Annotated in this window: 59 protein-coding genes (1 of these 59 running past the window's edge); 32 read left to right on the top strand and 27 right to left on the bottom strand. The window is 44.2% G+C overall.

Annotated elements, in window-relative coordinates:
- Both AC3WJC_RS15255 and AC3WJC_RS15250 read left to right on the top strand, forming a co-directional pair.
- Positions 1-347 carry the 3' end of a UbiA prenyltransferase family protein gene (locus tag AC3WJC_RS15255; RefSeq protein ID WP_492399984.1) on the top strand. It extends 544 nt beyond the left edge of the window, so only the last 347 of its 891 coding nucleotides appear in the window; its start codon lies off the left edge, out of view; the stop codon is at positions 345-347.
- Positions 337-966 (top strand): class I SAM-dependent methyltransferase, encoded by a 630-nt coding sequence (locus AC3WJC_RS15250; protein WP_492399983.1) that lies wholly within the window; start codon positions 337-339, stop codon positions 964-966. The genes AC3WJC_RS15255 and AC3WJC_RS15250 overlap by 11 nt, the downstream gene beginning before the upstream one ends.
- Positions 967-1,748: 782 nt before the next feature.
- Here AC3WJC_RS15250 and AC3WJC_RS15245 read toward each other — a convergent pair.
- From AC3WJC_RS15245 to porW, 4 genes are all read right to left on the bottom strand, one after another.
- Positions 1,749-2,276 (bottom strand): hypothetical protein, encoded by a 528-nt coding sequence (locus tag AC3WJC_RS15245; RefSeq protein WP_492399982.1) that lies wholly within the window; start codon positions 2,274-2,276, stop codon positions 1,749-1,751.
- Positions 2,277-2,334: 58 nt separating this feature from the next.
- A complete protein-coding gene (gene uvrC / locus AC3WJC_RS15240) occupies positions 2,335-4,167 on the bottom strand; it encodes an excinuclease ABC subunit UvrC (protein WP_492399981.1) in 1,833 nt (610 codons plus the stop codon).
- A 90-nt stretch (positions 4,168-4,257) separates the two neighbouring features.
- The gene (locus tag AC3WJC_RS15235; protein WP_492399980.1) at positions 4,258-6,492 is read right to left on the bottom strand and encodes a penicillin-binding protein 1A; all 2,235 of its coding nucleotides are present in this window, start codon (positions 6,490-6,492) and stop codon (positions 4,258-4,260) included.
- A gap of 8 nt (positions 6,493-6,500) precedes the next feature.
- Positions 6,501-9,332, bottom strand: coding sequence for a type IX secretion system periplasmic lipoprotein PorW/SprE (gene porW, locus AC3WJC_RS15230; RefSeq protein ID WP_492399979.1), 2,832 nt, complete (start codon positions 9,330-9,332; stop codon positions 6,501-6,503).
- Positions 9,333-9,403: 71 nt separating this feature from the next.
- Here porW and AC3WJC_RS15225 point away from each other — a divergent pair, with 71 nt between their 5' ends.
- The 14 genes from AC3WJC_RS15225 (at position 9,404) to AC3WJC_RS15160 (ending at position 22,128) form a co-directional block, all read left to right on the top strand.
- A complete protein-coding gene (locus AC3WJC_RS15225) occupies positions 9,404-9,634 on the top strand; it encodes an AtpZ/AtpI family protein (protein ID WP_492399978.1) in 231 nt (76 codons plus the stop codon).
- A gap of 1 nt (position 9,635) precedes the next feature.
- Positions 9,636-10,010, top strand: coding sequence for a hypothetical protein (locus AC3WJC_RS15220; RefSeq protein WP_492399977.1), 375 nt, complete (start codon positions 9,636-9,638; stop codon positions 10,008-10,010).
- Between the two features lie 20 nt (positions 10,011-10,030).
- On the top strand, positions 10,031-11,107 hold the full coding sequence (gene atpB, locus AC3WJC_RS15215; protein ID WP_492399976.1) for a F0F1 ATP synthase subunit A: 1,077 nt from the start codon (positions 10,031-10,033) through the stop codon (positions 11,105-11,107).
- A gap of 54 nt (positions 11,108-11,161) precedes the next feature.
- Positions 11,162-11,368 (top strand): ATP synthase F0 subunit C, encoded by a 207-nt coding sequence (atpE, locus tag AC3WJC_RS15210; protein ID WP_194101808.1) that lies wholly within the window; start codon positions 11,162-11,164, stop codon positions 11,366-11,368.
- A 94-nt stretch (positions 11,369-11,462) separates the two neighbouring features.
- The gene (gene atpF, locus AC3WJC_RS15205; RefSeq protein ID WP_492399975.1) at positions 11,463-11,972 is read left to right on the top strand and encodes a F0F1 ATP synthase subunit B; all 510 of its coding nucleotides are present in this window, start codon (positions 11,463-11,465) and stop codon (positions 11,970-11,972) included.
- A 126-nt stretch (positions 11,973-12,098) separates the two neighbouring features.
- Complete coding sequence (gene atpH, locus AC3WJC_RS15200; protein WP_492399974.1) at positions 12,099-12,644, top strand: ATP synthase F1 subunit delta; 546 nt, start codon at positions 12,099-12,101, stop codon at positions 12,642-12,644.
- A gap of 33 nt (positions 12,645-12,677) precedes the next feature.
- A complete protein-coding gene (gene atpA, locus AC3WJC_RS15195) occupies positions 12,678-14,252 on the top strand; it encodes a F0F1 ATP synthase subunit alpha (RefSeq protein WP_492399973.1) in 1,575 nt (524 codons plus the stop codon).
- 138 nt (positions 14,253-14,390) lie between these two features.
- Positions 14,391-15,275, top strand: a complete 885-nt coding sequence (gene atpG / locus AC3WJC_RS15190; protein ID WP_492399972.1) for an ATP synthase F1 subunit gamma — start codon at positions 14,391-14,393, stop codon at positions 15,273-15,275.
- Between the two features lie 173 nt (positions 15,276-15,448).
- A complete protein-coding gene (locus AC3WJC_RS15185) occupies positions 15,449-16,336 on the top strand; it encodes a DUF4349 domain-containing protein (RefSeq protein WP_492399971.1) in 888 nt (295 codons plus the stop codon).
- A gap of 108 nt (positions 16,337-16,444) precedes the next feature.
- Entirely contained in the window at positions 16,445-18,076 is a 1,632-nt protein-coding gene (locus AC3WJC_RS15180) for a hypothetical protein (RefSeq protein ID WP_492399970.1), read from the top strand.
- A 69-nt stretch (positions 18,077-18,145) separates the two neighbouring features.
- The gene (locus AC3WJC_RS15175; protein ID WP_492399969.1) at positions 18,146-18,334 is read left to right on the top strand and encodes a hypothetical protein; all 189 of its coding nucleotides are present in this window, start codon (positions 18,146-18,148) and stop codon (positions 18,332-18,334) included.
- Positions 18,335-18,447: 113 nt separating this feature from the next.
- Entirely contained in the window at positions 18,448-19,905 is a 1,458-nt protein-coding gene (locus AC3WJC_RS15170; protein ID WP_492399968.1) for an SDR family oxidoreductase, read from the top strand.
- Between the two features lie 11 nt (positions 19,906-19,916).
- The gene (locus AC3WJC_RS15165; RefSeq protein WP_492399967.1) at positions 19,917-20,825 is read left to right on the top strand and encodes a TIGR01777 family oxidoreductase; all 909 of its coding nucleotides are present in this window, start codon (positions 19,917-19,919) and stop codon (positions 20,823-20,825) included.
- Positions 20,815-22,128: a cryptochrome/photolyase family protein gene (locus tag AC3WJC_RS15160; protein ID WP_492399966.1), complete on the top strand. Its 1,314-nt coding sequence runs from the start codon at positions 20,815-20,817 to the stop codon at positions 22,126-22,128. The genes AC3WJC_RS15165 and AC3WJC_RS15160 overlap by 11 nt, the downstream gene beginning before the upstream one ends.
- Before the next feature lie 14 nt (positions 22,129-22,142).
- On the opposite strand, the gene AC3WJC_RS15155 is transcribed toward AC3WJC_RS15160, so the two are convergent.
- Complete coding sequence (locus AC3WJC_RS15155) at positions 22,143-22,796, bottom strand: tetratricopeptide repeat protein (protein WP_492399965.1); 654 nt, start codon at positions 22,794-22,796, stop codon at positions 22,143-22,145.
- Positions 22,797-22,861: 65 nt separating this feature from the next.
- Here AC3WJC_RS15155 and murB point away from each other — a divergent pair, with 65 nt between their 5' ends.
- The 5 genes from murB to AC3WJC_RS15130 all read left to right on the top strand — a co-directional run bounded on the left by murB (position 22,862) and on the right by AC3WJC_RS15130 (position 27,755).
- Complete coding sequence (gene murB, locus AC3WJC_RS15150; RefSeq protein ID WP_492399964.1) at positions 22,862-23,890, top strand: UDP-N-acetylmuramate dehydrogenase; 1,029 nt, start codon at positions 22,862-22,864, stop codon at positions 23,888-23,890.
- 276 nt (positions 23,891-24,166) lie between these two features.
- On the top strand, positions 24,167-24,706 hold the full coding sequence (locus AC3WJC_RS15145) for an RNA polymerase sigma factor (RefSeq protein WP_492399963.1): 540 nt from the start codon (positions 24,167-24,169) through the stop codon (positions 24,704-24,706).
- Between the two features lie 303 nt (positions 24,707-25,009).
- The gene (locus AC3WJC_RS15140; RefSeq protein ID WP_492399962.1) at positions 25,010-25,684 is read left to right on the top strand and encodes a von Willebrand factor type A domain-containing protein; all 675 of its coding nucleotides are present in this window, start codon (positions 25,010-25,012) and stop codon (positions 25,682-25,684) included.
- A 15-nt stretch (positions 25,685-25,699) separates the two neighbouring features.
- Complete coding sequence (locus tag AC3WJC_RS15135; RefSeq protein WP_492400842.1) at positions 25,700-26,881, top strand: vWA domain-containing protein; 1,182 nt, start codon at positions 25,700-25,702, stop codon at positions 26,879-26,881.
- Between the two features lie 163 nt (positions 26,882-27,044).
- The gene (locus AC3WJC_RS15130) at positions 27,045-27,755 is read left to right on the top strand and encodes a carboxypeptidase-like regulatory domain-containing protein (RefSeq protein WP_492399961.1); all 711 of its coding nucleotides are present in this window, start codon (positions 27,045-27,047) and stop codon (positions 27,753-27,755) included.
- A gap of 45 nt (positions 27,756-27,800) precedes the next feature.
- On the opposite strand, the gene AC3WJC_RS15125 is transcribed toward AC3WJC_RS15130, so the two are convergent.
- The 6 genes from AC3WJC_RS15125 to AC3WJC_RS15100 form a co-directional block, all read right to left on the bottom strand.
- Positions 27,801-28,652 (bottom strand): 4-hydroxy-3-methylbut-2-enyl diphosphate reductase, encoded by an 852-nt coding sequence (locus AC3WJC_RS15125; protein ID WP_492399960.1) that lies wholly within the window; start codon positions 28,650-28,652, stop codon positions 27,801-27,803.
- Positions 28,653-28,716: 64 nt separating this feature from the next.
- Positions 28,717-29,379 carry a carotenoid biosynthesis protein gene (locus AC3WJC_RS15120; protein ID WP_492399959.1) on the bottom strand — a complete coding sequence of 221 codons (663 nt, stop codon included), beginning with the start codon at positions 29,377-29,379 and terminating at the stop codon, positions 28,717-28,719.
- Entirely contained in the window at positions 29,358-30,446 is a 1,089-nt protein-coding gene (locus AC3WJC_RS15115) for a glycosyltransferase family 2 protein (RefSeq protein WP_492399958.1), read from the bottom strand. Before AC3WJC_RS15115 ends, AC3WJC_RS15120 begins: the two co-directional genes overlap by 22 nt.
- 1 nt (position 30,447) lies before the next feature.
- Complete coding sequence (locus AC3WJC_RS15110; protein WP_492399957.1) at positions 30,448-31,071, bottom strand: lysophospholipid acyltransferase family protein; 624 nt, start codon at positions 31,069-31,071, stop codon at positions 30,448-30,450.
- A gap of 10 nt (positions 31,072-31,081) precedes the next feature.
- A complete protein-coding gene (locus tag AC3WJC_RS15105; protein WP_492399956.1) occupies positions 31,082-31,708 on the bottom strand; it encodes a lysophospholipid acyltransferase family protein in 627 nt (208 codons plus the stop codon).
- Positions 31,705-32,523, bottom strand: coding sequence for an alpha/beta fold hydrolase (locus tag AC3WJC_RS15100; RefSeq protein WP_492399955.1), 819 nt, complete (start codon positions 32,521-32,523; stop codon positions 31,705-31,707). Before AC3WJC_RS15100 ends, AC3WJC_RS15105 begins: the two co-directional genes overlap by 4 nt.
- A gap of 152 nt (positions 32,524-32,675) precedes the next feature.
- Between AC3WJC_RS15100 and hemH the strand changes: the two genes are divergently transcribed.
- Complete coding sequence (gene hemH, locus AC3WJC_RS15095; protein WP_492399954.1) at positions 32,676-33,695, top strand: ferrochelatase; 1,020 nt, start codon at positions 32,676-32,678, stop codon at positions 33,693-33,695.
- 12 nt (positions 33,696-33,707) lie between these two features.
- Here hemH and AC3WJC_RS15090 read toward each other — a convergent pair whose 3' ends face one another.
- Positions 33,708-34,925 carry a 3-deoxy-D-manno-octulosonic acid transferase gene (locus tag AC3WJC_RS15090; protein ID WP_492399953.1) on the bottom strand — a complete coding sequence of 406 codons (1,218 nt, stop codon included), beginning with the start codon at positions 34,923-34,925 and terminating at the stop codon, positions 33,708-33,710.
- A gap of 77 nt (positions 34,926-35,002) precedes the next feature.
- Between AC3WJC_RS15090 and AC3WJC_RS15085 the strand changes: the two genes are divergently transcribed.
- Positions 35,003-35,983 carry a UDP-glucuronic acid decarboxylase family protein gene (locus AC3WJC_RS15085; RefSeq protein ID WP_492399952.1) on the top strand — a complete coding sequence of 327 codons (981 nt, stop codon included), beginning with the start codon at positions 35,003-35,005 and terminating at the stop codon, positions 35,981-35,983.
- A gap of 11 nt (positions 35,984-35,994) precedes the next feature.
- On the top strand, positions 35,995-37,020 hold the full coding sequence (galE, locus tag AC3WJC_RS15080; RefSeq protein ID WP_492399951.1) for a UDP-glucose 4-epimerase GalE: 1,026 nt from the start codon (positions 35,995-35,997) through the stop codon (positions 37,018-37,020).
- A 79-nt stretch (positions 37,021-37,099) separates the two neighbouring features.
- On the opposite strand, the gene AC3WJC_RS15075 is transcribed toward galE, so the two are convergent.
- On the bottom strand, positions 37,100-38,341 hold the full coding sequence (locus tag AC3WJC_RS15075; RefSeq protein ID WP_492399950.1) for an ABC transporter permease: 1,242 nt from the start codon (positions 38,339-38,341) through the stop codon (positions 37,100-37,102).
- 123 nt (positions 38,342-38,464) lie between these two features.
- Entirely contained in the window at positions 38,465-38,812 is a 348-nt protein-coding gene (locus tag AC3WJC_RS15070) for a HesB/IscA family protein (RefSeq protein ID WP_492399949.1), read from the bottom strand.
- Between the two features lie 95 nt (positions 38,813-38,907).
- Between AC3WJC_RS15070 and AC3WJC_RS15065 the strand changes: the two genes are divergently transcribed.
- From AC3WJC_RS15065 to AC3WJC_RS15050, 4 genes are all read left to right on the top strand, one after another.
- Positions 38,908-39,441, top strand: coding sequence for a DUF7935 family protein (locus tag AC3WJC_RS15065; RefSeq protein ID WP_492399948.1), 534 nt, complete (start codon positions 38,908-38,910; stop codon positions 39,439-39,441).
- A gap of 443 nt (positions 39,442-39,884) precedes the next feature.
- Positions 39,885-41,312 (top strand): chromosomal replication initiator protein DnaA, encoded by a 1,428-nt coding sequence (gene dnaA, locus AC3WJC_RS15060; protein WP_492399947.1) that lies wholly within the window; start codon positions 39,885-39,887, stop codon positions 41,310-41,312.
- Between the two features lie 104 nt (positions 41,313-41,416).
- A complete protein-coding gene (locus AC3WJC_RS15055; protein ID WP_492399946.1) occupies positions 41,417-43,759 on the top strand; it encodes a DUF6263 family protein in 2,343 nt (780 codons plus the stop codon).
- Between the two features lie 2 nt (positions 43,760-43,761).
- Positions 43,762-44,220 carry a nuclear transport factor 2 family protein gene (locus AC3WJC_RS15050; RefSeq protein ID WP_492399945.1) on the top strand — a complete coding sequence of 153 codons (459 nt, stop codon included), beginning with the start codon at positions 43,762-43,764 and terminating at the stop codon, positions 44,218-44,220.
- On the opposite strand, the gene AC3WJC_RS15045 is transcribed toward AC3WJC_RS15050, so the two are convergent.
- The 5 genes from AC3WJC_RS15045 to AC3WJC_RS15025 form a co-directional block, all read right to left on the bottom strand.
- On the bottom strand, positions 44,221-44,769 hold the full coding sequence (locus AC3WJC_RS15045; protein ID WP_492399944.1) for an NUDIX hydrolase: 549 nt from the start codon (positions 44,767-44,769) through the stop codon (positions 44,221-44,223). It lies immediately after the preceding gene.
- A complete protein-coding gene (locus AC3WJC_RS15040; RefSeq protein WP_492399943.1) occupies positions 44,759-45,169 on the bottom strand; it encodes a hypothetical protein in 411 nt (136 codons plus the stop codon). The genes AC3WJC_RS15045 and AC3WJC_RS15040 overlap by 11 nt, the downstream gene beginning before the upstream one ends.
- A gap of 10 nt (positions 45,170-45,179) precedes the next feature.
- Positions 45,180-45,980 carry a TPM domain-containing protein gene (locus AC3WJC_RS15035; RefSeq protein ID WP_492399942.1) on the bottom strand — a complete coding sequence of 267 codons (801 nt, stop codon included), beginning with the start codon at positions 45,978-45,980 and terminating at the stop codon, positions 45,180-45,182.
- A gap of 9 nt (positions 45,981-45,989) precedes the next feature.
- A complete protein-coding gene (locus tag AC3WJC_RS15030; RefSeq protein WP_492399941.1) occupies positions 45,990-46,424 on the bottom strand; it encodes a TPM domain-containing protein in 435 nt (144 codons plus the stop codon).
- A gap of 112 nt (positions 46,425-46,536) precedes the next feature.
- Positions 46,537-47,115 carry a LemA family protein gene (locus AC3WJC_RS15025; protein ID WP_492399940.1) on the bottom strand — a complete coding sequence of 193 codons (579 nt, stop codon included), beginning with the start codon at positions 47,113-47,115 and terminating at the stop codon, positions 46,537-46,539.
- Positions 47,116-47,286: 171 nt separating this feature from the next.
- On the opposite strand from AC3WJC_RS15025, the gene AC3WJC_RS15020 reads away from it, so the two are divergent.
- Positions 47,287-49,575 (top strand): GH92 family glycosyl hydrolase, encoded by a 2,289-nt coding sequence (locus AC3WJC_RS15020; RefSeq protein WP_492399939.1) that lies wholly within the window; start codon positions 47,287-47,289, stop codon positions 49,573-49,575.
- Between the two features lie 70 nt (positions 49,576-49,645).
- Here AC3WJC_RS15020 and AC3WJC_RS15015 read toward each other — a convergent pair whose 3' ends face one another.
- Positions 49,646-50,215 (bottom strand): RNA polymerase sigma factor, encoded by a 570-nt coding sequence (locus AC3WJC_RS15015; protein WP_492399938.1) that lies wholly within the window; start codon positions 50,213-50,215, stop codon positions 49,646-49,648.
- Positions 50,216-50,401: 186 nt separating this feature from the next.
- On the opposite strand from AC3WJC_RS15015, the gene AC3WJC_RS15010 reads away from it, so the two are divergent.
- Positions 50,402-51,949, top strand: a complete 1,548-nt coding sequence (locus AC3WJC_RS15010; protein ID WP_492399937.1) for an NAD(P)/FAD-dependent oxidoreductase — start codon at positions 50,402-50,404, stop codon at positions 51,947-51,949.
- Between the two features lie 38 nt (positions 51,950-51,987).
- Positions 51,988-52,482, top strand: coding sequence for a DinB family protein (locus tag AC3WJC_RS15005; RefSeq protein ID WP_492399936.1), 495 nt, complete (start codon positions 51,988-51,990; stop codon positions 52,480-52,482).
- On the opposite strand, the gene AC3WJC_RS15000 is transcribed toward AC3WJC_RS15005, so the two are convergent.
- The 3 genes from AC3WJC_RS15000 to AC3WJC_RS14990 are packed head-to-tail and all read right to left on the bottom strand — an operon-like array spanning position 52,479 to position 53,700.
- Positions 52,479-52,697, bottom strand: a complete 219-nt coding sequence (locus tag AC3WJC_RS15000; protein WP_492399935.1) for a hypothetical protein — start codon at positions 52,695-52,697, stop codon at positions 52,479-52,481. The two genes, AC3WJC_RS15005 and AC3WJC_RS15000, sit on opposite strands and share 4 nt — an antisense overlap.
- 22 nt (positions 52,698-52,719) lie before the next feature.
- Complete coding sequence (locus AC3WJC_RS14995) at positions 52,720-53,127, bottom strand: hypothetical protein (protein ID WP_492399934.1); 408 nt, start codon at positions 53,125-53,127, stop codon at positions 52,720-52,722.
- A 12-nt stretch (positions 53,128-53,139) separates the two neighbouring features.
- Positions 53,140-53,700: an RNA polymerase sigma factor gene (locus tag AC3WJC_RS14990; RefSeq protein ID WP_492399933.1), complete on the bottom strand. Its 561-nt coding sequence runs from the start codon at positions 53,698-53,700 to the stop codon at positions 53,140-53,142.
- A 159-nt stretch (positions 53,701-53,859) separates the two neighbouring features.
- On the opposite strand from AC3WJC_RS14990, the gene AC3WJC_RS14985 reads away from it, so the two are divergent.
- Positions 53,860-54,225 carry a CoA-binding protein gene (locus tag AC3WJC_RS14985; protein ID WP_492399932.1) on the top strand — a complete coding sequence of 122 codons (366 nt, stop codon included), beginning with the start codon at positions 53,860-53,862 and terminating at the stop codon, positions 54,223-54,225.
- A 49-nt stretch (positions 54,226-54,274) separates the two neighbouring features.
- On the opposite strand, the gene AC3WJC_RS14980 is transcribed toward AC3WJC_RS14985, so the two are convergent.
- The 4 genes from AC3WJC_RS14980 to AC3WJC_RS14965 form a co-directional block, all read right to left on the bottom strand.
- Positions 54,275-54,634, bottom strand: coding sequence for a hypothetical protein (locus AC3WJC_RS14980; RefSeq protein ID WP_492399931.1), 360 nt, complete (start codon positions 54,632-54,634; stop codon positions 54,275-54,277).
- Between the two features lie 82 nt (positions 54,635-54,716).
- Positions 54,717-55,199, bottom strand: a complete 483-nt coding sequence (locus AC3WJC_RS14975; protein WP_492399930.1) for a CinA family protein — start codon at positions 55,197-55,199, stop codon at positions 54,717-54,719.
- 16 nt (positions 55,200-55,215) lie between these two features.
- Positions 55,216-55,875: a DUF6766 family protein gene (locus tag AC3WJC_RS14970; protein WP_492399929.1), complete on the bottom strand. Its 660-nt coding sequence runs from the start codon at positions 55,873-55,875 to the stop codon at positions 55,216-55,218.
- 88 nt (positions 55,876-55,963) lie between these two features.
- Positions 55,964-57,334, bottom strand: a complete 1,371-nt coding sequence (locus tag AC3WJC_RS14965; RefSeq protein WP_492399928.1) for a methyltransferase RsmF C-terminal domain-like protein — start codon at positions 57,332-57,334, stop codon at positions 55,964-55,966.
- Positions 57,335-57,671: the final 337 nt, after the last annotated feature.

Below are 57,671 nucleotides of genomic sequence, written 5' to 3'. Positions count from 1 at the left end.
TCCTGTTCATCGGTGCCTTAACCGTACCATTTGATATCCGCGATTTGTTTCAGGACAGGCAAACCGGCCTTAAAACCATCCCCGTTGTTTGGGGCGAACGGAAGGCTTACCTATTTTGCCAGGTACTTCTGGCGGGTTATATATTGTTATTATTCATGTTCCGCCATAATGGCTTTAATGTTGATTTTTTCGCGCTCACGCTAACCGCCCTGCTCACCGGCTGGCTGATTTTTAAATCAACCTGGGAGAAGAACGAGTATTACTATTTTTTCTACCTCGATGGCGTGCTGATACTGCAATATGTAATTGTGCTGGCTTTTAGTATGCTGAAAACCTATGGCGGCTAACTACAACAAAACAGCCTGGTTTTATGATAGCCTTGCCCGGCTGGTGTTTGGCAGCGCGCTAAAAAAGTCGCAAAAGCATTTGCTGCCGTTGGTACCTAAACACGGCCGGATATTAATTATCGGCGGCGGCACCGGCCAAACGCTCGAAGACCTGGCTGCGCTGCAATATGAAGGCTTGCACATCACCTTTATTGAAATATCAGCCAACATGACAGCCATCGCCAGGAAAAGAAATGCGGGTAACAACCAGGTGACTTTTATTACAGATGCCATTGAGCAAGTGCGATTAATGCCTGAATATGATGTGATAATTACCGGCTTTTTTTATGATAATTATACCGATGCTGATCTGCCTGTAACATTTAATCATATCAGTTCCGCTTTAAAACCCGGCGGTCTGTGGCTCAACACGGATTTTCAACTCACCGGCAAATGGTGGCAGCTATTGCTGCTGAAAAGCATGTATACATTTTTCAAGATGTTCAGTCCGATCCCGGTAAATAAGTTACCGGAGATAGATAAGGTTTTTGCATCGTATGGATATAAATCTATAGTAAGTGCAACTTTTTATGGTGATTTTATATTGACAAGAGCTTATAAAAAATCCCTAAAGAATTAATTAACCTGTCATTTCGAGCGATAGCGAGAAATCTGTTCGCTTTGCTACGAACACAGGCAGATTTCTCCTCGTACCTCGATCGAAATGACAAGTTTTTAATTTAAGTCCTCCTTCTTGGGGAGGATTTAGGAGGGGTTAAAAGAGCGTATGCCTGCCGGAAAACCGGGCTAGGGAGTATGGCCTGTGCAGCTGAAGGTTTTTTCCGGCTTGATGTTTGGTTACTTTGCATCTAAGGTAAAGTAACTGGCCTCTGCGGCCAAGAGCAGGCTGACGATTCAATAAAGTACTATCGCTAATTAAAGCACAAAAGCATCTCATTACCTGTCCTAAATTTCTTTTGAGCGATCAAAAGAAACAAAAATCGCCGGCTTTTTAATTTTTTTTTAAAGTTAGTGCATCAACCTGCTACCCGAAAATTAAGAGGCCGGAATTATAGTTTATGATTGGGTTATGCTTGTAATGTATAAAGATTTTCAGCCCCCTCTCCTTTAGGAGAGGGCCGGGGTGAGGTTTAGGTGACAGATTTCTCCTTGTCGTTCGAAATGACAAGCTTTTTATTTTAAGTCCTCCCTCTCGGGGATGATTTAGGATGGGTTAAAAGAGCGTTGGCCTGCCGGAAAACCGGGCCTGGGAGTATAGCCTGTGCGGCTGAAGGTTTTTTTCCGGCCTGACTTTGGTTGCTTTGTGCCTAAGACAAAGTAACTGGCCTCTCCGGCCAAGAGTAGGCTAACGATAATTCAAGTAAAATCCGTTGATCAAAGCACCTCAATATAGTGAATCAACTATTTAATTAAGCCTGTTGCGTACTCGTATATTTCCAACCATATCGATTCTGATTTTTCACCTCTCAATATTGCCTTAGCTTCTACCATACAGCCTCCCATTAGCTCGATATGCCTAATTATTGGAAATTCAAATAGTGCAGGTAGGTTGTAAGAAATATCCCTTTTAGGTTGCTTAACAATTTTCCATTTTAGTTGCGGATGCGTGTCGATTATTAATTTTGAAATAAGCAGCGATAAATCAGCAACTATCGCCAATCCCTTATTTGTAATGATTGCATCTCCCTCTTTTAACTCTGAAAATACGGGCTTCTTAAGGATATAAGTTATTTTTTTAGATACTCTTTCAATATCATTTTTATGATTGCCTGTTAAACTTTCATTGATACAAGTAAGTAAATAATCTACCCTATCATCTTTTACAGACATAAGCCAATCAAAATAAGTCTTAGCTTGTTTTGTGGTCCATAGACGGGCATTAATGGCTGAAACTTCCTCTGGTGGTATAAACAGAATATAATCTTTCATATTATCAATGGTGAATCAAAGCCCGCTCAAAAACCATATTGTTTTTAATGTAGTATGTCTATTTCATATTCGCATTTTCCACATGCTCCGGTAACCTTGGCGCAAAATAAGTAAGTATGGCTTTGGCTTGTTTCAGGTTCACTACTTCCATCAGTTCCTGCTCGTTGGCCTCACGTATTTTTTTAACAGACTTAAAATATTTCAGCAATTTTTCGGCGGTGGTTTTGCCTATGCCTTCTATCAGCTCCAACTCAGTAGCCAGGGTGCCCTTATCCCGTTTTTTGCGGTGGAAGGTGATGCCGAAGCGGTGAGCCTCGTCGCGCAGTTGCTGAATTACTTTCAGCGTTTCTGATTTTTTATCGAGGTATAAAGGGTACTGATCGCCGGGGTAATACAGTTCCTCCAGTCGTTTGGCAATGCCGATAACCGTTACCTGTTTTTCGATGCCCAGCAGTTTCAGGCTTTTCATGGCCGAGGATAGCTGCCCTTTACCGCCGTCAATAATAATAAGCTGCGGCAGCTCAGTGCCCTCTTCCAGCATACGGCGGTAGCGGCGATGCACGGCTTCCTCCATGGTGGCAAAGTCATTCGGGCCTTCAACCGTTTTTACGTTGAAGTGGCGGTAATCCTTTTTAGATGGCCTGCCGTCCCTGAACACCACAATGGCCGATACCGGGTACTTGCCCTGAAAGTTGGAGTTATCAAAACACTCGATGTGGCGCGGCAACTGGTTCAGGCGTAAGTCTTTCATCATCTGCGTAAGCAGGCGCTCGGTACGTACCTCGGGGTTCAGCTTTTCGTACTGGTCTATTTTTTCACGTTTAAAAAACTGCACGTTCTTTTGCGATAGGTCGAGCAGCTTTTTCTTTTCGCCCAGTTTGGGTACGGTAAACTTAATGCTGGCATCTTCCAGTTGAATATCAAACGGAACAATGATCTCTTTGGAGTGACTATTATAGCGGCTCCTGAATTCAAATATCGCCAGGGTCAGCAATTCCTCGTCGCTTTCATCCAGCCGTTTTTTTAGTTCGATAGTTTGCGTTTGGATGATGGTGCCATTCATCACCTTTAAAAAGTTAACAAAGGCATATTTCTCTTCGGACGCGATGCTGAACACATCCACATCCGTAATAGACGAGTTTACAACCGTCGATTTACTTTGGTATTTCTCCAGCAGATCGTACTTGCGTTTGAGCTTATGTGCCAGCTCAAAATTCATATCGGTAACAGCGGCATCCATCTCGGCTTTCATCTCGCGCACCACGTTGCTTATTTTGCCGTTCAGTATATCCTTTATCTCGTTGATGCTGTTATCGTAATCATCCTCGGTCTGGTAATTCTGGCAGGGGCCTTTGCAATTGCCTAACTGGTATTCAAGGCACACCTTGAACTTTCCTTTATCAATATTCTCGCGGGTGAGTGCCAGGTTGCAGGTACGCAGCGGGTACATCTCGCGGATCAGATCAAGTATGGTATGCATCATACTTACCGAAGCGTAAGGGCCAAGGTATTTTGAGCCGTCGCGCACGATGCGGCGCGTCCAAAAGATGCGTGGAAAATTCTCGTTCTTGATGATGATCCAGGGGTAGGTCTTATCATCCTTCAGCATCACGTTGTAACGGGGCTGATGCTTTTTGATCATGCTGTTTTCCAGCAGCCAGGCATCTACCTCGGTATCAACAATGGTAAAGGTAATGTTGCGGATTTTTGATACCAGCACACGGGTTTTGGCATTCACATTCAAATCCTTATTAAAGTAGGATGTAACGCGGTTGCGCAAGTCCTTGGCCTTACCAATGTAGATCAGCTCATTCTCGCTGTCCCAAAACTGGTATACGCCCGGCCGGTGTGGTATGTTTTTTAGTGCCGCCCTGTAATCAAATCGCTCCATTAGCCCCCTAACCCCCTAAAGGAGGAATCAGATAAATATATTGTTAACACAAAAAAGCCGTGTTTGATGCAAAAGTATAAAATTCGGTACTTAAAATTCCAGTTTGTCTTCTACCTCGCTGCTGTCTGTTTGCTGCTGATGGTATGATTTGCAATCCATCGTTATGGTAACACCCGATTTAGGCGGATCAAAATCCACGTTCTTTTTTATACCTAATGCCTGGTTAGCATACACCTTTTGCATGTACAGCGCGAAAATAGGCAGCGCTGTATTAGCGCCCTCACCCAGGTTGGTTGAGCGGAAGTGTATATCCCGGTCTTCGCAGCCTGTCCATACACCTGTAACCAGTTGCGGCGTAATGCCGATGAACCAGCCATCAGAGTTAGATTGTGTAGTACCGGTTTTACCGCCGATAGGGTTAGTCAGTTTATATTTTGAGCGTAAGCGCCAGCCGGTGCCTTCATCAACCACACCTTTCAGCATATAAGTCATTACGTAAGCGGTTTGCTCGTTAAGTGCCTGCCTTACGTTGGCATGGTGGTCATATAAAACGTTACCGTTTTTATCCTCAATGCGCAGCAAAAAGGTAGGCTCCGTCCAAACACCATGGTTAGCGAATGCCGAGTAAGCGCCGGTCATGTCAAATACCGAGGCGTTGAAAGTCCCCAGGCAAATAGATGGATATGGCCCGATATCCGGACTGTTAACCCCCATTTTTTTGATCAAATCCATTACCGGCTGCGGTTTAACCTCGTTCATTACATAAGCGGTAATGTAGTTTTGTGAGTTAGCCAATGCTTTGCGTAAGGTTAATACACCGGGTATGGTACCTGTTGAACGTGGTGTCCACGGTTCGCCGTAACCGGTAATGGTTACCGGTACGTTGGCTACCTCCATACAAGGCGAAAAACCTGCGTCGACTGCCACGGCATAAGTAAATGGCTTGGCGGTTGAGCCCACCTGGCGGGTACCCATGCGCACCTGGTCATACTTAAAATGCTCAAAGTTGGTGCCGCCTACCCAGGCCTTGATGTAACCTGTTGTAGGGTCCATGCTCATCATGGCATTGCGCAGCATCATTTTATGATAAACAATGGAGTCAATAGGCTTCATGGTCGTATCAATATCACCCTTCCAGGTAAACAAGCTCATTTTAGCGGGCTTATTGAAATCTGCCTTGATTTCTTCGTCAGATTTCCCGGCCAGCTTCAGCGCCTTATAACGGTCGCTGCGCTGCATGCCCTGCCTTAACAATAGCTGAAAGTTGTTTATGCCTTTCCACAAGCTGCGGCCTTTCCAATGATTATTGAACTGGGCCTGCAGGTTACGCATATACTCTTTTTGTGCTTCCTCGGCATAGCGCTGCATGGTGGCATCAATGGTAGTATAAATCTTTAATCCGTCGCGATCCAGATCATAAGGTACATCGCCCTCTTTAAATATTGATTTATCAACCAGTATCTTTTGGATCTCTTTTTTCAGTATCGCCCTGAAATAGGGTGCTGAGCCTTCGTTATGATTAATAGGATGGAAGCTCAGGCCAAGCGGCTTTTGCTTAAATTCATCTACCTGCCCGTCGCTCAGGTAACCCACCTGGGCCATGCGGCGCAGTACCAGGTTACGGCGGTTAATGGCGTTATCCGGATGATTGATAGGCGAGTAGATGCCCGGCCCGTTTACCATACCTACCAGCAGTGCCGCCTGATCGGGCGTAAGCTTATCAGGTGTGGTATTAAAATAGGTTAAAGCGGCCGATTTTATGCCGAATACATTGTAAGCGCCAAAATCAACCGTATTCAGGTACATGGTGATGATCTCTTCCTTGGTGTAGTGGCGTTCTATCTTAACGGCGGTTATCCATTCCTGTAATTTTTGGATGATGCGTTTAAACGGATTATGCGCACGCTCCGAAAACAGGTTAAGCGCCAACTGTTGCGTAATGGTACTGCCACCCTGTTTTTTACCTATCAGGTTATAAAAAATGATGGAGAACGTACGGTTAAAGTCAATACCCGAGTGATCGTAAAAGCGGGCATCCTCAGTAGCTACCAGCGCATTTATCACGTAGGGAGATATCTCTTTGTAGGTAACATTGGTACGGTTTTGTACAAAATAAGTACCCAGTATTTGTTTATCTGACGATATAACCTGCGATGCCAGGTTGCTCTTTGGATTTTCCAGGTCGCGGAAGGAGGGCAACTGCCCGAATATGCCGAATGCTGTTAGCAGCAGCATAATTACTACGAACGAGAAACAGGCAATTACGAAGCGCCATATATACCAGTTATACCTGCGGGTATCCTGTGGTGAAAGTTTTACGATCATTTTCTTATCTAAAAATTATCCTGGTAATACCCCTTATAAGTATCCAGCAGTTTATCGTCGGCTAATTTATCCAGATTTTGCTGCGTTATGATAAAGAAAGTGTATTTATCTTTCGGCACCTTCATAATCTCAGGCATCAAAGGTATAATGTTGCGGGCATATTCCTTCGCCTCGCCGAGCGTATAAAAGCGGCCAACATATATTAGTTGGCTATTGCCGGCCTGTTTAAGCTGGTGCCGTATACGCACACCCGGGTACCTGGTACGGTTAAACTGCCCTACTCCAAAACGTGATGAAGCTAAATTAGTTGTACGGATGCCTACACTTATCACAAAATAATAATTGGTATTATCACTCTCATCAAACGGATAAACCTTTCCCGGTTTTGCCGGGGTATTAATACTATCTGTTTTAGGTTGTGTTGGTTCAGGCTGATTGGCTATTACCGGTTCCGGTTTTTTCACTGCCGGGCTGTCGGCCGTTTTGGTTACAGCGGGTTTTTCAACCTTAGGTTTTTCCGTACGTTTGTCGGCAACTTTGGCAAATTCGGTTACCAACGGTGTCACATCCTCCGGCGCGAAGGGTATATAATCCGGGTCGCTATCTAAAATGGCGAATTTACGGGCGGCCATTTCATTGCTGTTCGCATCAATAAAGGCTAGGTGCTGCCCAACCAGCGGGGTTACCAACCTGTCGGCAGGGTAGGAGTTTATAATGTTAAGCAAGTCGGCTTTAAAGGGAGTTACCTTTACCTGCCTGCCTCGGGCCAGCGCACGCAAATAAAGCAGTTGTGCCGATAGTTTGTTGTTGGGGTACTGCTGCATCAGCGCGTCAACCTGCTGCATCACTTCCGGGTATTTGCGTTGCGCATACAGTTCATACACCTCATTATATAAGGCGTTAAAGCCGGCATCGGCATCATTAACGCGTTTGGCAAAATCAGGGTCTAAAATTACTTTGGCATACGGCGAGTCGGCAAAGTCTTTTAGTAAACGGTTCTTGTACTCATCGGCGCGGGCCAATTGGTTAGTACCGGTATACAGGCGAAACAGGCTGTAATAAATAGCCGCCCGGTTAGGGTTATCCGGAAAGCGTTTCAGTATCAGTTCATATGCGGCAATGGCTTCTTTCGGGTCTTCAATAACGTCTCGGTAAAAATTGGCTATCTCAAACAAGGCGTTATAAATCCTGATGTTCGATTGCGTGATCATTACCGGCGTTACCGGTATGGTTTGCAGCAATTGCTGCTTATAATTGGCCGATGCCGTAATATTTTGCGTTTGCTGTAACTGGTTTTGTACGGCGTTCAGGTTAGCAGTTTGCGAATTGTTTACCGTCAGGTTTGCCGTACTGCGCTGACTGCGCCGCCAGTTGTCCTCCAGCTTACGGTTGCCCCACCGCTGTTTAAAGGTGGCGAAGCCCGCGCCCACCGCCGCGTTATTATAAAAATAAAAATTACCGCCCGTCGGTGTGCTCGCCCTCGGGTTTTGCGCGTTGCTGATCTCCAGCGGAACGGCCGTGGGTGCCGTAGCCGATTTCGGATCGGCTGATGTAATTTGTGTACTTAATTGCTGTAACAGCAGGTAGCGGTTAACCATACTGTCAACCATATTGGTACGGGCGGGCTCGGGCAGGCGTGCCAGCATTTGCAAAGTATCTTCATGGGCTACAATATTCAGGTTAGCCGTAAGCTGCTGCAGGTTATCCGTTTTTTTACGAATAGCCAGGTACCCCGGATAAGTTGGTGAAAGATTAGCCAGCGTACTGTCGTAATAATTCTTGGCATCCGAATAGTTGGCCTTATCCTTAAAACAAATATCAGCCAGGCGCAGGTAGGCCAGGCCTTTTTGTTGCTGATTTTGTCCGCCCGAGACGATGGCCAGCCGGTAATTTTCAACCGCCTTATCAATATTATGTTCGTTATAGTAAATCTGGGCAATGTGATAATAGATCTGATCGGTAAATTCCTTGTTGTTACTGTTGCGCAGCAGGCTCCGCAAGCGGTCAACGCGACTGATCTTCACCCCATCGCGCGTATCTTCAATACGGATGCGGTTTAAATCGGCATTAAAAGCCATTTCGAAAGGGGCGTTGCTGCGTACTATTCGGGTATAAGTATTTACGGCATCGGCAGGATTGCTGTTCAATTCCTGCAACTGCGCCAAAATAAAACGCCAGCGTGCCCTGTATTGCGAGGTATTGGCAAACTCAACAGCCTTTACGGCCATGGCCTCAGCATTGGTATAATCGCGGGTATCTATATAATATTGTAGCGCCGTAGCGTAAACATCACCTGTTACATCCTTTTTGGGGTTGATGCTGCGCAGGGCGGTGTCAATTTCCGGCTTGGCGTTATCTGTCTGGTCAAGCATCAGCAGGCTACGGGCTTTCCATACGCGGGCTTCCTGCAACAGTTCCGGCTTTTCACGATGCGATCGCAGAACATAATCACAATATTCCTGCGCGTTAAAATATTGCTTATTCAAATAGTTTGCCTTGCCCAGCAGCAGGTAAGCATCGCCTATATAATTGCTCTGCTCCTTAAAGTTGATAATATAGTTGGCCTTTTCAACTACGGCGGTCAGCTCCTTATCTTCAGTAACATCAGCGGTGTCGTGGTAAACGCGCAGCAGTTCGGTATAATCATCAATAAAGGCAGCGGCGTAGGCTTCCTGTTTTTGGTTGAGCAGTTCGCGGGCGTTAAACAGAATGTTGTAATGTGCCGTAAGATTTTGTAAACGCCGGTTAAATGGGGTTTTCTTTTCGAGCGAGCAGGCGGCGGCCAGCATCACTAAAAAAAGCAGCGAGTATATGATTTTTATGGAGGGCGTTTTATACACAGGAATATAAATGCGAATGCTTTGCTAAAATAAAATAAATACTATACACCAATATTAAATAAATTTGTACCATGCCCGATAACCAAACCAACCGCCCCGAGCAAATAAGCAAAGGCGTAAGCAACTACGCCAAATATACCGGCATTGCGGTACAAATGATTGTTATTATTGGCGGTATGGCTTATGCCGGTTATAAAATTGATGAAGTTAATAAGCACCAGGTGCAATGGGTTACCGCTGTAATGGCTTTGGCCGGTGTGTTTATTTCGCTTTACCTTGTAATAAGGGCTGTTAAAAACTGATATGCTGCGTACCTTAACCTCCTTTATCATATTTTCTGTTTGCCTGGCGGTGCCTCCCGCTGTGTTGGTGTATACGGGTAACCACAAATGGGTGTTGCCGCAATTTTGGGGCATTTTTATATTGATCACCGCTTTAACGTTTATGCTGATGGTGGCGGTATCATTAATACAAAAGCGCCATCCTGATATGTACGCGCAAACCTTCCTGATCATGACGGTTGCCAAAATGGTTTTAAGCATGGCCCTGGCCCTGGTTTTTACCCTGAAATTCAAGGTTGACAGCGTGGTTTTTGTGCTCAATTTCTTTTATGTATATTTCTTGAATACCATCTTTGAAGTTTTGGTTTTGTTACGTAACTTGCGCAACCAAATTTAAAAGTGAAAAACACTCATTTAATGAATTTTAGCCACATTTTGAACTCAAAAAAAACCGCTCTGAGCTTGATTTTAGGCGTTTTTTTGACTTTTTGCGCCTGTAAAACTTTTGCGATACAGCACGAGGAGCACGTAAAAGAGGAGAAGAATGCAGAAACGGAAGCTTTTAATCCGACTACTGCCATATTGGAGCACATAGGTGATTCGCACTACTGGCATGTGCTGGGCGAAACATCAATTCCGCTGCCTGTTATCCTGTTTACTGATAAGGGTGTGGAGTACTTTTCAGCGTCTGTTTTTCATCATGGTACAGAGGCTCACCAGGGCCAATATTATACCTACAAGCTTTTTGAGGATAAAATTAAAGCGGTTAACGCGGATGGCGACATAGATAAAGAAGCATCATCTCACGTTTACGATTTTTCGATAACCAAAAACGTACTGGCTATGTGGATTGCCGGAACACTGATCCTGATCATCTTTATGAGTGTTGCTTCCGCTTACAAAAAGCGCGAAGGCAAAGCCCCTAAAGGTTTGCAATCATTGGTTGAGCCGGTTATCATGTTCGTGCGAGACGAGATCGCCAGGCCAAATATCGGCCGTGGTTACCAGCGCTACATGCCTATATTGTTAACCATATTCTTTTTTATATGGATGAACAACCTTTTAGGCCTGGTGCCTTTGTTTCCGGGTGGCGCTAACGTTACCGGTAATATCATGTTCACCTTTGTAATGTCGGCCATTGTAATGCTGGTGGTTAACTTCAGCGCTAACAAATATTACTGGAAGCACATCTTTTTACCTGATGTACCGGTTTGGTTGTACCCGATCATGATCCCGGTTGAACTGATCGGCGTTATATCAAGGCCTTTCGCTTTAATGATACGTTTATACGCTAACATCTCCGCAGGCCACATCATTGTATTGAGTTTGATATCATTGATATTCATTTTCAAATCAATCGCTGTTGCGCCTATATCCATCCTGTTCGTGTTATTTATGGACGTTTTGGAGCTGCTGGTTGCATTTCTGCAAGCGTTTATATTCACCATGCTTACCGCGCTGTTTATCGGTACCGCGGTTGAGGATCATCATTAATTAATCTCTGCAAACAATTATATAATTATATTTAACTTTTAAAATTTAAAAAACATGACTGGAAGTATTGCTGCATTAGGTGCAGGTTTAGCGGTTATCGGTGCCGGTTTAGGTATCGGTCAGGTTGGTGGTAAAGCGATGGAAGGTATCGCCCGTCAGCCAGAAGCTGCTTCAAAAATCCAAACTGCCATGATCATTGCTGCCGCTCTTATTGAGGGTGTTGCGCTGTTCGGTGTGGTTGTTGCCCTGTTAGGTAAATAATTTTACCTCAAAAAACAATAAAGCCCGGAGCGATTGGCAACGGGCTTTATTTAAAAGTCAAAACGTACTTGTTTAAAATATTTTTAAATATATAATGGAACAATTATTCGAAGGTTTATTAAATGACCATTTAGGATTTGTGGTTTGGGCAGCGGTTGCCTTTATACTGTTGCTGGTTTTATTAGGCAAGTTTGCCTGGAAACCAATAATGCAGGCTATTACTGACCGTGAACGCTCAATTGAAGATGCTTTGCTTAGAGCTGAAGCCGCAAAAGAGGAGATGGCCCGTTTAACAGACGAGAACGAAGCCCTGCTTAAAAAAGCACGTGCCGAGCGGGACCTGATGCTGCACGAAGCCCGTAAGGTAAAAGAGCAGATGATACATGATGCCCGTGATCTGGCTCAAAAAGAAGGCGCGCGTATGCTGGAGATCGCTAAAATTGAGATCAACAATCAAAAAGCTATCGCCCTGGCTGATGTTAAAAACCAGGTAGCCGCCTTATCGCTTGAAATTGCCGAGAAGGTGTTACGCAAGCAGTTTGAAGATCAGGCAAAACAGGATGCACTGGTTGCCGATTTATTGAAAGAAGTTAAGTTGAAGTAATTGCGAATTTCGGATTTTTGATTTCGAAAGTAATTGAAATCGAGTTCGAAATTTAAATGCCGAGATAAGATATAAAAGATACCAGGATAATTCGAAGTTGAAAATCCGAAATCCGAAATAAAAAATATGTCAGAACTAACAGTAGCATCCAGGTACGCCAAATCAATCATTGACCTTGCGGAAGAGCAAAACGCGGTTGATGTGGTAAAAGCGGATATGGATTTTTTCCTGAAAACATTAAAGCAAAATCCCGAACTGAGTGCCGTGATAGCTAACCCTATTGTATCGCACAGTAAAAAAACCGGTATTTTGAGCGCTCTTTTCGCTAACAAGGTTAACGCGCTTACCATTGCCTTTTTTAATATTATGGTTAATAAAGGCCGTGGCGAAGTGTTGAGGGCTACTGCTAATGAATACATTAATCAGTACAACGTTAAGAGCAACATTATAAAAGCTAAAGTTACAACGGCTACACCGTTATCACCGGCCAACAGGCAAACGCTAACCCAGGAAGTTGAGCAGGCTACCGGCAGCAAGGTGATCTTGGTTGAAAAGGTTGACCCGGAGCTGATTGGCGGTTTTGTACTTGCCGTTGGCGACAGGCAGGTTGACACCAGCATTTCTGCTGACCTGAGACGCCTGAAAAAAGATTTTGCTCAAAAAACAGTTTAATAATCACTCAAAAACACCAATAAAAGAAATAAAATGGTAGAGGTAAGACCAGACGAAGTATCAGCCATCCTGCGTCAGCAACTGGCAGGCTTCAAGTCAGAATCCGAACTGGAAGAAGTAGGTACCGTATTGCAAATAGGCGACGGTATTGCCCGTGTTTACGGATTAACAAAAGTACAATCAGGTGAGCTGGTTGAGTTTGACAATGGCCTGCAAGGCATTGTACTTAACCTTGAAGAAGATAACGTGGGTGTAGTATTGTTAGGCTCATACGAAGGTATTAAAGAAGGTGACACGGTTAAACGTACCAGCAAAATCGCATCGTTAAAAGCAGGCGAAGGTATGCTTGGCCGTGTAGTTGATACCCTGGGTAACCCTATTGATGGTAAAGGCCCTATCACCGGTACAACTTATGATATGCCTTTGGAGCGTAAAGCGCCGGGTGTTATCTACCGCCAGCCGGTAACTGAGCCTTTGCAAACCGGTATCAAAGCTATTGACGCGATGATCCCGATCGGCCGTGGCCAGCGTGAGCTGGTTATTGGTGACCGCCAAACCGGTAAAACAGCGGTATGTATCGATACCATCATCAACCAAAAGGAATTTTATGATGCCGGCCAACCGGTTATCTGTATATATGTTGCCTGTGGCCAAAAGGCTTCAACCGTAGCAAACATCGTACGTACATTGGAAGAGAACGGCGCTATGGCTTACTCAATTGTAGTAGCAGCTAACGCTTCGGATTCTGCACCAATGCAGTTCTTCGCGCCATTCGCGGGTGCCGCTATCGGCGAGTACTTCCGTGATACCGGCCGCCCGGCACTGATTATCTATGATGATCTGTCGAAACAAGCGGTTGCTTACCGTGAAGTATCATTGCTGCTTCGTCGTCCACCGGGCCGTGAGGCTTATCCGGGTGACGTATTTTACTTGCACAGCCGTTTATTGGAGCGTGCCGCTAAGATCAACGCGAATGATTCTATCGCCAAAGTAATGAATGACCTGCCAGACTCATTGAAAGATGTGGTTAAAGGTGGTGGTTCATTAACCGCGTTGCCGATCATTGAAACACAAGCGGGTGACGTATCAGCCTACATCCCAACCAACGTGATCTCGATCACTGACGGGCAGATCTTCCTGGAATCAAACCTGTTTAATGCGGGTGTACGTCCGGCTATCAACGTAGGTATCTCGGTATCTCGTGTAGGTGGTAACGCCCAGATCAAATCAATGAAAAAGGTTGCCGGTACTTTAAAACTTGACCAGGCACAATACCGCGAACTAGAGGCTTTCTCTAAATTCGGATCGGATCTTGATGCTTCAACCAAAAGCGTATTGGACAAAGGCTCACGTAACGTTGAGGTTTTGAAACAAGGCCAATACTCACCGGTATCTGTTGAAAAACAGGTAGCTATAATCTACATCGGTACTAAAAACCTGATGCGCAGCGTGCCTGTAAACAAAATCAAAGAGTTTGAAAACGAGTACCTGAACCAACTTGAAGTACGTCATCCTGAAGTGCTTGCTGCACTTAAAGCAGGTAAGTTTGATGATAAACTGACCGGTGTGCTTGAAACTGTTGCCAAGGAACTGACAGGTAAATATTAATTTTTGATATGAGATAATAGATTTGAGATGTGAGACAAACTTACATCTCAAATCTTAAAAAGATAAAAGAATTGAGTACGGGAATTGGGTAGTGGGTTATCTCACATCTCATATTTCACATCTCACATCTCACAAAGAATGGCTAATTTAAAAGAAGTAAGAAACAGGATAACATCGGTAAGCTCAACACAGCAGATCACCAAGGCCATGAAAATGGTTTCGGCTGCCAAGTTAAAGCGTGCTACCAATGCTATTGTACAGTTACGTCCGTATGCTACCAAGCTGAAGGATCTTTTGGCTAACTTATCGGCCAGCCTTGAAGATGGCGCATCGCCATACCTGCAGGAGCGTGAGCCGGTACGTGTATTGGTGGTTGTGGTATCGTCAAACCGTGGTTTGGCCGGTGCATTCAACGCTAATGCCATTAAAACAGCTAACAACCTGATTGCCGAGAAATACAGCGAGCAGTTGCGCAACGGTAATGTTTCTATACTGGCTATCGGTAAAAAAGGCCATGACTTTTTTAGCCGCCGTAAATACAACGTAATCGGCAACAATAATGAGCTTTATCAAAACCTTAACTTTGCCAATACTTCGGTAATTACCGAATCAATTATGCAAGGCTTTGTTAACGGCGATTATGACCATGTTGAAGTGGTGTATAACCATTTCAGAAACGCGGCTGTACAGTATTTGATCACCGAGCAATTATTGCCGGTACCAAAACTGGAAACCAGCGAAAACAATAGCGCATCGCAAACGGACTACATTCTTGAGCCATCAAAGGAAGAGATTGTTGCGGAGCTGATACCTAAGAATATCAAGTTACAGCTTTACCGTGCCGTGCTCGATTCGCATGCGTCAGAACATGGTGCCCGTATGACGGCGATGGACAAGGCTACCGACAATGCCGGGGATTTGCTGCGTAACCTGAAACTATCATACAACCAGGCACGCCAGGCAGCCATCACTACCGAGCTTACGGAGATCGTGAGCGGCGCGGCGGCATTATCAAACGGATAATTTTTATAAAAATATTAATGCGGAAGGGCTACCCGGTAGGGTGGCCTTTTTTGCTTTACAGGATTTTTTGCTTAATTATTAGTGCCTGATATTCTGTAACATTATAATTATTTTTTGGATAAGCAGGTTACCTTTCTTAACTCCCGGGTATCAATATAAAAGCCTATAACATTATGAAAATCAAAAGCTTAATTGCACTGCTCGCCGGAGCGGTGGTGCTACATTCATGCCAAAATAGTGGTGATTACAGCGCACTTGAAAAGGAAAGTACAGACACGGCGCTGGTAGCGGCAGACAGTGTGAATTTTGACCAGCAAAAACTGATAAAAACAGCCGCACTAACATTTAAAGTAAAAAACGTACGCCAGGTAGGTGAGCAGGTAACCGCGTTAACCAATCAGTATAAAGGCATGGTGATGAACCACCATCTGCGCTCAGATGTTTCGCAGTTAAAGGAGGTAAGGCTGGCTGATGATTCCATATTGCGGGTGTCAGCATTTAACACCTATGCGGATATGACGGTTAAAGTACCTGCACAGTATCTTTCGAAGTTTGTGGTCGCCGTTAACCGCCTGGGCATCTACACCACGGTTAGTGATCTGGATATTGAGGATAACACGCTGCCGTACCTCGAATCGCAACTGCGGATGGATAGCCGTAAGGAGTTGGTTAAGGAGCAAAAGCAGGGCCGTATAAAACTAAAACAGCCGCAGGATGTGCTGGTGTTTAAGGATGCCCTGGTTGATGAACAGGTAAACACCAAACGTATTGATGCCGCTGTAAAATACAGCACGGTAAGCCTTAATTTTTTTCAGAATAACAGCATCATCAAAGAGCATTTAGCCAATACCGATCCGGCGGTGTATAATATCGGTTTTGTACCGCGTTTATGGCAGGCACTGGTAAATGGCGTGCACATCGTGGCGGATATTTTTATCGCATTAGCCAACCTGTGGGTATTCATCCTGATGGGCGCGGCAATATTTATGATGTATAAATACTATCGTAAAAAGCACCCGCATTGGTTTGTTGATAAAGGGCCTGTTAAGCCTACGGTTTAATATTAGTTAATACTTATGCTGGTTGTAAGAAAAAGCGCTTGTTTACAAGCGCTTTTTTGATGATATAACTTTAAATGCCCTATTTTTAAGCTCCCTATTATTTAAGTTATGCCCCACCTTAATTCAAGCAAAAATTATTTGATCAGTAAAAATTGGTTATGGATAATTGTTGCCTTGGGTATCGTCCTGCGGTTTTATCATTTATTGGATAACCGTTCGCTGTGGGAGGATGAGGTATACCTTTCAACCGGGTTTGCTCAGTATAACCTTGCTGATGTTTTGACCAAAGCGCTGCCTTTCCAACAAAAAGCACCCTTGGGTTACCTGCTGGTGGTTAAAAGCCTCACCATCCTCTTTGGTACGCATGAAATTACTTTAAGGCTGTTCCCGTTTATATGCGGTGTGTTATCGCTTTTTGTGTTTGTTCCGGTGGTGCAAAAGCTGCTTAAACCGTCAGGGGGGATAGTAGCCATGGCGCTTTTGGCTTTCGGGCCAATAACTGTTTACCATTCCGTTGAGGCTAAGCAATACGCGGTCGAACTGTTTTCGGTGATCTTACTGCTTTATTTATATCTTAAATATTATGGTCAGTCGACATTAAAAAAACGATTGATATGGGGCTTATGGGGTGCCGTAATTGTTTGGTTTTCCTTTGCCTCTGTTTTTGTAATGGCTGCTATGGCGGCGGCCATCGGGCTAAGCTACCTGCTTAAAAAGCAATACAGTTTGTTTATAGGGATGTTGCCGGTGTTCGCTTTATGGTTTGGCAGCTTTATTATTAACTACGTGCTGTTTACCAGTAAAGATAGTGATACCGGCTGGCTGGTTTTCTTTTTTGTGTACCACGATTCCTTTATGCCGGTATCCGCCCAGGCATTGCCCTGGCTGGTAAAGCGGATGGTATCCTTTTTGAATTACCCGATGGGATTAAGCTGGGCTAATGTATATAATACCGGTGTGCTGCAACAAGCGTTATTGCGAATGATATTTGTACCGTTGCTGCTTGCCGCCTTAGGGGTATACCAGCTTTATCGAAATAAAAAGCAACTGCTGCTCATTATCGGCTTCTCGTTTCTGATCGTGTTCGCGGCATCGGCACTAAAGCTCTACCCCTTCCATGAGCGGCTGACACTATTTTTAGCACCATTGTTTATTTTATTGCTCGCTGCAGGTATCGATCTGTTTAGCCAAAGGCCGTTTCAGTCGCGCATAGTAATGATCGTATTAGGAGCGATGCTCATATTTGGACCGATAAAAAGCACGCTTGTGCAGGCAAAGAACCCTTACCTGTTTGGTGATTATAAAAAATCATTTCAGCGTGAGGCATTGATTTACCTGAACGATCATTATCAACCCGGTGATGAAGTTTATGTATACTGGAATGATCTGCCGGGCTACAATTTATATAAGCAGCTTTATCCGCTTAAATTCACAGCCATAGCCGGAAAGGATCACCGGCATAAGGTGGCTGACTTTAACAGCTATTTTAAACTGGTTGATAACGATCTTAGCCGTTTTAAAGGTAAAAAGCGGGTGTGGGTAATTCAGCATAACCACATGGATATTCCTATCGGCGATTACATTGGCGACCCGGTCTGGTATTATAAGAAGAACAACGGGCCGCAATTATTTCATCAGCATGTACAGCAACTGGCCAAGCCGGTAATGAGCTATCATCCGTACGATCCGAAGGCTTCAAGTGATGTGGATGTTACTTTGTACGATTTTACGGCGCGTTAAAAATATTAAATGTGATACGGCTATTGTAGCATATTTTTTTATTTTTGTGCCAATTAAAAAAATACGGTCATGAAGTCAATGGAAAACGCAAATGCCGAAGGGCACTACAAAATACTGGTTATAGCTATAGCTATCGGTTTATTCGGTTGTTTCTTCCGTTTTGTAGGTGATGCTGCGATATACTCATGGGTATCAAACATTGCCATCATTATCGGTACGCTTATCGCCCTTAAAGGTGTATTCGCTATCCTGAAGTAATTAAACAGCACCAAGATATTCAAAAGCGCCTTGCATTGCATGGCGCTTTTTTTATTCCCGTGAGCTATAAGCAGTATTAAACACTTTTTCGCTTTTGTGTTGTTCAATAAAGCATGAAAGTGTTACTTGCCGGTGCTAATGGATATATAGGAACGAGGCTCATCCCCGTTTTATTAGAGAAGGGGCATAACGTGGTATGCCTGGTGCGCGATAAACGCCGCTTTCATGAACAAAGCGATTTTAGCGACCGCGTTTCGCTCATCAAGGGCGATCTACTGCGCGAAAAGGAGATAGAAGATTTTCCGCAGGATATTGATGCCGCTTATTACCTGGTGCACTCCATGTCGCAAGCGCCGGACTTTGCCGAGCTTGAGGCATTATCGGCTCATAACTTCATCCAAAAGCTCAATAAAACCAATTGCCGCCAGGTTATATATTTAAGTGGAATTGTTAATGATGACAACCTATCTAAACACCTGCTATCGCGCAGGCATGTTGAAGATGTACTGCGCGAAGGCAAAGCCCCTGTCACCGTTTTGCGGGCATCCATCATTATCGGCTCGGGCAGTTCATCGTTCGAGATTATTCGCGACCTTACCGAAAAACTCCCTTTGATGACCGTCCCCAAATGGGTAAATACCCGCTGCCAGCCTATTGGTATACGGGATGTATTGGGCTACCTTGAAGGTGTATTACTTAACGAAAAAGCGCTGGATAAAACCTTTGATATAGGCGGGCCGGATATATTAAGTTTTAAGGAGATGATGCTCGGGTATGCAAAAGTGCGTGGTTTACAACGCCGCATGATAACACTGCCTTTCCTGTCGCCCAAGTTATCGTCATACTGGCTATACTTCGTTACTTCGATCAATTATTCACTGGCCAATAGTTTGGTGCAGAGCATGAAGAATGAAACCATTATGCGCAACCATGCTATTGATGCGGTAGTGCCGCGCCAATGCCTCACCTATGAACAAAGTTTAGAACTGGCATTTGAAAAGATAGAGCAAAACTCCATTGTATCCAGTTGGAAGGATGCGTTAAACGGGGGTTACCTCAAATCAGAATTTATGGACCAGATAAAGGTGCCTCAAAACGGTACGCTGGAATATAAGGTAAAGCTGCCCTTTGAAGTAGATAGCGATAAGGTGGAGAAAAACATATGGGCTATTGGCGGCGACCGCGGCTGGTACTATTGGGACTGGATATGGAACATACGCGGATTTTTAGACAAAATGTTTGGCGGGGTAGGTTCACGCAGGGGGCGTACCAGCGGGAATAGCATAGAGCCCGGCGATGTTATAGATTTTTGGCGTGTACTGCTTGCCGATAAACTGAACAAGCGCCTGCTATTATATGCCGAGATGAAGTTACCCGGCGAGGCCTGGCTCGAGTTTAAGATAATTGAAAGAAAAGGCAAGAAATTTTTAAGCCAGATAGCTACCTTCAGGCCAAATGGCTTATGGGGGCGTGCCTATTGGTATATGATGTGGCCCTTTCATCTGTTTATATTTAATGGCATGGCCAAACAGATAGTACAATTTGAAGATCAACGTGCCATTAAAGCCTGACCTATTAACAAATGAACAATAAAAAAATATTACTAACCGGCGGCTCCGGCGGCTTGGGTAGTCAGCTTACCGACCTGCTTTTGAGCAAAGGCCATACGGTTAGCCATTTAAGCCGCGGCGAAGGTAAAGACAAACGTGTGCAAACCTTTAAATGGGATGTTAACCAAGGCATTATCGACGAAGCCTGCATTGATGGGGTTGATACCATTATCCACCTGGCAGGTGCAGGTATTGCCGACGAACGCTGGACGGATGAGCGAAAGAAGGTGATTATTGAAAGCCGTACCAAATCGATCGCTTTAGTGTATGATCTGCTTAAACGTAAATCAAACAAAGTACGGATGGTGATCTCGGCATCGGGTATTGGTTATTACAGCGATCGCGGCGATGAACTGCTCACCGAAGAAAACCCGCCCGCAAATGATTTTTTGGGCAGGTGCTGCGTACTGTGGGAGCAAGAGGTTGACGAGGGCGAAAAGTTGGGGCTCCGGATAGCTAAGTTTCGTACCGGGGTGGTGTTGGATAAACATGCCGGGGCATTGCCCAAACTATCGGCACCCGTAAAATTTGGTTTTGGTGCCCCGCTGGGCAGCGGTAAGCAATGGACACCCTGGATACACTGGCAGGATGTGGCCGGTATGTATTTGTTTGCCATTGAGCAGGAGTTAGGCGGCGTGTATAATATGGTAGCCCCCAACCCGGTTACTAACGCGCAGCTTACCAAGGTTGTAGCCAGACAGTTAAAAAGACCTTTATGGTTGCCTAATGTGCCGGCATTCGCGCTTAAACTGGCTTTAGGCGAAATGAGTACGCTGGTGTTAGGCAGCACCAAAGTAGCCGCCGATAAAATTGAGCAGGCAGGCTACATTTTTAAGTTTGATAGTATTGATAAAGCATTGACCGATATTTATGGCCGATAAGCAACCTGTATCCGTATTCTGGTTTCGGCGCGATCTGCGCCTTGATGATAACGCCGGCTTGTACCGCGCCCTTAAAAGCGGCAACCCGGTACTGACCATATTTATATTTGACCGGGAGATACTCGATGATCTGAAAGATAAGAAGGACGCCCGCGTAACCTTCATCTACCAGGTGATTGAAGAATTGAAAGCGGAGCTGAAAAAGCATCTTTCAGATCTGTTAGTGTTTTATGATACGCCTGAAAAGGTATTTAAGCATCTTATTAAAGAGTATAACGTAGCCGCAGTTTATACCAACCACGATTATGAGCCTTATGCTGCCAAACGCGATGGAGATATTGCTAAGTTGCTCCAAAAGCATGATATCGAACTAAATAGCTATAAAGACCAGGTAATTTTTGAGCGCGATGAAGTAACCAAGGATGACGGCAAGCCTTATACCGTATTCACCCCGTATAAAAAACGCTGGCTGCAAACGCTCAAACCATTTTATATAAAACCCTATCCCAACAAAAAATACTTCAAAAACCTGCATGCCTTCAAAGCCCCGGCTATGCCGACCTTAAAGGAGATGGGCTTTGAGAAAAGTGACCAAAAATTTCCGGATAAAAAGTACAAGGACGTAATGGACGATTATGCCAAAACCCGCGACTATCCGGCTATTCCGGGTACCTCGCGCATGGGCATTCATTTGCGCTTTGGTACGGTGAGCATACGGCAACTGGTGGCCGATGCTAATGAGTGCCATGAAAAAACCTGGCTGAATGAGTTGATATGGCGCGAGTTTTATATGATGGTGCTGCACCATTTTCCGCATACTATGGATCATGCTTTCAGGCCCGAGTACGACCGTATTCAATGGGTAAATAACGAAGAGCACTTCAAAGCCTGGTGCGAGGGGCGTACAGGTTACCCGCTGGTTGATGCCGGTATGCGCGAGATGAATGAAACGGGTTACATGCACAACCGCATCCGTATGGTTACGGCCAGCTTTTTAAGTAAGGATTTACTGATAGATTGGCGGCGGGGTGAACACTACTTTGCCGAAAAGCTGCTGGATTACGAAATGGCCAGCAATGTTGGCGGTTGGCAATGGGCCGCCGGATCAGGTACAGATGCCGCGCCTTATTTCAGGATATTTAACCCCGAATCGCAGCAAAAAAGATTTGACCCCAAGCTGGAATACGTAAAAAAATGGGTGCCCGAGTATGCCGACTTTACCAAATACCCCAAACCGATAGTCGACCATAAAGAAGCCCGCGAAAGGGTATTGAAGGCGTTTAAGGATGCATTGAGGAAGTGATGTATAATAAGTGGTTATTTAGATACTTCATCTAAACTCTCTAATATATCCTTCCTATTAGGACTAACTTCTAAAGCCAATCTTAATACATCAATTGAAAAATTTTTATATGTCAAAGCAGTGTCTTTTTGATTATTAGTTAGATATGTCTTGCTATAATCAAAAGCAAGTTTTCCTATGTCATAAAGATTATCCGTAGTGTTTTCTTTAAATTCACCAGAGCGATCTAATTTGATCGATGTATTAATATCCTTTATGCCTCCAATTATATCTCCTTTGTTTATCTTGCATAAGCCCAGTTCCTGATAATTTATAGCCTGCGGATAGATTCGGTTTGCTTGCTCAAACCAAGGGATTGCCTCGTCATATTTTTTATTTAAGTATAGAGAATGTGCCAAAGCTGCTCTTGCAATCTTATGGTTAGAATCAATAGATATGGTTTCCTTAAACTTTTTTATTGCCTCCTCATTAAGTTCAGTGGCTTTTTGGAAATCGCCAGCGGTAGCTACCTCAGTTGCATCAAGTGATAACTTTACGCCATCTTTAAATACTTTAAATGCTAATTGTTCAGGTTTTTGTTTACATGATTGAAATGCAATTAATGCTATCAGTATAAATAAAGAGAATCTACACTGTTTCATGATTTGGCTTTCGATTTTGTATGTCATATAGGAATAGTATTGCAAATTAAGATAAATATCATTCTTCCCAAAAAATCCCGACATTCGTGCCCATGCTGCAAATACAGGAAAATACCTCGCTAAAACATCTTAATACGTTCGGAATTGAGGCTTACGCCAGATACTTTGTCGAGATAAGCCATGAAGAGCAATTAGCTGAATTGTTTGCAGATGCTAAATGGCACAATATCCCCCGCCTGGTATTAGGTGGCGGTAGTAACATGCTCATGGTATCCAACTTTGACGGGCTGGTTATCCGTATTAACATTCGTGGTATTGAGCACCTCATTAACCAGGACGAAGTTATTGTTGAGGCCGGCGGCGGCGAAGTATGGAATGACCTGGTGAACTTTTGTGTCGACCGCGATTTTGCCGGTATGGAAAACCTGAGCCTCATCCCCGGCTCGGTAGGGGCATCGCCCATACAAAATATAGGTGCTTACGGTGTAGAAATAAAGGATGTGTTTGAAAGTTGCCGCGCTTTTGAAATAGCAACCAGGCAAATAAAAACCTTTACCCACGCTGACTGTAAGTTTGGCTACCGCGAAAGTGTTTTTAAAAGTGAGCTGAAAGGGCAGTATATTATTACCTCTGTAAAATATAAATTATCGCTAACACCTCAACTTAATTTAAAATATGGCGCTATTGAGCAGGAACTCACCGCCCGGGGTATAATTAGCCCTACTATAAAAGAAGTATCGGAGGTGGTAGCGCATATACGTGTTTCTAAACTGCCCGACCCTTCAACCATAGGCAACGCAGGCAGCTTTTTCAAAAACCCGGTTATTGATGTGGATAAGTTCAATTTGTTAATAAAAAATCACCCGGATGTGGTAAACTATCCGGCAGGCGAAGGGTTTATCAAATTAGCGGCGGGATGGTTAATTGAACAGTGTGGCTGGCGTGGCAAAGTGGTTGGAAATACCGGCACCTGGAAAAACCAGGCTTTGGTTTTGGTTAACCATGGCGGGGCTACCGGGCAGGAAGTGTACAACCTGTCGTCGCAGATAATAGACAGTGTGTATGCTAAATTCGGCGTTAAGTTGGAGCGGGAAGTAAATATTATCGGTGATCCTGCTTAAGCAAAAATGAATTTGCCTGTATCGGATGGTAGATCTTGCCTTTTAACGGCGCTTACTGCCATATTTCAGGTGTTTATTCTGCTATAAACTACACTGTGCTCCTCATATCTGTACATTTAATTGTACCCGAAATAACTAAATGTTAGAAAATTATTAATGATTAAGCGTGTTTAACCGTTTTAGTTACGATTTGTGCGTTTATAAATCCCATTTATTATAAGATTAGCAAAGTGGTATCATAATTGTTTTTATTCAATCACATAAACAACTACTATTATGACAAAGATTGAGTTTAACACCCTGGTACTACGTCAAGCAAGTTCACTGCGTTCATATGCTCTACACTTTACGCATGATGCTGATGATGCCAACGACCTGGTGCAAGACACCATGTTAAAAGCGATAACTTATTACAATAAGTTTAAAGAAGGTACTAATTTAAAAGGGTGGTTATACACAATCATGAAAAACACCTTTATCAATAACTACCGTCGCTTTGTTAAAATGAGCACTTTTGTTACTAAAAGCGACGAAATATCATCTCCGAACCTGGTTTTCAGTTCAACAAAAAATGATGGTGAATCAAAATTTGTAATGGATGATATTAAACGCGCCCTTGATAAATTACCTGAAGAATACTATGTACCATTTACCATGTATTTTGAAGGCCACAAATACCATGAGATTGCCGATCATCTGGAAATTCCGATCGGTACTGTAAAAACCCGTATACACGTAGCCCGCAAGCTGCTTAAAAAGAACTTAAAGGCTTATGATAACGGTGTTGCAAAACCTGTTTATGCTGAAGCTGAATAAGTAGATTAATTTACAAAAACTCAATATATATAGTGAAAGCCCGCCTTACAGCGGGTTTTTTTGTGCGTATATATTAGCTATTTTATTACAAACCCCATCTTTGTCAATCTGTTTTCGCCGTCATCTCATACTGATCTCTCGTAATTAAATGGCTGCATAATTAATCACATTAATTATCGCGCCTGTTATTTGCTAATTATAGCCCTGCTGATCACTCTCGTTTAAATGGCATAAAATATTTATTTTATGCTTTATGGAAATGCTTACGCCTTTGCATCCTATGGTTATAAAACTAAACGGATTATGAAAAAGAGCGTATTTGTAACATTGATTCTTATTAGCCTTGCCTGCTACGGTTGGGTAGTAAGCAAGGGGCGTACCATAAGCGGTACAGTAACTGATGAAAAAGGGTTTGCTATACCAGGTGTAAGTGTAGGAGCGGCTGGTAGCCAAGCACAAACACTTACCAATGCACAGGGACGTTATGCAATTGTAGTTGCGGACACAGTTAAAAGTCTGTCATTTAGTTATATAGGTTATCAAAGTCAAACGGTTAAAATAGGAAAGAAGGCGATTATTAATGTTAGCATGAAGGCAGGCTACGGCGTTTTAAATGAGGTGGTAGTTACCGCCCATGCAGCACCGCGCAGTAAGCAATTAGTAGGCAGTGCTTCAGTAAATGCCGCTTATACTTATTCACCTGGTAGGATGATAATACAGGATGAAAATACGGAAAGCTACCGGGGCATAACCGAAAATGGGTTTCATATTGCTTCAAACGATCCATTATCAACCTTTTCTGTTGATGTAGACGCGGCTTCATATAGCAATGTAAGGCGCTTTATTAATGGCGGACAAATGCCTCCGGCCGATGCAGTACGGATAGAGGAAATGATCAATTACTTCAACTACAATTTGCCCGGGCCAACCAATAATGATCCGGTAGCTATACATACCGAACTTACCTCGGCACCATAGAGTCCCGGGCATCGCCTGTTACGAATAGGCTTAAAAGCACGCACCATAGCAACAAATAACCTGCCCGCTTCAAATCTGGTTTTCCTGATCGATGTATCCGGTTCCATGAACGCGGATAACAAGTTGCCGCTCTTAAAATCATCCATGAAAATGTTGGTAAATCAGCTTCGCGCTAAAGACAAGGTAGCTATAGTAGTATACGCCGGTGCGGCAGGTATTGTGCTGCAGCCAACCCCGGGCGATAAAAAAAGCACCATTAACAATGCTATTGACAACCTGGAAGCAGGCGGCTCAACCGCAGGTGGCGAGGGTATAAAACTGGCTTATAAGGTAGCGCACCAAAATTTGATAAAAGAGGGTAACAACCGTGTGATCTTAGCCACCGATGGTGATTTTAACGTAGGCGCATCAAGTGATGAGGATATGGAAAAATTGATAACCCGCCAGCGTGACAGCGGTATATTCCTTTCTGTTTTGGGCTATGGTATGGGTAATTATAAGGATAGTAAAATGGAAACCCTGGCCGATAAAGGCAATGGCAACTATGCCTACATCGATAACATTACCGAGGCCCGTAAAACACTGGTAAGTGAGTTTGGCGGTACCCTGTTTACTGTGGCTAAAGATGTAAAGCTGCAATTGGAATTTAACCCGGCAAAAGTGCAGGCCTACAGGTTAATAGGCTATGAAAACCGTATGCTGAACAAAGAAGATTTTAATAACGATAAGATAGATGCCGGTGATATGGGCAGCGGCCATACCGTTACTGCTTTGTATGAGATAGTGCTGGTAGGGGTTAAGGATGATTATTCCGGTTCGGTAGATCCGTTGAAGTATCAAAAACAGGCTGCGCCAAAAGCAATGGTAAACATAGGCATCGGCGAAATGCTGACCATCAAGTTCAGGTATAAGCAACCCAATTCGGGCAAAAGTGCCCTGAGCCAGGCTGTGGTGAATGATGTACCTGTTGATTACGCTAAAATAAGTTCAGATATGAAGTTTGCCAGCGCCGTGGCCGAATTTGGTATGCTGCTGCGCGATTCGCCGTATAAACAACAGGCCAGCTATGCGCATGCTATAAAAACCGCCCGTGCCGGTAAAGGGAACGATGATGAGGGATACCGTGCTGAGTTTATAAAACTGGCCGAAAGCGCACGCCTGTTAGCCAAAGAAGAACAAGTGGCCGACGCTAAATAGTACCTTACCTAAACCTGATATCTCCTTAGCGTATTAATGCTTCCGAGGAGTTCTTAGCTCCGGCGATGCCCAAGGTGTCGCCGGGTGTATAGAGCGTTAATGTCTTATCAAAAGAAACATTATATTCACTTAAACTATCATTGATATTCAACATCTTAGTGGTATGCGTTTATCATTGATCATCCTGCTCCTTACACTGCCTTTATGGGTTTGTGCCCAAACCGGCACTGTTACCGGCACAATTACCCAGGCAGAAACCAATGCACCCTTACCTAAAGCCAGCGTATTTTTAACGGAAACATCTTACGGTACCAGCGCTAAAAATGACGGCGATTTTACCCTTAAAGATGTAAAACCGGGTAAATATCTCCTGGTAGTGACCATGATTGGTTTTGAAGCGTTTAGTCAGAATATTACGGTGGGTACAAATGTGACTAAAATAAATATAAGTCTTAAACCACACATTAATACTCTGAGCGAGGTTAGCGTACGGATACCTGAGGATTGGGCGAGAAATTATAAAATGTTTTTTAAGCGATTTGTTGGTACCTCATCTTATGCCCGCAAATGCAAAATTCGGAATAGTGAAGTACTGAATTTTACTTACGATAAAAAAGAAAAAGCTGTATCTGCTTGGTCTGATGATTTTATTGAGCTGGAGAATCGCGCTTTGGGTTACATGGTCAGGATTTTGCTGATCAAAAGTACATTTGCCGAAACGCACGGCTCATGGCATGCACAGTTCTTTTTTGAAGAATTATCCGGTACGCCCGACGAAATAAAGAAGTGGAAATCTAACCGTATCAAACTATCGCAGGATATAAAAATCCCTTTTGTCGCTTCTGAAAAATTGCCAAGCGACTTTGGACAATGATAGCCTATGCGTCCGTAAAAAAATGGTAGTCCTTCGAAGCCTATATTAAAAAGCCTCAAGGGCATTCTTAACATCCTGCATCAACCACATAGGGGTTGATGTAGCCCCGGCGATGCCCACGGTGTCACCGGGAGCGAAAAGCGCCTTATCCAGTTCGTCAACCGAGGAAATAAAGTAAGTGTCGGGGTTATGCCTTCTGCAAACCTCAAATAACACCTTTCCGTTTGATGATTTTTTGCCGGATACAAAAACGATCTTGTTAAACTTAACCGCGAAATCAGGCAGATCTTTATCCCGGTTTGATACCTGGCGGCAAATGGTATCATTAGCCTTTACCTCGTAACCGCGGTTAAGCAATTCCTCCTTAATAGCGTAAAATTTATCGGTGCTTTTAGTGGTTTGGCTGTACAGCGTAAATTTGTCGGGCAGTTGGGCATTGTCCAGCTCGGCAATGTCCTGAAAAACCAGGGCCTCGTTATTGGTTTGTCCTTGCAGGCCAATCACTTCCGCATGGCCGTGTTTTCCGAATATCACTATCGGCTCTTGATTATCAAATGATGTTTTAATGCGGTTTTGCAGTTTAAGCACTACCGGGCACGAGGCATCGATCAGCGTAATATTATTTTCGAGGGCGGTGCGGTAAGTTTCAGGAGCCTCACCATGCGCGCGGATCAGTACCTTCTCGTTATGCAGGTCTTTTAGATCGGCATGGTCAATTATCCTTAATCCTTTGGCTTTAAGGCGGGTAACCTCTTCGTCATTGTGTACAATATCGCCAAGGCAATACAGGTAACCATCCTGCTCCAGTATTTCTTCGGCCATATCAATAGCGAATACCACCCCGAAGCAAAAGCCCGAATCCTGGTCAATGGTCACCTTTAAATTATACTCACCCATGATGATACAAATTTACGCTAAATTATATTATAAATAACGATGCCCGGCCGACCGCGGTTTTCATTTATAGCGGATAAATATTAAGGGCGGCAAAAAATATCATCTGCGTTATCAGTAAGGCAGGGCTAACCCAACTTTGATTTTTAAAGCTGTATTTTTCAAATACGAACAGCATACCCAGGCTCACAAAAAACCAGCACACATAATTATAAGCCGGAACGGCATCAAAGCGCCAATGCCAGTAATCAAAACGGATGGCTACAGGCTCTATCAATGCGTCAAGCACTACCAATACTATCGCGCCATATAGTAAACGTGCAATCAGGCTCTTTAATCTTGATTTTTGCATTAATACCCCGGTAGAATAGATCAACAGAAACCAGTTAACACCTATCATCAGCGGTATATTCAGCACCTTTAAGCCTAATGTGCTGCCATAAGCGTAATAACCAAACAACGCGGCGGTATGTACGCCTATCCACTCGGCAAAGTAACCGGCAAAATAGATGATAAGGTAAAAACTCCAGAAACGGTTATTCACTTCCCGGTGGCTGTAAATAATTATGCCCAGCATCAGCAATAGGTGAAAGGACACTATATCCTGAAACAGATCGCGCGTTGCAGGGAGTGCGAAACCTACATAGCCCACCACGTGAAACAGTATAATAATGCCGATCAAAACCGATGGCTTTTTCAGCAGGTTCATCATACTTGCCTGCCCTTCCATACGGTGGTTTTGGTTAGATGCTGCTGTATGGCAAAAAAAGCTATAAACACTATGCTGATCATTTGCAGCGGATGCAAAATAACGTTAAGCACGGCGTTTTGCCCGGCCGAGAGCGAGATCATGATGCGGGTAAGCGCGATCAGGCCAACCATCAATAATATCAGCGGCAGGTTAAGGGTGGATATTACGATCAATGGGCCCCCGATCAGCAAGGTAATATATACCAAAAATCCCGGTACGCTATAGTTAAATATAGCCAGAAAGTTTTTGCTGAAACCATGTATAGCCTCGCTAAAGCCGGTATACATACGGCAATAAATCAGTCCGTTGGCCAAGAGGCCCTCGCCGCGGTAATTCGCTGCCTTTACCAGCTTCATGATCTCTACATCCTCAACCACCTTGTCGCGCACCTGCTGGTGCCATTGGTTGGCATGGTAAGTTTCGGCATCAAACAACATAAATTGCCCGCTTGCGGCGGCAACAGCAGAATGCCTGGTAAGATAAATAAGCCTAATGGGTAACAGGTTCAACAATAAAAAATGCATCAGAGGTACCACCAGCTTTTCGCCCAGGGTTACCATGCGTTGGTTAGTAAACAGGCTGAGCAGCGCCACCTGCCGCAGGTGCATACGGTGTACAGCGCTATTGATCAGGCCGCGTTCAATTTGCTCGTCGGCATCAACAAACATCAGGAATTTACCTTTTGCCTGCCGGGCGAGTTGGTAACAGGCGTAATTTTTACCAAGCCAGCCATCGGGCAGGGCATTGCCCTTTATCACTTTAAAGTTTGGATGCGCGGCGGCATATTGTTCGCAAATGGCGTAGGTGTCGTCGGTTGAGTTATCATCAAGCACAATTACCTCGTAATGGCGGTAATCCTGATTGGTTATGGATTGAAGCAGCTTTTCAATGTTTTGCTGTTCGTTACGTGCCGGTATCAGTATAGATACCATATCATGATAAGGTTTGGCGATACGTTGCAACTTAGGGTTCGACATAAAGTTGAACAGTGTAACCACAAAGCGCAGTACAATAAAAAACAAGGTTACCGATATGGCAATAATCACTTTATATAATTATTTGTGTTTGCTGATGCCTGGCCGCCTCATAATGCTGCCGGTAAGCATCCGTAAATTGGTGTATATTGTTAAAGCTATTAACAGCACTTTTGTTTAAATAAACGTTTATGCCCGGTTTTTTGTGCTCAAAATATTCAATAAAAGTAGCGCTAAAAATAAGTTGCGTTTTTTGTTGTGCTTTATCTATCACTCGCAGTATACCCTTGTCAAACTCAACCTGCTCTACAAAGTTGGAATATAGCTTACCCTGCGGAAATATAACCACGAGATTTTGAGGATCGTTCAGTAAATCAGCGGCATAGTTAAGCGAGCGAACCATGCTGCGTGAGTTTTTGCTGACGGAGAACGCGCCCATGTATTTGAGAAAAAAAACCTTGCTTGCCGTTTCTTCCAGTATCATAATATGAAAGCGCTTTTTAAACAGCTTATGGTTAAGGTAATACAGGATAAAGCCATCCCACCAGCTAAAATGGTTGGGTATCAGCAGTACAGACCTATCTGCTTCAATATCAATAGCATTAAGATTGAACGACCGGAAGTTTTTATCGATCAGCCGCAAAATGTACCGGTGAAAAAACCAGTGGATGAGCTTATTATTTTTCGCGGTGATCATTGCTTTGCTATTAATGTTCAACGTGCACCTGGTTTTCAAGCGCTTGTTTGTGGTAGGTGTTGATGTTTTTAACCAGTTCGTCAAACGGTACCTGCCCGGCAACGCCGCAATCAAACTGGTGCAGGTAGGCCCGGGGTTTAAGGCTCTCAAAATAATCAATCAGCACGCAGCAGTATACCACTTGGCAGGGGCCTTTTATTTGTTTAATAACGCGGTCAATTCCCTTTTCAACATGTATGTGCGTAATGTGGTTTGATTGCAGTTCGCCCTGCGGAAATATGACCACCATGTTTTGCGGGTCGCTAAGTAATTCAGCAGTATAGCGTAAGGTTTCTACCATATCCCTTGAGCTTTTTTTTAGCGGATAGGCACCGATGTAGTTAAAGTAAAAATGCTTTTTAAAATGATCGTGCTGCATTAAAATATGAAACTTGCGCCCAAGGTGAAACTCGGCCAGGTAGTTGCCAAAAAAACCGTCCCACCAACTGAAGTGATTGATCAGGAAAAATACGGAGTGCCCTTCCACCGGTTTAAAGGGCATCACCTCGATTGACTCAAACCGGCGGTGCATCCACCAGCGTACATAGCGGTGAAACAGGTAACTGGCAAAATCTTTCCTTCGGGATGTTTTCTTCATGCCTTTAGTTTTGCTAAATATTTATCCAGGTCGGTAGTTACCAGCCAATGCCCCAGGTCAACCTCATGCACCTCGGCGTTGTTTAGGATATTAATGAATGGCTGAGCCTCCCGTTTAGGGAACAGGTTATCGTGCTTGCCAAAAATTAAACGGCATTTAATATTACGCTGATTGATCAGTTGCGCTATTTTATGCGTGTCGGGTTTTAGTAAGCGTATCAAGTTGAGTGTATAATACACATCCAGGCGTTTTTGTTCGGTATCCATTTCGCTCCAGGCAATTTTATACAGGCTGTCATCAATAAAGCCGATGCGTTTAAGCGTTTTCAAAAAAGATGGCGCTATCCATTTGCTTTTGGTAACCCGCCTGAAAAACAATCGGCCGGCCTTATTATGCATCAAAAAATGAAAGCCTTTATAAACAAACAATCCGTCCGGTGCCATCAATATCACCTCGTCAATCAGGTCGGCATATTCTTCAACCAGTATCAGCGCCAGGTTAGCACCTATGGAGTAACCCAATACCGAAAAGCGTTGCCTGCCGTGCAATTTAAACCACTCTTCTACATAACTGCGCACCAAGGCTTTAGGCATGCCCTGTGTAATTTGTTGTTCGCTCCAATCCTTCAGCGCGCTGCCGCCATGAAAAAAGTGATCGAACCCATAAACATGGTACTCGGGTAAAACAGACTGTTCAAGTACATGGAATTGCCTGCCCGTCATGCCGTAGCCATGAAAAGCCAGCACCGGTTTGCTGCCCGTGCCGTATTCGTGATAATGTACCTGCCCTAATTGCGGGATGTGTAAATAGCCCATTACCGCAATATTAATAAATACCCGCTAATTTATATATGCTTTGCAAAAGCGTATTACCGGCTAATTATGATGCTAATCATTATTTTGTAATATATAAGCCTGATTTAAGGGGGTTAGTAGTATTTATGTTACTTTTGAAGCCTCAAATTATTATGGCAAAAAAGGGAATATTATTAGTGAATTTAGGTACGCCTGATAGTCCGTCAACAGCAGATGTGCGCCGCTATCTGGATGAGTTTTTGATGGACCCGCGGGTTATCGACGTGAACGCTGCTTTACGTACCTTTTTGGTTAAGGGTGTAATTGTACCGTTCAGGGCACCTAAGTCGGCTAAATTATATAAGGAGATTTGGGATGATAAAACCGGATCGCCATTAAAATATTACAGCATTTTGCAGCGCGATGCCTTGCAGCAGCGCCTGGGTGATGAGTATATGGTTGAGCTGGCTATGCGCTACCAAAACCCATCTATTGAGCTGGCGCTTGATAATTTGAAGAACGCGCTTGTTGATAGTATCCAGGTCATCCCAATGTTCCCGCAGTATGCCTCGGCAAGCACCGGGTCGGTATATGAAAAGGTTATGCGCCTGTTAAAGGACTGGCCTACGCCGCCGCCGGTATCATTCGTCAACTCGTTTTACGATGATGACCTGCTGATAAAAACCTTTGCCGGCAATGGCCGCAAATACAACCCGGCATCGTACGATCATGTTCTGTTCAGCTTTCACGGCTTGCCGCAGCGCCAGTTAATTAAAGCCGATCATACCCAAAGCCATTGCTTAAAGGTGAACGATTGCTGCCAGACCATTACCGATAAAAATAAATTCTGCTACTCGGCCCAATCCTACCACACGGCTAAATTGATAGCCGCCGAGCTGAACATCGCTAAGGAAGACTATACCGTTTGCTTTCAATCGCGCCTGGGTAATGATCCATGGGTGCAGCCTTACACCAGCGAGATTATTCATAAACTGGCCAAAGAGGGTAAAAAACGCCTGCTGGTATTTTGCCCGGCTTTTGTGGCCGATTGTTTGGAAACCGTTTACGAGGTTACCGAAGAATACGGTGCCGAGTTTAAAGCCCTTGGTGGTGAAGAAGTACAATTAGTGGAAAGCCTTAACGATTCACCCATGTTTATCGACGCGTTGGAGCGTATGGTGCGCAACAATTAAGCGTTAAACTGTTCAGGCATTTTTTATAAAGGTTACTATCTTTTCGGTAGCGCCTTTTTGCGTATCAACATATTGCCCGGCTTTTTTGCCGCTTGCGGTACAGTAGGCGTTATCGGTAGTCAGTTTTTCAATAATGGCTTTAAGCTCCGCCTGGTTACTGATGCTGAAACCCGCCTCAAGCGCTATCAGCGCTTTTGCTTCATTGAATTTAAAATAGTTCGGGCCGAATACCACCGGGATGCCAAAAGCCGCCGCCTCTAAAGTATTATGTATGCCCACGCCAAACCCGCCGCCTATATAGGCTATATTTCCATATTGATATAGCGATGACAGCATCCCCATATTATCAATAATAAGGCATTGATAGCTGTTGCCATTGTCGGCTAATGCCAAGGCAGAATATTTAATATTGCTGTCCGGTGGCAGTAGTTCAGCCAATCGGTTTATTTTCTCGATACTTAACTCGTGCGGTGCGAAAATAAATTTCCAATCCGGATAGAGGCCTACCAGTTCCGCCAGTAACTTCTCATCCTCGGGCCAGGTGCTGCCGCAAACTATGGTTTTATGGTCGCCAATAAATTGCGCTATTTCTGGTAACTGCTTAAGGTTGGCGGCATTTGCCCAAACACGGTCAAACCGGGTATCCCCGCTCACTGTAGTATTGGTTATGCCAATGCCCGTCAGTAATTGCTTGGAATGTTCATCCTGCAAAAAAAAGTGGCGAACATATTTCAGCATTTTGCGGTGCATGCCGCCATACCATTTAAAAAATACTTGCCCGTCTCTAAAAATACCTGATACGATATAAAGCGGTATGCGGCGTTTATACAACTGCAAAAAAAAGTGGTACCAATACTCATACTTGGTAAATACCGCTATTGATGGATCAATTGCTTCAATAAAGCGCGCTGCATTACCCGGCGTATCCAGCGGCAGGTAGTATACCGCATCAGCCAGCGGCGTATTTTTGCGTACCTCGTAACCGGATGGCGAGAAAAAAGTAATGACAACCGGCCGGTTAGGATAGGCTGTTTTCATCTGCTCAAGCACCGGGCGGCCCTGCTCAAATTCACCTAATGATGCAAAATGAAACCAAATACTGTTTTTATAACGTATAAATACCTGGTTTTGGCGGCCGTTTATCCATAGCCTCGCTTTTTGGTTAAAAAAGGATGCCAGCCATATTACCAGGTAGTATAAACGTATTCCAATATTATAAAGCACAAACATTTTGAACGATGAATGATTATATTCGTCGGGGTTAAAAGTACAAATAGTAAAGCATCATTTTCAAATAACATACACGCATGGCAAGAAAGCGCATACTCATTACCGGGGCCGCAGGATTTTTAGGTTCGCACCTTTGCGACAGGTTTATTAAAGAGGATTACCATGTTATAGCCATGGATAACCTCATTACCGGCGACCTGCGCAATATTGAACATCTGTTTAAACTGGAGAACTTCGAGTTCTATCACCACGATGTTTCAAGCTTCGTGTTTGTTCCCGGTGATTTGCATTACATACTGCATTTTGCCTCACCCGCCAGTCCGATAGATTACCTGAAGATTCCTATCCAAACGCTTAAAGTAGGCTCGTTAGGTACGCACAACTTACTGGGTTTGGCTAAGGTTAAAGGCGCGCGCATGCTTATCGCCTCAACATCCGAGGTATACGGCGACCCGAACATCAACCCGCAGCCCGAGGAATACTGGGGTAACGTAAACCCGGTGGGCCCTCGTGGGGTGTATGACGAGGCCAAGCGCTTTCAGGAAGCCATGACCATGGCTTACCATACTTTTCACGGTGTTGAAACCCGCATTGTGCGTATATTTAATACCTATGGTCCGCGCATGCGCCTGAACGATGGCCGTGTGTTGCCGGCATTTATTGGACAGGCATTAAGGGGCGAATCGCTCACCATGTTTGGCGATGGTTCGCAAACCCGCTCGTTTTGTTATGTTGACGATTTGATTGAAGGTATATACCGCCTGCTGTTCAGTGATTACGCGCAGCCGGTTAATATTGGTAACCCGGATGAGATCACCATCCGCGAGTTTGGCGAAGAAATAATAAAACTTACCGGAACCGACCAAAAATTGATAAGTTTGCCGCTCCCGGTTGACGACCCTAAACAACGCCGCCCGGATATTACCAAGGCTAAAGAGTTATTAGGATGGGAGCCTAAAGTATCGCGCAGCGAGGGTTTGAAGATCACGTATGATTATTTCAGATCGTTGCCGGAGCACGAGATACAGCATAAGGATTTTTCAAACTATAACAAATAAACTTCTAATTAATGGCAAAAATATTAGTTACCGGCGGCTTGGGTTACATCGGCTCGCATACGGTTGTTGAACTGGTAAACTCGGGTTACGAGCCGGTTATTGTTGATGATCTGTCAAACTCTCAGCCTAAGATACTCGATCAGCTTACCAAGATCATCGGCTACAAACCGGTGTTTCATCAGGTTGACCTTTGCGACGAAAAGGCGGTAGTTAACCTAGTAGCTACCGAGAATGATATTGCGGGCATTATCCACTTCGCGGCATTTAAAGCCGTGGGCGAATCGGTCGCGCATCCGTTAAAATACTATCGCAATAACTTTTACTCGCTGATAAACCTGCTTAACGGTTATTATGGCAAGCCATTAAATTTTGTATTTTCATCAAGCTGTACTGTATATGGTCAGCCCGAAGCATTACCTGTTACCGAGGATGCACCTGTACAACCCGCGCAATCGCCTTATGGTAATACTAAACAGGTGGCTGAGGAGATATTGAAGGACATGGTAGCATCAGAAACACCATATAAAGTAATATCATTACGCTACTTTAACCCGGTTGGCGCACATGAAACCGCGCTGATAGGCGAGCTGCCGATAGGCGTGCCCCAAAACCTGGTGCCTTTCATCACCCAAACCGCCATTGGCAAACGCGAAAAGATCACCGTATTCGGCGATACTTACAACACACCTGATGGCAGTTGCATCCGCGATTATATACATGTGGTTGACTTAGCCAAAGCGCACGTATCAGCATTAAAGTTTGCTGAGCAGGAAAGCTTTAAAGGTTATGAGGTATTTAACCTGGGTACCGGTACAGGCAGCTCGGTACTGGAAGTGATTGCCGCGTTTGAGAAAGCGACCGGTGTTAAGCTGAATTACCAGATAGGTGCACCTCGCCCCGGCGATGTGGAGCAGGTATGGGGAGATGTAAGCAAATCAACCCAAAAGCTGGGCTGGAAAACCGAGCTTGGCCTGGACGAAATGATGTCATCAGCCTGGGCCTGGGAAAAATATATTGCTGAAAACCCGATAGGATAAAAAGTTAAATAACCTTAATAAACTAAGCCCCGCCAGTTATACTGCCGGGGCTTAGTTTTTATGTTAGGTTGATGTTGTACTATTCGTATCGCAGCGCCTCAACCGGGTCAAGCTTGGCGGCTTTTTTAGCAGGGTAATAGCCAGACATGAGGCCGATAAGGGTACAAATAACCAAGGAGATGATAAGCCACATCCACGGTACGGCGAACGAGCCGCTGATGTTAACGGCTACCAGGTTTCCAATGGCCATCCCTAATATAATGCCGCCCGCACCGCCGATCAGGCAGATCACAATAGCTTCAAGCAAAAACTGTCGGCGTATTACGGCAGGTGTAGCGCCTATTGATTTTCGCAGGCCTATCTCGCGCGTACGCTCGGTAACCGATACCAGCATAATATTCATCAGGCCGATAGCCGCGCCTACCAGGGTGATAATACTAACCGCGAGCCCCGCCGCAGTTAGTACGGCCATTTGCCCGTCCAACTGTTCCTGTATGGCATCGCTGCGGTTAATATCAAAATTTTGAGGCTGGCCAACACTCAGGCCACGTATATTACGGAACAGTGCCGTTGCTTCATCAACCGTAGCATTAAGCGCCATGTTATTGCTTACCGCCACTGTTATTTCAAAAGAAGGGTTTGGAGCAGTAACAATCTGCTTGGCCTTAAATACCGGTATCAAACAAAACTTATCACCGCCAAACTGCGCGCCCGAACCTTTTGATGCCAGTACACCAATAATGCGGAATTGGTTATTGCCAATAAATACAGGCTTGTTTAATGGATCGGCATCCTTAAAAAGTGTTTTTTTAATTTCATCGCCTACAATTACTACGTTATCGCCCCGCTCCAGTTCCGATGTTGAAAAATTACGGCCTGAAGCCAATTTGTAGCCGCTGTTTTGCAGGTAATTTTCGTTAGTGCCGGTTACGGATATATTGGGGTTGGTTTTTTCGTTACCATACTTGGCGATAGCCGAGCCGCTAACCGATAAATTGATAGAGATAGACGATGGCAGTTTAAAGGTTTTCCGAAAGCGGTCGGCCTGGTCGTAACGTATGGAAGGGTATACTTTACGGCTGCCGCCGGGGCCAAAATTTAGATCCTGCCCCATGTTGCGTATGGTAAATGAGTTTGCACCCAAGCCTGCAAAGGCATCATTGGTATATTGCTTAATACCCTCAATAGCGGTAAGTATGCCTACCAGTGCCATAATGCCTATTGATATAATGAGTGCCGTAAGCGATGTACGCAATTTATTACCGCTGATTGATTGCAGCGCGATAGACAGATTTTCGCGAAAGGTAGTTTTTACCGCCATATTTAAAACTTGCCGTTATGACTGTGGATACACTTTGTTTGTTACAGGCTATATACAATAAAATAGGCTTCAAAACAAAAAAGCAGCCACCGGCTGCTTTAATATCTATTTACGTGCGTTTATTTATACCGAGAACGAAGTACCGCAACCACAGGTGCTGGCCGCGTTCGGGTTATTAAAGGTAAAGCCACGAGCATTCAATCCGTCCTGAAAATCAATTTGCATGCCGGCAAGGTACAGGCCGTGTGCCTTATGCATAAATACTTTTATGCCATCAATATAAAATTCCTGGTCGCCGTCTTTCTTTTGGTCAAAGCCTAAAACGTAGTTCATGCCCGAGCAGCCGCCGCCTTCAACGCCTACGCGTAAACCAAAATCGTCACCAATTTCCTGCTGATCTTTTAACTTTAACAATTCTTTTACGGCTCCCGGTGCAAAGCTTACCGGTGCGGTTTCAACAGCTATACTCATGTTATTTTAAAATGTTAATATACAAATATAATGTAAAATCCACATTTTTGTTCGCGCTGTTAAGTTTATGACGGCTGCTTAACATTTGCCTGTTTATGAATTTGTACCCCTTGCTTATTGATGTTATAAAAACCACCCTTGCCGGTATCGGTATAGTATGGGTAGCCTTTTATTTACTGAAACCTTATTTCGACAGGTTTGAGCGTATCCTTATCGCGTCAAAAGCAAAACCGGCGGCTGATCCACTGATCATGTTAAAGCTGCAGGCGTATGAGCGGGTAATACTGTTTATTGACCGTATTAACCCGGCTAATATGTTTGTGAGGCTGGGCGCGGCTAACTTTCAGGCCGATGAACTGCACCATTTGGTGATTGCCGAAATACGTAATGAGTTTCAGCACAATGTTACCCAGCAGATATATGTAAGCGAGCAAGCCTGGAACATTATGCAGCAGTTGAAGGGCGATACCCTTAATATAGTTAACGAAGCCAAACGGGTACAGCCGGCAGATGCCCGCGGGGTTGACCTGGCCAAAACCATATTGCACCAGCTAAGCATGATGCAGCCCGACCCCTATGCCGCTACCGCCGCCATTATCAAAGCCGATATCCAGGGGTTGATCAAATAGTCTTACTAAATAAAGGCAGTTATTTTTGGCTGTGGTATTAACGGCGATAGCCGCGTCATGTCGTTTTTTCAAATACCTCGATTGTGTATCAGCAGGTTAATAAAAAGATTAAATTAATCCGCTGTTTTCCGAAAACAAATCTGTGTTGCAGCCGTAATAAGTTCACCAAAACGGGCGATTTACCGGTTGGGTGCGGTTAATAAATTGGTTAAAAATTTAACTTTTAGCTAAAAAGTGAATTTGTTAATATCGTAAGGCTTTTAATGTGGATAATTATGAAATTCTCAACATTTTGAAGCTAAAATTCAAAAAAGAGTAATTTTTAAAAAGGTAAAATTTAATTTTTTAATCGGCTTTTTTTTTCAATATTCGATGTTCCGTACCAACCCTATAGGTTATTTTGTTCGGGGGTTGTAAATCAACAAATTACTGAAATTCTATATATGGAAAAAACTTGTACAAGCGTTTGGAATAGCTGTCTTCAGATCATTAAGGACAATATACCTGCCCAAAGTTTCAAAACTTGGTTTGAACCAATTAAAGCTTTGCGCATGGAAGGCAGTGTTCTGACAATACAGGTGCCCAGCTTATTTTTTTACGAGTGGCTTGAAGAGCATTACGTAGGCTTATTGCGTAAAACAATTAAAAAACAATTAGGCGATGACGGCCGTTTAGAATACAATATTGTAGTAGAACAATCGTCGTCAAGTAAACCGTATACCACCAACATGCCGTCAAACGGTAATGGTGCCGAGGCTAAAAACCAGTCGATGCCTATTCCTATCTCTATAAACAAGGACATTAAAAACCCTTTTGTTATACCGGGATTGAAAAAATTGAACGTTGACCCGCAGCTTAACCGTAATTACACCTTTGATAGTTTTGTTGAAGGTGATTGTAACCGCCTTGCACGCTCGGCCGGTTATGCGGTTGCCGCTAAACCGGGAGGCACCTCATTTAATCCGCTGATGCTTTACGGCGGCGTAGGTTTGGGCAAAACCCACCTGGCGCAGGCCATAGGTAACGAGATCAAAAATACCTTGCCGGATAAATTAGTGCTGTATGTATCGTGCGAGAAGTTTACCCAGCAGTTTGTTGACGCGCTGAAGCATAATAATATTAATGACTTTGTGAATTTTTACCAGGCCATTGATGTATTGATCATGGATGATGTGCACAACTTTGCCGGTAAAGAAAAAACGCAGGACTTCTTCTTCCACATCTTTAACCATCTGCATCAATCAGGTAAGCAGCTCATCATTACATCAGATAAAGCACCTAAGGATCTTGCCGGTTTAGAGGAGCGTTTGCTATCGCGTTTCAAGTGGGGCCTTTCTGCCGATTTACAGGTGCCTGACCTGGAAACCCGTATGGCCATCCTTAAAACCAAGATTTATCAGGACGGTATTGATATATCAAATGATGTGCTGGAGTATGTAGCCCATAATATTGATAACAACGTACGTGAGCTGGAAGGCGCTATGGTATCACTGCTGGCGCAATCAACCCTTAACCGTAAGGAGATCGACCTCAACCTGGCCAAGCAAATGCTCAAAAACTTTGTTAAGAACTCATCAAAAGAAATTTCGATGGAGTATATACAAAGCCTGGTTTGCGAGTATTTTGAAGTGCCTATCGAAATGGTTAAATCACAAACCCGTAAGCGCGAAATTGTACAGGCCCGCCAAATATCCATGTACCTGGCAAAGGCACACACTAAAAGTTCATTAAAATCTATCGGCCACTTTTTTGGCGGCCGCGATCACTCAACCGTAATCTACGCCTGCCAAACCGTTGAAGACCTTATCGACACCGACAAAAAATTTAAAGGCTACGTTGCCGACATCCAGAAGAAACTTAAAATGAGCTAACCCTCGTTTCAGCAATATTAAATGGCCGTATGTAAAACATGCGGCCATTTTTTTTGCCTAATAAATTGGTTAATAAAATGATATATTTACAAAAACCTTTATCTATGTCAATTAAACCAATTGTAGCCTGCCTTGTAGCATTATCTCTTTTTTTGTTTTCAATACCGGTTGAGGCGCAGGTATCAAAACCATTCACTTATACTTACACCAATAATTTTAGCGGCACATTTAATGGTAGCGAAACGCTGGTATATCATTTTACGCCGCTCAGTAAAAATGCCGACGGAAGTAAGGTATACGATTGCCGGCTCATTGGCATGAAAAAGCGGGATGCCGATAGTAAGCGCTTTAATATAAATACCGATAAAATAAGGGAAACCGATTTTAGTAATTCAGGCGTGGTTGAAAAATTGGCGCTGCTAAATACGCCGTTTAAGGTAACAGTAGATAAAAAGGGCGTTGTAGAGGATATTAAAAGTACTGAAGAAATTGCTAAAGCAGCCAAGAACAAATGGGTATTAAAGGAAAGTATCTATAACCAATTTGTAGATAATTATAAGGCTTTGAAGAACGATATACAAATGTTGTTTTTAAAGTTGCCTGATAAAAAAATAAGTTATGGATCGGAATGGATTATAGGAGATAATCGGTACAAAGTAGTGGCTATAAAAGGCGCTTTGCTGGATATTGTGGTATCGCCGGTTAATACACAGCAACATAAAAGATATAGTCACCAACTTGTATATAACGATGTTACCGGATTGATACAAAAGTCGACGGAAAGTTATTTGTATATCGATTCAAACGCACGGCCAATATATAAAAATGATGGCGATCGTACCTGTCAAATAACCTACAATACTAAAATTCCGGCCTTAGATACCGCCTGGATAAATATGGCTGTAAGACTTAGCTACTGGAGCGAGGCTTTAAAGAAAGGCACAAAAAATGATTCGGCAAAAACGTTCGCCTTTTTTAAGCAGTATGATCCTTTATTCAAGAATGACGCCTATTACCAAAATGGTAAACTAAGCAGTGTACAAGGGCTGGAGTTAAAAAGTCGCTATGATCTTTATGACAATTTGCTCGGCCAAACGCCCAATTATCTGATTGACCCGATGGGTGTTCATTTTTTTAATAAACTGGGAAACTCTTTAACGCAATCACTGGATTCAACTTATGATATCATCAAATATTTTCATGTCAATCCATCATTTGGTGGTTGGATACAACAATCATTAGCGCAAAGTTATCTGGATGATTTCTCGGAAGAAGATTTCAGAAAAGCCATGCGCGAGCGTAAGGTAAGTGATGCCGAGACCGAAAAGATGGTTTCTGATCATAAAAGGAAAGCATTAAATGCCCTGCAACTAATCGAGATGATGAACGCCTCTAAGCTTGCCGGCGTTAGCCAAAAAAGCAAGGGGTTATATATTTGGGTTATGGCGAAAGCCAAACCAGCCGATAAAAAGCAGTTATTAAATGCTGCTCGAACGCTTGAAAATATAGATGATGCCACCAGTAAAGCAACCAATAGCGGCAGGTATGCCATGCTTGTTTATAACATGTTATATGCGGCAGATGAAAAAGAAGCAGCCAAGACTTTGCTGAATAAAACTATCGTCAGGCTTGAAAAATATACTGCCGATACGCTTAATAGCGAAAGGTATGCACATCAAAATCTGCTTGCACACGCTTACTATTTAAAATACACCGCTGCAAAACCTATCGACTCAGTTAAGGCTTTGCAATACCTGGCAAAGGCAGCACAGTACTCGCCAAAGAGTAATAAGGAGAAGGCTTATGCCAGTTTTTACGACCGGGTGTTTCTTAAATCGCAGGAGAGTTACCGCGAAGAGTTTATTGACCGCTTATTTAAAACCGGCGATGAGCAGCAAGCGCTGGCTATATTTGCCGAGCACGTGAATGTGAACCCCGAGCGGTTGGATGAAATGGAGAAGATATATTCAGCCAAATATCCGGATAAGGCGTTTAAAACATTTTTCGCCAATAACGTGGTAAGCTCCTGGCAGCAGGCGCCTGATTTTGTATTGAAGGATATTGAAGGCAAAGAGCATAAACTAAACACCTATCGCGACAAATGGCTGGTGCTTGATTTTTGGGGAACCTGGTGTGGTCCGTGTCGCGAAGAGATGCCGAGAGTTAATAAATTTAATGATGATATTAATAAGGGTGAGTATGCCGGTGTCAACTTTTTAAGCATTGCCTGTAACGACACGCAGGATAAAGTGAAAGCTTATTTGGCTGAGAATAAATTCACCATTCCGGTATTAATGTCAGATAACGCGGTAGAGAAAATCTACAAGATACGTGGCTATCCATCAAAAATTCTGATATCGCCGGATGGCAAAATGATCAACATTAATTTCGGGCAGGACTGGCTTGCTATTTTAAAGAAGTTTAACCAACTTTATGCAGCAAACTAAATATGCGTAGAATTTTAATGTTGTGCCTGTTTATAGTTTTGGCCGGGCAGGCCTTTAGCCAGCAAGCCGAAACAGAAGCGGTAAAGAAAACCATTAATACCTTGTTCGCTGCCATGAAAAAGGGCGACAGTACTTTACTGCGTACGGTTTTTCATAAGGATATGGTATTGCAAACAGTAGCCAATAAAAAGGATGGCAGCAAAGTGCTGATGACAGAAAAGCCTATAGATTTTTTGAAAGCTGTAGGCACACCGCATACCGATGTTTGGGATGAGCGCATCACCTTTGGCGATATCAAGATTGATGATAACCTGGCCAGCGTATGGACACCCTACAAGTTTTATGTGAGTGATAAGTTCAGCCACTGCGGCGTTAACTTTTTTCAGTTGATGAAAACCACCGACGGCTGGAAGGTGATCTACATTGTTGATACCCGCCGCAAGGATAATTGCCCGGAATAGTTACTTCAACTCTCCGAGTTTCGTTAACGCGTAAAACAGGGCGGTACAGTGCAGAGCCTGGGTTATTTTGCCATCCGCCAATAGCTGTTTAACTTCAGCTAGGGTATGTTCGGTAACCACAAGTTCTTCATGCTCGTCCAGGTGTTGCTCCTGTATTTTTTTACCGCCGCGGGCCAGGTAACAAAATGTTTTATTGTTGGATGTAGCCGGATTGGGGTAGGTGGTGGTCAACAGTTCAATATCATCAAACTGATAACCGGTTTCTTCCAGCAGTTCGCGGCGCATACCTTGTATGGGTTCTTCGCCCTCATCAATTACACCACCCGGTATCTCCAGTGATATTACATTGGCGGCATGGCGGTACTGTGTTACCAAAAGCACCTTATTATCTTCAGTAATGGCTACGGCATTCGCCCAGTTCGGGTACTCCAATACATAATACTGTTCAACAACACGCCCGTCGGGCATTTCGCATTTATCGCTGCGCAGGGTCGCCCAGGGGCCTTTATGCAGATAGGTTGATTCGAGAACTTTCCAGTTAAGATCCATAGTTAGTAGTAAAATACCGGTAGATGGTATTCCGTTTATCTAAGTTTTCAAATGATTCATAGTGATGGTCTGTTTCCAGTGCATCAAATATGATCATCACTTTTTTGAGTAGTAAAGCGGTTTCTTCATCCGCCTCAAAGGGTTCGGCATACATGTACAGAAGTTGGCTCAGCGCGTTCAATTTCTCGGTACTGTAACCGGCATGTGCTATGTAGTTTTTAAAGTCAGCTTCGGTTAGTGCTAACAGCCGTTCTGCTTCAATGTTGTATTCATTAAGCAAGGCATCGTCAAAAACGCTGTTATATTGATGGATTTTTCCTTCGGCTTTCAGTCCCAAAAGCCGCGCTAACAATAAGGCGAACTTCCGGGCTTCATCTAATATATAATCGCGCTGTTGCATATATTGATACTTACCAGCTACCGCTGCTGCCGCCGCCGCCAAAGCTGCCGCCGCCAAAACCACCAAAACCGCCTCCGCCACCGGAGCTGCCACCGCCGGAAAAGCCACCCCAGCCGCCACCGCTGCTGCGGCCACCGCCGCCAAGCATGTTGCCCGCTAAAAACCACCAGAACGGGCTGGCACTGCCGCGGCCGCCAATAATACGGCCCCCGCCACCACCGCCGCCGCGCCTGCTGATAATAATAATTACTATCACAATAACAATAAAAGCGATTGGAAAGGCGGATGAACCGTTGCTTTTACCTTGCTTTTTAGGCTTGGCCTCAGCTTTATATTCGCCTTTGGTGTATTTAATGATCTGATCGACACCGGCATTCAGGCCGCCGTAAAAATCGCCGTCACGAAAGCGTGGGTTTATATCGTTCTCGCGTATTTGACGGGTAACCGCATCAGGCAAGGCACCTTCAACACCGTAGCCGGTTTGTATGGTAAGCTTACGGTCATCCTTGGCAACTAATATTAAAACCCCGTTATTTTTATCTTTTTGGCCAATACCCCAGGCACGGCCAAGCTTTATGGCATATTCGCCGATATCATAATCGCCCACCGAGCGCATCATCACTACGGCTACTTGTGTCGAGCTCGAATCATTAAACGCGACCAGCTTGTCCTCAAGCCGCTGTTTATCTTCAGCACTCAGTGTGTTGGTGTAGTCGGTAACCAGCGTGTTTGATTTTTGCGGAATCTCCTGCCCAAAACTTAACAGTGCGGTAAGGCTTAAACAAATTAGTACTATATATTTTTTAAACATGGTAGTAGTTTAATCGCCGTCCATTTGGGCAATGTCATTAGGCAGTTCATTGTGGTCATTATCCATCGCCGGGAAGTATTTTTTAAGCTGCTGCCCGGCCATATTTACCCCGGTTATAATACCCTCGGCAAGGTTACCGTATTTAAATTCGGCCAGCATACTTTCTTTAGTGGTATCCCAAAAATCAGCAGGAACAACACGGTTTATACCGGCATCGCCAATAACGGCAAACTTACGGTCAACCGTCGCCAGGTAAATAAGCACACCGTTACGCAGCTTGGTTTTATCCATATTTAACTGGTAAAAGTATTTGGCGGCACGGTCAAGTACGTCCTCGCTGCATTTTTTTTCAATGCAGATGCGTATCTCACCCGAGGTTGACCGCTCGGCCCCCTCAATGGCTTTTTGTATGCGCTCCTGTTCCTCGTCGTTAAATAAATTCATGCGGATAGTTATCGAATTAATGAATTATTGAAGGATTGATTTAATTATCAATGTACGTTAATCAATCCCTCAAAGTCAATGAAGTCACTTAAATCAGCGAAATCAAACCAAATTAAAATTCAACTTTGGGCGCTTTGTCGGCACCGGCTTCGGCAGTAAAGTAGCCTTTTTGGCTAAAGCCGAACATTTTGGCGGTAAGGTTAGCCGGGAAAGCCCGGATCTTGCTGTTATAATCCTGCACGGCCTGGTTAAAATCTAAGCGGGCAACGTTAATACGGTTCTCGGTACCTTCAAGCTGAACCTGCAGGTCTTTAAAGTTTTCGTTCGCTTTCAGGTCCGGATAGTTTTCGGTTACTGAAAGTAATCGGCCTAAAGCGGCACTTAGTTCGCCTTGTGCGGCCTGGTATGCTTTTATAGATTCGGGAGTAAGTTTAGTTGGATCAACCTGTACCGATGTTGCTTTGGCACGTGCCTCGGTAACCGCGGTAAGCGTACCTTTTTCAAAGTTGGCCGCGCCTTTTACGGTATTTACCAGGTTAGGTATCAAATCAGCACGGCGCTGGTACTGGCTTTGTACCGCACCCCACTTGCCTTTAACATTTTCATCAAGCTTAACCATGCTGTTGTAGCTGCATGAACTTAATGACATGGCCGCCACGATAACCAATATTACAGAGAATAGCTTTTTCATTGTGTAGTTTTTGTTGTGAATTTACAAATAAGATAGCAAACAGCATACCGATGTTACAAAAAGCGCTTTTAATGACAGATTGGCAAAAAGTGACCTTTTACTGCCGTGAATTTTATTGAGATTGCATAATTTCTATTACATTAGCAAAACATTAGGACAATTACGATTTAAATGAAAAAACGATTTATCATCTTGCTGATGCTGGCCTCTTTTGGCGCGTTCGCACAAAAAAAAGATGCTTCATTAGTACAATATGTTAAACCCATAATAGGTACCCAGCGTATGGGCCATACTTATCCGGGTGCAACGGTGCCTTTCGGCATGGTTCAGCTAAGCCCTGAAACGGATACCGCGAGCTATGAGCTAAACGGAAAATATAATCCCGATGTTTATAAATACTGCGCAGGCTATCAGTATGATGATAAAACCATTGTAGGCTTTAGTCACACCCACTTTAGCGGTACCGGCCACTCCGATCTGGGAGATTTTTTAATTATGCCTACCGTTGGCCAGCTAAAACTAAACCCGGGTACGGCCGATAAACCGGGCAGCGGTTACCGCTCAGCCTTTTCGCACCAAAATGAAACCGCAGAGGCCAACTACTATAAGGTAAAGCTGGATGCCAGTAACATTACCGCCGAGATGACCACCAGCACACGTGTGGGCTTTCATCAATATACTTTCCCTAAGTCTGACCAATCGCACATCATCCTTGATTTGATGGCAGGTATATACAATTATCCTGATAAGCCGGTATGGACATATGTTAAGGTGATTAACGATAGCCTGATTGTAGGTTACCGCCAAACCAATGGCTGGGCACGTACCCGCACCTTGTACTTTGCCATGGCTTTTTCAAAACCATTTAAGCAACACGGCTTTAAAAAGTACGATCAGCGCCAGGTTTATGGCGGTTTCTGGGGTAAGTTCAACCAAAGCAAAAACTTCCCGGAGATAGCCGGAAAGCAAATTCGTGCGTATTTTGACTTTGATACCCAGGAGGGAGAAAAGATCAAGATCAAATTCGCCTTATCGCCGGTGAGCATGGATGGCGCTTTAAACAACATGAAGGCCGAAGTACCGGGCTGGGATTTTGATCAGGTGAAGAAGGATGGCCAGAAACAATGGGAGGATGAATTACACCGCATTACCATTGAGGGCGATCTGACCACCAAGCAAAATTTTTATACCTCGATGTACCATACCATGATCAACCCGACTATTTATATGGACGCGGATGGCCAGTACAAAGGCCTGGATCAGAATGTGCATAAGGCCGAGGGATTTACCAACTACACCACCTTTTCGTTATGGGATACTTACCGTGCGCTGCACCCGCTGTTCAACATTATTCACCCGGAACGTAATGCCGACATGGTGAAATCAATGATGGCGCATTTTGAGCAGAGCCCGGAGCACATGCTGCCGGTGTGGTCAAACTCAGCAAACGAGAACTGGTGTATGAGCGGCTATCATTCCGTATCGGTAATTGCTGATGCCGTGGTAAAAGGTAACGCGCCGTTTGATGCTAACAAGGCATTGGATGCCTGCGTAACTACCGCCCGTAAACGCGATTACGAAGGCATAGGCGAATATATCGATAGGGGTTACATCCCTAACGAGCGTTCGGGCATCTCTGTTTCATCAACCGTGGAGTATGCTTATGATGACTGGGCGATAGCGCAGATGGCGAAAAAGTTAGGCCGTAACGATATTTACGAGGAATTTATCAAACGCTCACAAAACTATAAGAATGTTTACGATGCCAGTATCGGCTTTATGCGCCCGAAGAATATTGATGGTACCTTCCGCAAGGAGTTTGACCCGCTGAGTACGCATAATGCCGGTTTTATTGAGGGCAACTCATGGAACTATAGCCTTTTTGCTCCGCAGGACCCGGAAGGTTTGATTAAATTGATGGGCGGCGAAACCCGTTTTGTGCGTTACCTCGACTCATTGTTTACCATGCATCTGCCTGATAAATACTTTGCCGAAACCGAGGATATTACCCGCGACGGTATCATCGGTAATTATGTGCACGGTAATGAGCCATCGCACCACGTAGCTTACCTGTATAACTGGACAAGCAAGCCATGGAAAACGCAGGAGCGTGTACGTATGATATTGCCGCTGATGTACAAACCAACGCCTGATGGTTTAGGTGGTAATGATGATACCGGCCAGATGAGCGCCTGGTATATATTTACTACATTAGGTTTTTACCCGGTTGCGCCGGGCAGCGATCAGTTCTCTATCGGTAGCCCGGCAGTGAATGGCGCTGAAGTGAAAGTGGGCAAAGGCAAAACATTTAAGATCAACGTAAAAAACCAGGGGCCTAAAAATGTTTATGTGCAAAAGATGGAATTAAACGGCAAGCCTTATAACAGTTTGTCGCTCTCAAATGCTGACATTATGAATGGTGGCAACCTCACCTTTTACATGAGCAGCAAACACAAGTAGATAGCAGATACCGGAGGTTTGTGATTATCCTTCGTTTATTAACAGTTTGAACAGCATTTCCCGGCGGAAATTATCCTGCAAGGCAATGCTGTTCTGCTTTTGTCATACGGGTAATCCTGTCCTTCAGTATGGTGCGGGCGCGGTGCAGGGTGGTGCGTGATAGCAGTTCACTCATGCCAAGTGTATTGCCGATCTCCTGGTGCGAGTAACCTTCAATAGCGTACATGTTAAATACCGAGCGGTAATTGGCAGGCAATTCCTGTATCATGTTCATCAACTCGGCAGTTTCCAGGCGGTTGCTGCTGTATGATCCACCTATCTGGCAATTAATGTCGGTCGAAAAATCATCAACCAAAACCATCGGCTTTAATTTACGGTAGCGAGATATGGCCGCGTGTACCATTATGCGGCGAATCCATCCTTCAAGACTGCCTTCGCCACGAAAGTTGTGCATGTTTTTAAACAGCTTGATAAAGCCTTCTTGTAAAATATCCTGTGCCTCATCTTTATCATGTGCATAGCGCAAGCATACGGCAAGCATTTTAGGGGCAATTAATTTATAAAGTAGCTCTTGTTCGCGACGGTTGTTGTTCAGGCATCCATCCCATATCTGGTTTAAGCGATTTTCGGCGGTTTTCATTGTTATCTATTTGATGCCGATATGCCAAATTGGGTGCCTTTGTTTTAATGTTCTGATAATCAGTAAATTGTATTTATAAGGTGCTTGTTCACTGTACGATAACGAACGTTCAATGTTCCCCACCGTACGCTTTTTACTGCCGAATAATTAACTTTGTACCATCCAGGATAAAAACCCGGCGGTATAATGGTAAAAGAAACTGAAATTGTATGCCCTCCCGGGCAACATGAGGATGAAACAGTTATAAAGGAGTTGGCATCCGCATCCCTTAAAATTCCTGTTAAAAAGATAAACGGCGTAAAAATCGTTAAGCGCTCTATTGATGCACGCGGCAGACGAGTGGTTTACCGCATGCAGGTGCAGGTGTTTATTGATGAACCTTACAAAACTGATCATTATACCATTCAATACCCTGATGTAAGTAACGCCAAGCCGGTTATCATTGTAGGCGCCGGGCCCGCGGGATTGTTTGCCGCCCTGCAATGTATCGAGTTGGGTTTAAAGCCGATCATCATTGAGCGTGGTAAGGATGTAAAGCAACGCCGGCGCGATCTGGCCAATATCAACAAACAGGGTTTGGTAAACACCGAATCAAACTATTGCTTTGGCGAGGGCGGGGCAGGTACCTATTCGGATGGGAAGCTATACACCCGCAGTACCAAGCGGGGTAATGTTAACCAGGTACTTAAAGTCTTTGTGGCACACGGTGCCGATGAAGATATTTTAGTGGATGCCCGGCCGCATATTGGTACCAACAAGCTGCCCCAGATCATCACCGCCATGCGCGAAACCATATTGAATTCCGGTGGCGAAGTGCATTTCAACAAAAAAGTAACGTCGTTATTAGTATCATTCGATAAAATTCAAGGTGTTGAACTGGAAAGCGGTGAGAAGATAGAAGCGGGTGCTGTTATATTAGCCACAGGCCACTCGGCGCGTGATGTTTTTGAGATGCTGCACCGCCAGAATATATTGATAGAAGCCAAGCCTTTCGCGCTGGGTGTACGCATTGAGCATCCGCAGGAAATTATAGACCGTGCGCAATACCACTGCGATAGTCGCGGGCCTTACTTGCCGCCATCCTATTATAGTTTGGTGGAGCAGGTAGATAGCCGCGGTGTGTTTTCCTTTTGTATGTGTCCGGGCGGTATTATCGCGCCATGCTCAACCGATGTGGATGAGATTGTGGTTAACGGCTGGAGCCCTTCAAAACGCAATAACCCGTATGCCAACTCAGGCACGGTAGTGCAAATAAATCTTGAAGATGTGCAGGGCCGCGATGCCGATCCTTTTAAAATGCTGCGCTTTCAGCAACAGGTGGAGCAGGCGGCATTCCGTGCGGGTGGTGGTAAGCTGGTAGCCCCGGCACAGCGCATGGTCGATTTTTTTGAGGGGCGATTGTCTGTCGATCTGCCGCAGAACTCCTACCTGCCCGGTACTAAAAGCGTGCAACTGAATGAAGTTTTACCCGGCTGGATCAGCGAGCGGCTACGTAAAGCAATGCCCGTATTCGGCAAAAAAATGAAGGGCTATTATACTAATGAGGCTATTTTGGTAGGAGTTGAGTCGCGCACGTCATCGCCGGTAAAGATACCCCGGGATAAGGAAACCTTGCAGCACCCGCAAATAGCCGGGTTATATCCATGCGGAGAGGGAGCCGGTTACGCGGGCGGCATTATCTCGGCAGCCATTGATGGTATTAATTGTGCAATAGCGGCAGCGAAAAATATTTAACAGCAACAACCTATTTGCCTGTCAGCGGTTTAATGATTATGACGATTGCTGAAAAACTTTCACAGGAACTTGAAAAAGTGTTAAGCGGTGATGCCTGGTACGGGCCACCGGTTTATGAAACTATCAACAAAGTTGTGTTTGAAGTAGCCTACGAACGCCCCGACAACGGCGCGCACTCCATTGCCGAAATTGTGCTGCACATGCTGGGCTGGACGTTAGAAGTAACGAAACGTATGCAGGGCGGCAAGGCGGGTATGCCCCAGGGTGGCGACTGGCCCAATGCCGGCGCGCCCGATGAGGAGCATTGGAAAGCCATGGTGAATGATTTGAAGCTGGCCAATGTAAACCTTATCGGCCTGATACAAAACTTTCCGGAATTGAAATGGGGAGAGGCCACTAATGATGACCGTAATGAGCCGGGCTTAGGCGCGGGAGTTAATTATGAACAATTGATAAACGGGTTGATACAGCACCATGTATACCATGCCGGGCAGATCGGCATTCTGAACAGGATCTTAGGCGGTGCTATTTAATACTCGCCCAACTCCCGGCAATTTACCCCTGCCGAGTGCAACAGGTTTTCAATATACTGCGGCGAGATATCGTTTGATACTATACGCAGTATATTATCGCAATCATCCAGATCAAAGTTCCACTCTGTAATAGCAGGCAAAGTGGTTAGCAGGTTTTGTACCCTGCTAACCTGCCCTTCGCTGGTAACGTTTGTTGCAAATACAAGCACTTCCATAATATTATAGGGTCAAATAAAATTAAACTATAGGTGCGTCACCCGGTTGCGGAGTTTTTTCGGTGTTAAAGCGCTCGTCAAACTTACTATCTCGCCTGCCAAACGGTCGCTTGCCCCAGCCGCACATGCGGTTTTCCAGTTCGGTACGGAATTTTTCGCGTTCTTCGGGGCTCATGTCCTTGCAGCGCTCCATCATGTGGCGGCGCGCCCAGGGTGCTTTGCCTGGCCCGCCCTTGCCGCCAATGCCAAAAAGTATCTTGCATAAAATAAATATGCCCATGGCCTGCCAAAAGTTAATAGTAGTAACATGCAGAATATCGGGTAGCAGGTGGTTCCATAACAGCATCACCACTAAACTCACTGCTGAAAGGCAGGCGGCAATTGCAAGCGGCACAAATACAAAGCGGCCCTTATAAAAAAAATGTTTCATTGTTGTATGTCTTTAATATTGTGTTATCTCTTTATATAATTGGTACAGGCGTTTGCGCAGGTGCAGCACCGCATACCGCTTGCGCGATACCAGGGTTTGTTCCTTTTCGCCTGTCATTTCAGCTATCTGTGCAAAGGGTATGGCATCCAGTTCGTGCCAGGTAAATACCTGCCGCTGTTCTTCGGGCAGCTCATTAAGCGCTATAAAAAGCTCATCCCAAAAAAGGCCGCGTATATATTCACTCTCAGGCGTGCGGCTTTCGGTAAGTAAAAGGTCTTTAAAATAACCCATGTCGTCGGCATCATCGTTATTGTCCGGTGCCAGGTCATCCAGCAGGGTTTCTGATTTTTTTTTATGCTTATCGATGATCTTGTTACGGGCAACCTTATATAACCAGGCACCGGTTTGCTCAATAGGCTCGGCATTAACCACCGCGCTAAGCTGGTACCAAACATCCTGCAGTATGTCTTCAGCATCAGCCTCGCTTTTTACCCGTTTACGAATAAAGCCAAACAGCTTGCTGCCATACGACGCCATAGTTTGTATGATGCTGTTCTGTTTTTCGTGGGGCATTATGCTTGTAGCCAGTGTATCCATTATATAGTGGTGAAGACGAGCGCGCCCTCAAAACATTTTAAACTTTTTTAATTTTTATTTAGATGCCCGGCACCGGCTATTGTAACAAAGCATCAAACAGAAACAATATAGCTACAATAGCCGTTATTTAATATTATGGCACATAAGAAAACATTGATATTAGGCGCGACACCGGATAGCGGGCGTTACGCTTACCTGGCCGCCAACAGGTTGGTAAGCCACGGGCACAGTATAGTAAACGTAGGGTTAAAAAAGGGAGAGGTAGCAGGTGTAGCTATTGAGAAGCCGGAGCAGATCCATCATGATATTGATACCATTACTTTATATGTAGGTACCAATAATCTGCCGCCGTTGTATGATTATATTTTAGAAACCCATCCACAGCGTATCATCTTTAATCCTGGTACTGAAAATGGGGAGCTTCGCCGTAAGGCGGAGGCGCAAGGAATTGAAACCATTTACGCCTGTACGCTGGTGATGTTATCAACCGGACAGTATTAATTAATAAGTTATGCAGATCCATCTACCTGCATAACTTTTGATAATATGATTAATAGTATACAATACCACTATAAAATTGCCTGCCATTGTAAGTAAATCGTACGGTAACGCCTAACCCTCCCCCCATAGGTCCATAAGTATCATCCCATGTTCCTGAAAAAGTTGTTATCTGTACTGAATCTGCCATGGTGGCATTATCAGTAGCCCATAATTGAGTTATTTGGTTGCCTGAAGACGGGTTTCCATAAGCATGATATTCCTGGCCATTTAATGTAAAATAACCCAGATCTAAAACATCAGCTGTATGTGCAACACTGCTGGTATTAGTTGTTTTTTGATTGATTGGAAGAGTAAATGAATAAAGCAGGGCCATTAGTACAATGCCGCCAAGCGAGAGTAATTTTTTCATTGTAATAAAATTTAAGTTAATAATGAATGACTACCTGCTTGTACGTTAGTTACTTATAAATGTTGCATAAAAGTTAAATGATTTATTGAGTTTTTAATTCATCCATCAGTAATTCCGCAACACAATCAACAGTTTGGTGAATGATAGCTTCAGCGTCACCTTTAAATACGCGGCAGTGAGGTATGTGCTTACCTTTACATATAATATGTACAAACACAGTTCCCACCGGTTTATCTTCGGTTTCGCTGCCGCCGGGAGTAGTGAGGCCGGTAACACCTACATGTATATCCGCCTTAATAAGGTTTCTTAGTTTCTCCGTAATTTCCTTCGTTACTTCTGCTGATTCGGGGGTGTGTTTTTCAATGATCTCATGAGGTACTTTTAATAGATACTCTTTTATCGAAGCATCATAACAAACAATACCACCTTTAAGTATCGCGCCCGAATCAGGAGCCAAAGCAAACTCCGAGCATAGCCAGCCAGCGGTTGCACTCTCTGCAAAAGCGATGGTCAGGCCTTTTTCGGCAAGTAGTCTTCCGCACTCAGTAATATTTGGTTCAGCCATATACAATATAATTACCTTACTTTCCTGTTTCGCTATGTGGGGCATCAACCGGTTTTGATTCCGGCGAGCCTTTCTGACGTAAAAATATAGTGAGTATAACTATTGATGCTACTGATAAAAATTCGCTTTGCCAGTTTTGGAAGGTTTCAAACCAAAAAAGCGGCTCCGTAACAAACTGCCCTAAACTCTCCGTTGGTAGCCCTTTTAATAACTGTTGGTCATTATTATCCTGCCAGCTACCATATAAATGCAGGCCCCAACTAATAAAAAACAAAACAAAAAATGTAATGGAAAGCGAATTGCTGTAAAGTTTGAGAATCAAACCACCCTTTTTTACCGGACCGGGAGCATCAGGGCCGGGAACGGGTTCGCGGTCAACATCTTCTGGCTCGTCAAGTTTTTTTGATTCGGCCGACCCTTGCTGGCGCAGGCCTACGGTTAGTACAATATAAAGCGCCATCTGCAAAAACTCACTTTGAAAGTTCTCAAACGTTGCCGAGATAAAATGGCCCGATTGCAAGTATTCAGCAAAAGTATCCGGCTTCCCGCCTTCTTCTATAGTTTCCTTGTTGTTTTCTTTCCAGCCAGTAAAGGCCTGCGCAATCAGCGTAAATACAAAAAGAGATACAAATACGATGCTTAAACTATTTCGATAAAAAAAGCTGTGCTTTTTCATTGGTTAACGGTTATGTAGGTGGATAACCGTTAAACTGCCGGAAATGTTTAATAATGATTTCTTTTTAAGAAATCATTATACTTTTAATTTAATTAGGTAATGTGGCTAAAATGCGCAGCTCTTTTGGGTAGTAATTGTTTACCCTGTTAGGCAACAATTTAGCCCAGCCAAGCGCCAGGCCATCATAGGTCATCAGGCTCCAGCCTTTGTCAGGCGTATTCATACTTAAATTATCCTTACGTAAATAGGCAATGGCCTCATCATAATTAAGCGGGGTTTGTAGCACGGCATCCCGGTTAATTATATTGCTGAGCGCGAGTTCATGGTCGGGCACCAGGTCACGCCCGGCTATCTTACCTATACGTACCCCTGACTTTTTAATGTACAGGTTTTTGTGCAGTACATTCAGGCTTTCATGGTGATGCCTGTCAATCGCCAGCCAATCATCGGCAACCTTAAAATAATAATAGTTGTCTGCATCATTAATATACCGCTTAACCAGTTCCATTTCATTAGCGGGCAGTTTTTGCTGTCCATTATTTTTGTATGATGATAGTTGCCCGCTGTCGGTAGTTTTTTTAAGGCAGGCAGCAAATAACCCCTCGCCCAATACTTTACCCGGATAAAAGCGGTAGCCATAAGCACCATGTTTGGCAGATTGGCTTACGGTAATGTTCCAGTGGGTGTTAAGCGGTATGTTCACGCTCTCCATGGCAAATTCAGTGCATAGCCAATCGAGCACATCCTCATTTTCCTGGTGCGAGTACGAGCAGGTGGAATAGATCAGGTAACCATCTTCCTTTAACGCGGGGTATACATCAGCCAGTATACGCTGCTGCCGCTGGTGGCAAAGCTCAACATTGGCCTCACTCCATTCATTCATCGCGGCAGCGTCCTTACGGAACATGCCCGATCCTGAACAGGGTGCATCAACCAGTATAATATCAAAAAAACCTTTAAGTCGGCTAAAATCGCGCGGATCATTATTAGTAACAATGCTGTTGGCCGTACCCCAGCGGGTAAGGTTATCACTTAATACTGGCACACGCGTTTTAATACTTTCGTTAGCCACCAAAAGGTCGGTATTATTAAGCAGTGAATTGAGCAGCGTGCTTTTTCCGCCGGGCGCGGCACACAGGTCAAGCACTTTTATGGGTTCTCCGTCAGGCTTTATATAATTAAATATATGACCGATGAACATGGACGATGCCTCCTGCACATAATAAGCCCCGGCATGAAACAGTGGATCAAACGTAAAAGAAGGCCTTTTATCAAGATAAAAACCCTCATTGCACCACGGCACTTGCGGGCCTTTATTTATGTTTGACGGTTTAAACGGGTTTAATCTGATAGATACCGGCGTGTTATTTTGATGCGCTTCAACAAAACTTTGCTCATCAAAACCAGGCTCTGTTATTAATGAGGCGATAAAATTTGCCGGAAAATCAACGTTTGTCATATAGAAACAAAGATACAAAACAATCATTTAACCTACAGGATGCATGATTTGGCCTGTTTTACGATGCGCTATTTGTTTGTTATCAGTATGTTATGTAATTGTTTTAAAAATGTGAAAATAATTTTGGTTGATAGTTGTTTTTGTGCCTACATTTGTGACCGCTTTGGAAGCAAGGCGGACAGTTATTTGAAACATTAGGCCATCAAAATTATCTCGAAAAAAAAGTAGAAATACTTTTTTGAAAAGTAACAAAAAGATGTACCTTTGCGACCCGCAACGGCGGGGCTTTCCGGTCTGAAAAGACGGGGGAGTTGAGTTGAAAGGTTTGGAGATAGGG

Source organism: Mucilaginibacter sp. FW306-07-L (genome assembly GCF_058782065.1).
The sequence above is the reverse complement of the archived record's forward strand: the minus strand, read 5'-3'. Positions and strand labels throughout refer to the sequence as shown.

Coding starts and splice junctions, on each gene's coding strand:
- AC3WJC_RS15110 (WP_492399957.1), bottom strand. CDS start 31,071: ATGATCACCGCGAAAAATAATAAGCTCATCCACTGGTTTTTTCACCGG.
- AC3WJC_RS15145 (WP_492399963.1), top strand. CDS start 24,167: ATGACAAAGATTGAGTTTAACACCCTGGTACTACGTCAAGCAAGTTCA.
- murB (WP_492399964.1), top strand. CDS start 22,862: ATGCTGCAAATACAGGAAAATACCTCGCTAAAACATCTTAATACGTTC.
- AC3WJC_RS15130 (WP_492399961.1), top strand. CDS start 27,045: ATGCGTTTATCATTGATCATCCTGCTCCTTACACTGCCTTTATGGGTT.
- AC3WJC_RS15030 (WP_492399941.1), bottom strand. CDS start 46,424: ATGAATTTATTTAACGACGAGGAACAGGAGCGCATACAAAAAGCCATT.
- AC3WJC_RS14990 (WP_492399933.1), bottom strand. CDS start 53,700: ATGCCCCACGAAAAACAGAACAGCATCATACAAACTATGGCGTCGTAT.
- atpG (WP_492399972.1), top strand. CDS start 14,391: ATGGCTAATTTAAAAGAAGTAAGAAACAGGATAACATCGGTAAGCTCA.
- atpA (WP_492399973.1), top strand. CDS start 12,678: ATGGTAGAGGTAAGACCAGACGAAGTATCAGCCATCCTGCGTCAGCAA.
- atpB (WP_492399976.1), top strand. CDS start 10,031: ATGAATTTTAGCCACATTTTGAACTCAAAAAAAACCGCTCTGAGCTTG.
- AC3WJC_RS15185 (WP_492399971.1), top strand. CDS start 15,449: ATGAAAATCAAAAGCTTAATTGCACTGCTCGCCGGAGCGGTGGTGCTA.
- AC3WJC_RS15090 (WP_492399953.1), bottom strand. CDS start 34,925: ATGTTTGTGCTTTATAATATTGGAATACGTTTATACTACCTGGTAATA.
- AC3WJC_RS15050 (WP_492399945.1), top strand. CDS start 43,762: ATGCGTAGAATTTTAATGTTGTGCCTGTTTATAGTTTTGGCCGGGCAG.
- AC3WJC_RS15045 (WP_492399944.1), bottom strand. CDS start 44,769: ATGGATCTTAACTGGAAAGTTCTCGAATCAACCTATCTGCATAAAGGC.
- AC3WJC_RS15235 (WP_492399980.1), bottom strand. CDS start 6,492: ATGATCGTAAAACTTTCACCACAGGATACCCGCAGGTATAACTGGTAT.
- AC3WJC_RS15105 (WP_492399956.1), bottom strand. CDS start 31,708: ATGAAGAAAACATCCCGAAGGAAAGATTTTGCCAGTTACCTGTTTCAC.
- AC3WJC_RS15085 (WP_492399952.1), top strand. CDS start 35,003: ATGGCAAGAAAGCGCATACTCATTACCGGGGCCGCAGGATTTTTAGGT.
- uvrC (WP_492399981.1), bottom strand. CDS start 4,167: ATGGAGCGATTTGATTACAGGGCGGCACTAAAAAACATACCACACCGG.
- AC3WJC_RS15040 (WP_492399943.1), bottom strand. CDS start 45,169: ATGCAACAGCGCGATTATATATTAGATGAAGCCCGGAAGTTCGCCTTA.
- AC3WJC_RS15155 (WP_492399965.1), bottom strand. CDS start 22,796: ATGACATACAAAATCGAAAGCCAAATCATGAAACAGTGTAGATTCTCT.
- AC3WJC_RS14985 (WP_492399932.1), top strand. CDS start 53,860: ATGGCACATAAGAAAACATTGATATTAGGCGCGACACCGGATAGCGGG.
- AC3WJC_RS15020 (WP_492399939.1), top strand. CDS start 47,287: ATGAAAAAACGATTTATCATCTTGCTGATGCTGGCCTCTTTTGGCGCG.
- AC3WJC_RS15015 (WP_492399938.1), bottom strand. CDS start 50,215: ATGAAAACCGCCGAAAATCGCTTAAACCAGATATGGGATGGATGCCTG.
- AC3WJC_RS15065 (WP_492399948.1), top strand. CDS start 38,908: ATGAATTTGTACCCCTTGCTTATTGATGTTATAAAAACCACCCTTGCC.
- atpH (WP_492399974.1), top strand. CDS start 12,099: ATGTCAGAACTAACAGTAGCATCCAGGTACGCCAAATCAATCATTGAC.
- AC3WJC_RS14970 (WP_492399929.1), bottom strand. CDS start 55,875: ATGAAAAAGCACAGCTTTTTTTATCGAAATAGTTTAAGCATCGTATTT.
- AC3WJC_RS15250 (WP_492399983.1), top strand. CDS start 337: ATGGCGGCTAACTACAACAAAACAGCCTGGTTTTATGATAGCCTTGCC.
- atpF (WP_492399975.1), top strand. CDS start 11,463: ATGGAACAATTATTCGAAGGTTTATTAAATGACCATTTAGGATTTGTG.
- AC3WJC_RS15225 (WP_492399978.1), top strand. CDS start 9,404: ATGCCCGATAACCAAACCAACCGCCCCGAGCAAATAAGCAAAGGCGTA.
- AC3WJC_RS15220 (WP_492399977.1), top strand. CDS start 9,636: ATGCTGCGTACCTTAACCTCCTTTATCATATTTTCTGTTTGCCTGGCG.
- hemH (WP_492399954.1), top strand. CDS start 32,676: ATGGCAAAAAAGGGAATATTATTAGTGAATTTAGGTACGCCTGATAGT.
- AC3WJC_RS15025 (WP_492399940.1), bottom strand. CDS start 47,115: ATGAAAAAGCTATTCTCTGTAATATTGGTTATCGTGGCGGCCATGTCA.
- dnaA (WP_492399947.1), top strand. CDS start 39,885: ATGGAAAAAACTTGTACAAGCGTTTGGAATAGCTGTCTTCAGATCATT.
- AC3WJC_RS15180 (WP_492399970.1), top strand. CDS start 16,445: ATGCCCCACCTTAATTCAAGCAAAAATTATTTGATCAGTAAAAATTGG.
- AC3WJC_RS15075 (WP_492399950.1), bottom strand. CDS start 38,341: ATGGCGGTAAAAACTACCTTTCGCGAAAATCTGTCTATCGCGCTGCAA.
- AC3WJC_RS15055 (WP_492399946.1), top strand. CDS start 41,417: ATGTCAATTAAACCAATTGTAGCCTGCCTTGTAGCATTATCTCTTTTT.
- AC3WJC_RS15035 (WP_492399942.1), bottom strand. CDS start 45,980: ATGTTTAAAAAATATATAGTACTAATTTGTTTAAGCCTTACCGCACTG.
- AC3WJC_RS15175 (WP_492399969.1), top strand. CDS start 18,146: ATGAAGTCAATGGAAAACGCAAATGCCGAAGGGCACTACAAAATACTG.
- AC3WJC_RS15170 (WP_492399968.1), top strand. CDS start 18,448: ATGAAAGTGTTACTTGCCGGTGCTAATGGATATATAGGAACGAGGCTC.
- AC3WJC_RS15160 (WP_492399966.1), top strand. CDS start 20,815: ATGGCCGATAAGCAACCTGTATCCGTATTCTGGTTTCGGCGCGATCTG.
- AC3WJC_RS15245 (WP_492399982.1), bottom strand. CDS start 2,276: ATGAAAGATTATATTCTGTTTATACCACCAGAGGAAGTTTCAGCCATT.
- AC3WJC_RS15140 (WP_492399962.1), top strand. CDS start 25,010: ATGAAAAAGAGCGTATTTGTAACATTGATTCTTATTAGCCTTGCCTGC.
- AC3WJC_RS14995 (WP_492399934.1), bottom strand. CDS start 53,127: ATGAAACATTTTTTTTATAAGGGCCGCTTTGTATTTGTGCCGCTTGCA.
- AC3WJC_RS15000 (WP_492399935.1), bottom strand. CDS start 52,697: ATGGAAGTGCTTGTATTTGCAACAAACGTTACCAGCGAAGGGCAGGTT.
- AC3WJC_RS14965 (WP_492399928.1), bottom strand. CDS start 57,334: ATGACAAACGTTGATTTTCCGGCAAATTTTATCGCCTCATTAATAACA.
- galE (WP_492399951.1), top strand. CDS start 35,995: ATGGCAAAAATATTAGTTACCGGCGGCTTGGGTTACATCGGCTCGCAT.
- AC3WJC_RS15005 (WP_492399936.1), top strand. CDS start 51,988: ATGACGATTGCTGAAAAACTTTCACAGGAACTTGAAAAAGTGTTAAGC.
- AC3WJC_RS15070 (WP_492399949.1), bottom strand. CDS start 38,812: ATGAGTATAGCTGTTGAAACCGCACCGGTAAGCTTTGCACCGGGAGCC.
- AC3WJC_RS14980 (WP_492399931.1), bottom strand. CDS start 54,634: ATGAAAAAATTACTCTCGCTTGGCGGCATTGTACTAATGGCCCTGCTT.
- atpE (WP_194101808.1), top strand. CDS start 11,162: ATGACTGGAAGTATTGCTGCATTAGGTGCAGGTTTAGCGGTTATCGGT.
- AC3WJC_RS15125 (WP_492399960.1), bottom strand. CDS start 28,652: ATGGGTGAGTATAATTTAAAGGTGACCATTGACCAGGATTCGGGCTTT.
- AC3WJC_RS15120 (WP_492399959.1), bottom strand. CDS start 29,379: ATGGAAGGGCAGGCAAGTATGATGAACCTGCTGAAAAAGCCATCGGTT.
- AC3WJC_RS14975 (WP_492399930.1), bottom strand. CDS start 55,199: ATGGCTGAACCAAATATTACTGAGTGCGGAAGACTACTTGCCGAAAAA.
- AC3WJC_RS15010 (WP_492399937.1), top strand. CDS start 50,402: ATGGTAAAAGAAACTGAAATTGTATGCCCTCCCGGGCAACATGAGGAT.
- AC3WJC_RS15165 (WP_492399967.1), top strand. CDS start 19,917: ATGAACAATAAAAAAATATTACTAACCGGCGGCTCCGGCGGCTTGGGT.
- AC3WJC_RS15100 (WP_492399955.1), bottom strand. CDS start 32,523: ATGGGCTATTTACACATCCCGCAATTAGGGCAGGTACATTATCACGAA.